The organism is Ruminococcus sp. (assembly GCF_019417665.1).
Classification (GTDB): domain Bacteria; phylum Bacillota; class Clostridia; order Oscillospirales; family Ruminococcaceae; genus Ruminococcus_C.
Map to the genome: position 1 here is coordinate 1 of NZ_DXUU01000018.1, position 51,148 is coordinate 51,148.

Genomic DNA, 51,148 nt, shown 5'->3' on the forward strand with positions numbered 1-51,148 from the left:
TAACGGCAAAATTTGCCGAAAAGACGTGCGAAAAAAGATGCTGAACAGGCTCTAAATACACTTGAAACGGTTCTGCTTCTGGATCGCCAGTGATAACTGTTTCGGAATTCGAGGGTCTGTAATACAGAGATTCTTATCAATGCCAGTTCCAAGAGCAATATCTGGTTTGACGCCAGGTCCATGAAAGTCGGAACCGCAGGTATACAGCAAATCATGCTTTTCCGCCAATGCCAGATAGCACGCCGTTTGCCGAGATGTGTGACGACTGTAATAAGCTTCGATGCCCTGCAAGCCCATTTCTTTCAATTGAACCAGCAATGTATCCAATTCCTGTTCCGCCAGCTTCAGCTGATGAGGATGTGCCAGAACAGCGACACCCCCAGCTTCCCGGATAACCCGGATACCATCAGCTGGCAGGGGCTTCGGCCGTTCCACACGGGCATAAAATTCCGGCGTTGTCAGATAGCGATCAAAAGCATCCTGTACGGATGATGCATAGCCTTTCTCTACAAGTGCCCTTGCGAAATGCGGTCTGCCTGTGGTTCTGCCATCATTGCAGCGGCGTACATCCTCCAATGTCATATTTACGCCATGATCCTGAAGATATGCCAACATTTTACCGCAACGCACCTTGCGATCCCTAGTATGCTTAGAACAGAATTCCAACAAGCCCGGATCGTAGGGATCAATGCCATACCCTAAGATATGCAATTCCTTTCCGCCCTGTACACTGATTTCTATACCCGGAAAAAATGTGATGCCATAGTTTGCGGCAGCTTTTGCAGCGGCAGCAATACCAGAAACTGTGTCGTGATCTGTGACGGCTGCCGCTGTGATCCCTGCCTCATGTGCCATACGGATGGTCTCCTCTGGAGAAAATTCGCCGTCAGAACAGTTGGTGTGAATATGCAGGTCAATCATATGCCTTCTCCTCTCCGGTCAGGATATCTTTAAAATATTCCGATTCTGCAAAAGTGTCTGCATCACAGAGTACAAGCACCTGAGTGTGATCAGAAACCTCTGTCAGTTCCTCCAAAGTATGTTCCATACAGGTCACATCAATGATGCATATCTCGCTGTAATGCTGAAGCAAAAAAGGAATCATGCAGTCTGCATAGGAATCTTTGAGAAGCAGCAGCTTCTTCTGATTGTCCAGATTTGTACGGATCACCAGCCTCTCACAATCCTGCCCCAAATAAAAGGCATAAGGGTCTGCCTGGCTATCTGTTGGTATCTCATACAGCTGACGTTCCTCCTTTGTGCCGTCTGTCAAATAAGCTGTCATTTCTGTGACACTGCTGCCGGACTCACAGGTGTACACATCCAGAATATCCGGCGTCACTTTTTCATAGAGACAGGCGTCGTACAGACTACCCCGAAAGGAATCTACATGAATGACAGCATACTGGTCATAGGCAATGGGTGCAAATCCCATTTTTTGAATAGCATTCCGGTAGACACAATAGGCACCATAGCCGCTCCAGCGAGGATCTGTCCGGTTATAGATATAATCTTCCGTTGCCGTAAAAAGGACATGGTAAACGTCGATCTTCCGGATGGGCGAGGAGATCTGCTGATAGAATTTGTCAATCTCCGGCATCTGGGAGGGATAGGACATTCCCTCCAGAAGTGTATCTTTATAAAATTCTCCTGCCGACGGTACAGCAATGACACAGGTAGGGATCTCATAGACTGTATAGAATTGATTCAGAAGCGATGCCGTTTCGGACAGCTGTTCAGCATCCAACTGTTCGGGGCATTCCAAAAGCCGTTCCTCTGTCAGATAGACATCTCCTACCCGGTTTCCGCCAGCTGCCGCAATGCAGTTTGTCACTGTCCGCACTAACGTATTCCGTCCGGGAACACGATGAGAAAGCATGCTGTCTGCCATCTGCTGCAAAGAAGGAGAACAAGTTTTCAGCATTGTATCCGAATCACTGCGTTGTCCAGAAATACAAGCGCATATGAATGCTGAAATACCAAATACAAAAAGTATCATCCAAAGCAAAAGTCCAGTCACTCGCTGGGCAGCTGCTTTTTGTTGGGCTTTGGTCTGCTTTTTCCAGCGGCGAGGTTGTTTGACTTTCATAAATGCACCGCCTTTCTCACAGCATCAGCTGCATTTCTACCGTACCGCCAGTACTGATCAATACCGCAGTACAGCAGCACAGCAATAACAAAACTGCCGCAACTGTCAGCGGGATCCGTATCATCCGATACCAGGACTTTTCCTCCAATAGACAAAGTACTGTCCGCCAGTTACCGGACGCTGCATACACAGACAGTAAAAGTACCAGACCATAGCTGAAAAGCAAGTTCTTGTCCGCTTCGCCGGGAGTGAAATGTCCCATCCCGAACATTACATTCAGATATTCACATGCAGAAGTCATGTCCGGCTGGATCAGAAGCACTGCACCTATTGAAAGCAGCAGTGCAGTAATACCATAGCGGATACCCACATAACGTTTACTTTGACCGATGAGATGCTCCATCCAGATACAGAAACCAATGCCTAGCCCGAAAATCAGGGTCGGCAGCCGGAATCCATACCACAAGCCTACACAACCCCAGGTGATCGTTACGGCAAATAAATGCAGCAATTGATTTTTTCCATGAAAACGTGTCCCAACATAATGGGAGAACCACTGTACCACCGTACGGTTCCACTGATCGGCAAATTTTGTGACTGAGGGGAAAAACAAAGATTTTCCATAGCTTTCCGGCAGATGTACTCCATAACATAGCGCCAGACCGATTGCCATATCTGCATAACCGGACAATTCCAGATACAGGGATACCAGCTGTGCCAATGCCCCAAGCCATACCGCAATAATGGAGTAGCCTGAGGGATCTACCTGATTCACTGTCTGAAACAGCATCCCCACATTGTCTGCCAGGAGCAGCTTTTTCCCCAGTCCCACCAAAAAACGGGTCATGCCTGCGCCGATCTGCTGCATGGAAAAAGTCGGCTCACACAGAGATTTCAGTGCCACAGGATATGGTACCACTGGTCCCATGATCAGACGTGGATAAAACAGCATATACAAAAACAATTGCCGCCAATTCCGCTCTGCATAATATTTTCCCCGGCGCACATTTGTACAATAGCCAATACCCTGCAAGACAAAGAATGCCAACCCCAGTGGGAAGAGATCCTTTCCGTGCAGCAGAGAAAATTCCCACGATTGCATCCAATTACTGCGCAGGAGGATCAATGCACTCAGATACACAAGAACCGTTCCAAACAGCACCAGTCCAGATAATTTTTTTCGGGTGCGCAAATGCTCCAGCAGCAATCCGATACCATATGTGGCAGCAGTGAGCAAGAGTAATACCAATGCTGCAAGCCATCCGCCGCCCAGCAGAAACAGCACGCTGATAGCAAGCATGACATCCCGTTTCCAGCGCTGCGGCGTCAGGTGATAGATTCCCAGGGTCATGGGAAAAAACAAAAAAAGAAAGGTGAAAGAAGCAAATTGCATGGATAATCTCCTGTGTTATATAGTTTCCAACAGCTGTGACAATTCCTGTTTTGTCATCATGGTATTGAGTACCTCCAGCAGAGAGGCTGCGGAAAGCAGATCCGGCAGTCCCAGCTTTTTCTGGAGGGCTTTCCGGCGGGACTTGCTGTCTGCACTACCGGAAAGGCCCAGTTCATACAAATCGTAACGAGTCAAGGGGTCAGTTTTTTCTGGTATCTCATCTGTCAGCACACCTGCCTTTGCAAAGGCGTCCAACAGACGTTTTTTGTCGATGCCCTCAACGCCGAGCTTTCCCTCCGCAGAAGGCTTTTCCTTGCGGCGTTCCTTACCATAGATATCGGGAATGTATACATGAGAAATCGTTCCGTCATGAATAGCGCCTTTCAGGTAATTGCGGATCTTGAACCCGGCGGTATCAGAATCCGTCAAGATAATCACACCTGTCGTCTTGGCATAATAACGGATCAGTGCCATCTTTTCCGGATCGTGAAAAATCCGGAATCCATTTGTGACAAGGATCACCGCATCCAGAATAGACGACAACTTGATCTTGTCATATTTTCCTTCTACAATAATTGCCTGTGCGATGTGTATCATTGTCAACCTCCTGCAATGGCAAGCATTTTTACAATTGCCGCTTCAAGCAAAGTGCGCTCCTCTGCGGAAGTGGAATTCAGTTCCACCTCCAGATCTCGGAGCACCCGGATGCAAGCACGAAGCCGTTCCGGCGGCAGACGACGGCAATCCCGAAAGGCATTCTGCACCATAAAATCAAAGCGGTAGCCGAAATCCTGCTTCATATCCCCTGGCTGTTTTCCGGCACGCAATGCCGCTGACGCCCGGTACAAATCCAAAAAGGATGAAGCAATGGCGTGAACAATAAATGTCCGGTTGGTACGCATGGCATAAAGTTTATCCAGTTCTTCCATTGCCGTCTTGGGGCGCTGGGAAACAACAGCTCTGGCGAGATTAAAGACGGTAGTCTCCAGCTGCGGTGAGGTTACCTCCCGTACCATGGCAACAGTGATGGTATTTCCCTTGTCTGCATAAGCGCAGAGTTTTTCCAGTTCACTGCGCAGGATCAAGGTATTCCCCATACAGAGCCGCACCAGTTCTTCCGCACTGTCCGGCGGCAGGATACAGCCTCGTTTTTCCGCCAGTCCGGAAAGTTCCTTTGCAAGCACTGCCGGCGTTCGCTGTACTGCTTCACAGACTGTACCGTACTTTGCTACACAGTCAATGAGCTTTTTGTTCTTGCCTTGAGGTGTTTTTTTGCCATCCTTGGGGTCAAAGCCGGTAATATCGAAAATCAGTACTGTTGCACCGCCGATCTCAGACAGCAGTTCCAACAGCTGTTTCATCTGATCTTCCCGGAGAGAATCGGCATTCAGGTCATGTACCTGAATGCAGTTATACGCCGCAAACATGGAAAACTGCCGGGAAGCGTCTTCCAGTTCTTTCAGTTCCAGCTTCTGCCCGTCAAATTTCGTCAGCGCCATATCTGCATTGCCGCCAGTGGCTTTTTTGACAAGCGCTGCCGTCAGCTGGCGCACCTGCACCAGATCTGCACCGTAGATGTAGTAGAGGTTTTGCAGTCCCCCCTTGCGAATCTGGGCAGCGAGCTGTTTTGGATCACAGGTTGGCATGGTGAATGCTCCTTTCATTTTTTAAATGCTTCTAATTCTTCATATGGAATCATAACCTCAAAGTGATCTCCCAGAGCATATATTAAAGAAATACTAATACCAAGTTCTTTTTCTGTCATAAAAATGGAATATTCATCGTCACGCATGTCGTCTTCATTCAGTGCATTCTGCACATATTCTGCTGCTTGTGTGATTTCTTCCGAAGTTTCTCCATATTTCTCCGCAAATTGTTCCGGTATTTTTTCCTGAATCAGCTGCACCAAATCACTGTTTACAGTATATAAGTCCGACATAGAAATAAATTCACCAGTATGCTTGTCAATTGTCAAAGCCTGAAAATAGTTCGTAGGATGCGGAGTTCGTTTATGGTTATATAGTCCATCAAATGTAACACTAAAATAATCAGCATCATTTCGTACAATGGTATATTCCACTTTCATTGCACAATCTGTATAAACATCGTTATCCCATACCCATTCTTCCGGAGACGCTTTCATTTCTCCAGAAAAAGCACCGTTAAACCAGTTCTGGATTTCATCCTGCACAAAGGACGTTATCTGTACATTCACTTTTTCCGCATTTTCTGTTGTTTCTTCCAATTGAGGATAATGAAAATAGATCCGATTTTCCGCCGATTCCTCCTTAGCACAGTACGAAATCGTATTGTTGTTTTCAGATGTACTGCTGGATGTTTCATTTGAAATCTTAGTGCATCCACAAAACAGCGCTGCAACTAGCCCAAAACATATCCAGATTTTTCTGTGCTTCATATCAATTTCTCCACATTCCACGAACCATCTTCCCTCACCCGGATACACAAAGACGTCTCCTTACAATACGTCTGCTCTGGCAGTACATCCGCCTCACCGTTCCATGCGGTACAAATGACACCATCCCATGTGCCCTCGGGCAATTCTGACAGCTTCGTGCCAATGCAGAATCGCAGTGTTCCATACTCGATCTCCACAACGCCATTTTCCAGTGTAATCGCATATTGCATATCCCTGAGCACCAGCGCATCTGTCTGCTGCGGTATCGTTCCCATCAATTCTGCATCCGGCGGAATCCAGCAGTCTGTAGGGACTGCCGTTTCCTCTGCCTCCACAAATCCCAGCGTTGTGGGATAGGCAATGCGCATCTGGTCAGCACGTTTGGTCAGGCAGAGAGAATCCAGCCGGCGAATGCCACGCTCCGACAGATATGCCTGGACATAATCCGGGTTCTTATGATGCCCTGTCAGGTCAATGATATCTGTCTTTCCGTGATAGGTCACCGCCAGTACCATCTCCTGCTTCTGTCCCAGTACCGCAATGGTAAAACTATTGCGTTCGCCCAGCCGATACACCATTTGTCCTGCAAGAAGAATCACGAATGACAATACCAGTGAACCTGCCACTGCCCGGCGGCCATGCTTCTGGAGAAAGATCAGTAACACAAAGGCAGTAAGGAGTCCTGTCAGTATTGGCAGCATATCCCAACCAGTGGGAAACATGACAGGTACCAGTTCCCGCAAACCGTAAGCGAAGAGCATCAGCAAATCGTACAGCCAGCGCAGCAGCAGACAAATAGGCTTCGCCACAAATCCCACGCCGCCAGTCAGAAAAATACCAAGAGACAACGTCAGCATCAGGGAACAAATGGGTACCAACAGAAGGTTTGCCACTGGAGCAGCAACAGAAACCTCCCGGAAATAGAACATGGTCACCGGAAAAATACACACAGAAACACAGCCTAATGCTGTCAGCCGCCGGAATATGCTCATGGGAAATTTTTTCTGCTGCATTTTCTTTGTCAGCCAGGGTGCAAAGACACCGATCCCGAAAGTCCCTGCCATAGACAGCAAGAAGGAGGCATCCAGAATAAGATAGGGATTTCCCACAGTAAGAAGAATTCCAGCGAAGCACAGAGAATTGCACGTATCCCCACGGCGGAAAAAGAGCGGTGCACTTTGCATCAACAGATACATGATTCCAGCACGGACAATAGAAACAGGCGTTCCCACCATCAGCGCATACAACAACACCCATATGCCAGAACTGCCGAAACTCAGCCAGCGATGCAAATGCAGCCGCCGACAGAACCACATCCAAACGCTCAGCAATAACACCAGATGCAAACCGGATACAGAAACCACGTGGCGGATACCGTGATGGGTCATAAGCTGGTCAGTCTCATGAGAAATAGTTTCCTTTGTCCCCAGCAGCATAGCGCTGACCATACCACCGGCATCTGTTCCGGCAAGAACACAGATACGGGTGGAAATGCGCTCCCGGTATGCCTGGAGCATACGGATAAGCTTTCCGTTTTCTGTCGGGGTACACTGCACAAACGCATCCGAGGATGCTTCCAGGAAAATACCCTTCGCCTGATAATATGCCTTGCTGTCCCAGAGATAATTCACCTCTGGTGTAGAAAATTCCCCGGCGACATCCAGTTGGTCGCCATATCTCGCACCCAGATCGCTTGTATAGACCAGAATCTTTGCAGAAGTGCCGTCAGCAAATTCCCCTTTCACCTGATAGGAAGCCCGGTCATTGTCATAAACGGTAACAGAAGCCACCTTACCAGAAAAAGTTGCCATGGTGCCATCGTGTGCGGCAACAGGTGCGTAGACCAGTGCCGAATACGCCATCACAGCACCAACTGCCGCCGTCAAAGATATACCAATACAGAGTGCCTGTCCAGTGGTAATACGCCGGAATAGACGGAATGCTCCCAGCAGCATAAAAGCCGCCGGAAGCAGACACATCGTCACGGATGTCCGGCATGTCGCTCCGAGAAACAGCCCCGCAAGCCACGGAATGCCGATCCATACCATCGTCCGTCTCATATCTGCCCTGTCCTCAATCCTTGAAGAACAACGGCAGTTGTTCCAGATAAATCAAATCATCACGGGAAGCAGCGTCACCCTCTGCCAGTGGTGCAGCGTTACCAACGATCTCACCGCCTGCTGCTTTTACCAGCTGCTGCAATGCACGCAGAGATTCTCCAGTGCTGACTACATCGTCTACGATCAGTACACGTTTGCCCTTCATCCACGCCGCTTTATCGCCGTCCAGATAAAGGGTCTGAACCGCTGCCGTAGTAATGGATTTCACCTGCACAGACAGCACATCCGTCATATACCCTTTCACAGATTTTCGCGCTACAATATAGGGCACATGCATCTGCCGGGACATTTCATAAGCAAGGGGAATACCCTTGGATTCTGCCGTAAGAATATAATCACACGCCGGCACCCGTTTCGCCAGTTCTCTGGCACATGCCTCTGTCAGTTCCACATCGGAGAACAGAATAAAGGCTGCAATATCCAGCTTTTCACTGATGGAGCATATCTTCAGCTCCCGTGTCAGCCCAGCAATGTGCAGCGTATAGTATGCCGCCATAGACAGTACCTCCTTATTCTTCCACCGGCTGTACTGCGTCAGCACCCCAGCCCATTTTCACGCCTGCAAGCATATGAAAATGCAGATGGAATACGGTTTGACCGGCATTTTCACCGCAGTTTGTGACAATACGATAGCCATCCTTCAAGCCCTGTTCCTCAGCGATCTTTGCAGCGACTTCGTAAATATGTCCTACCACAGCGGAATTTTCCGGAGTGATGGCTGCGGCGCAGCAGATGTGCTGCTTCGGAATCAGCAGATAGTGAATCGGTGTAATAGGGTTGATATCCTTGAACACATAAACCGTATCGTCCTCATACACCTTTGTACTGGGGATCTCCCCAGCAATAATTTTACAAAACAGGCAATCCTCCATGATGATTCCTCCTCAAATAAATTCCTTGACAATGCCCTCCAACGCCATGAGTGCTTCGTCTACCATATAGGTCTTTCCAACACCTGCCATAGCACTGTCCGGCTTTCCGCCGCCCTTGCCGCCGGTAACAGCAGCCACACGCTGTACGATCTTTCCGGCATGTGCACCCTTTTCACGGGCTGCCGCAGAGCAAGCGCATACCAGATTCCCCTTTTCACCGTTGACGCTGGCGAGTACAGCAATGACCGGCCCCTTCATATCCTTAATGGTATCGCCCATCTTACGCAGTACCTGAGGAGTCGTGCCGTTCAGCATTGCAGAAACGATCTTTACGCCGCTGATCTCCTTGGCATTGTCAAAAATTGCTGCCATCTTTGCATCAGAGATCTTCTGATTCAGAGATTCGATCTGACGATCCTTTTCCTTATTTTCAGCCATCAACGAAGCACAATGTGCTGCCAGATCTGTGGTATTGCTCAGCTTCATTGCCTTTGCGGCAGACGCCATGGTCTCCTCATAGGAAGCCAGCAGTTCCAGCACGCCGGTACCTGTAACCGCCTCAATACGGCGCACGCCGGATGCCACAGAGCTTTCCGACAGAATGCGGAACAGTCCCAGCTTTGCCGTATTGTCCACATGTGTACCGCCGCAGAATTCTACGGAGTAATTCTCTACACTGACAACCCGGACAATATCACCGTACTTTTCGCCAAACAGCGCCATTGCACCGATCTTGCGTGCTTCTTCAATGGGCAGCTCCTGGGTCACAACCGGAATTGCCGCCAGGATCTTTTCGTTGACGATTGCTTCTACCTGCTTGATCTCCTCATGAGTCATAGCTGTAAAATGGGAGAAGTCGAACCGGCAGCGGGAATCGGTTACCAGCTGACCAGCCTGGTGCACGTGGTCACCCAATACGGTACGCAGGGCTGCCTGAAGCAGATGTGCTGCGGTATGGTTGCGCATGGTCTTTGCACGCTTTTCTGCGTCAATTCTCGCAGAGACCGTATCGCCTACACGCAGTTCACCCTCGGTCATAACACCCAGATGCAGGAAATGTCCGTCCTCCGTCTTGCTGGTAGTCTCTACCTGGAATGTGCTTTCTGGTGTGCTGATCACACCAGAATCGCCGATCTGTCCGCCGCTTTCTGCATAGAACGGTGTCTTGTCCAGAACAATCACCACCGGTTCACCCTCTGCGGCAGCTTCCATAGGCTGGCTGTCGCGGAAAATGGCAACGACCTTGGCATCCTCTTCGGCAGTGTGGGCATATCCTGTGAAAGCAGTAGCAGGTGCTTCGATCTGAACGCCGCCATCTGCCCAGGAAGAGCCTGCCTTGTTCATATAGTCCTCACGTGCTCTTGTACGCTGCTCGCCTACAAGTTCTGTGAAACGTTCCCGATCTACAGAGATGCCCTGTTCTGCGGCAATTTCCTCTGTCAGGTCGATGGGGAAACCATAGGTATCACTGAGCTTGAATGCATCCTCGCCGGATACCATAGTGTTACCCTCTGTCTTCAGCTGTTCCAGAATACTGGACAGCAAATCAAAGCCCTTGTCGATGGTCTTTGCAAAGGTCTTTTCCTCTTCCTCCACGATCTTGCGGATATATGCCTTTTTCTCCTCCAGTTCCGGATATGCGCAGGCATTCTCCTGAATCACAGTCTCTACGACTTCATAGAGGAACGGCTTTTCGATGCCGATCAGTCTGCCGTAACGTGCCGCACGGCGGAGCAGACGGCGGAGTACATATCCACGACCTGCGTTGGATGGCATAACGCCATCACCGATCATAAAGGTTGTGCTGCGGATATGGTCAGTAATGACACGCAGTGCCACATCTGTTTTTTCATCTGCGCCATATGTTACATTGGCAATGCGGCACACATGCTTCATGATATTCTGTACGGTATCTACCTCAAACAGATTGTCTACACCCTGCATGACACAAGCCAGACGTTCCAGCCCCATGCCAGTATCAATATTCTTGTGTTCCATCTCTGTATAGTGACCATTGCCGTCGCTGTCAAACTGGCTGAATACCAGATTCCAGACTTCTACATAGCGGTCGCAGTCACACCCCACCTTGCAGTCCGGCTTACCGCATCCCTTTTCTGGGCCACGGTCGAAATAAATTTCCGAACAGGGGCCACAGGGACCAGAACCATGTTCCCAGAAGTTATCTTCTCTGCCCAAACGTACCATATGTTCTGGGGATACGCCGATCTTCTGTGTCCACATGTCATAGGCTTCGTCATCATTCTCAAAGACGGAAACATAGAGTTTGTCCTCCGGCATTTCCAGTACCTTGGTGAAGAATTCCCATGCCCAGCTGATCGCTTCGATCTTGAAATAGTCACCAAAAGAGAAATTGCCCAGCATTTCAAAATAGGTACCATGACGGGCAGTCTGTCCCACTCGCTCAATATCCGGGGTACGGATACACTTCTGACAGGTCGTCACACGAGTATTCGGCGGAACTGCCTGACCCAGAAAATACTTTTTCAACGGTGCCATACCGGAATTGATCAGCAGAAGGCTCTTGTCCCCCTGGGGAATCAGCGAGAAACTGGAGAGACGAGTGTGTCCCTTGCTTTCAAAGAAAGACAGATACTTTTCTCTTAATTCATTTACACCTTGCCACTTCATTTGAATAAAAACTCCTTTATTTAAAATAGAAAAAGGCCGTCGCCGCCAAATGGGACGAAGGCCTTCGTGTTACCACCCAAATTCGGAAATACAATACATTTCCCTCGATGCACTATAACGCAGTGCCTGCGTTCTGATTTCTCAGAAAGGCTCACGGGGAGCACCTGTATCCTGCTGAGACGTTTCCACCAAACACGCCCTCTCTGCACAGCAGAAGCTACAGTTATTCCGTTCATCGCCATAAAAATATTCGCAAGTCTTAGTATAGCAAATTTTATGCGAAATGTCAACGATTTTTTTGTGAAGTCTTCCTTATACGATCAGGAATTCTCCTGATTTCTGCGTTCCAGTAGTGCCTTGATCTTAGCGTTGGGGTCAATGACATTACCGATAGAAACATCGTGATTCAACGCGGCAATGAAGTAGGAAATATACTTCGAGCAGTCCACCTCGTGGAACCACTCCCTGGACAGAAGTGCTTCGGTACGATAAGTCAGATTGGTACTGAACACCGCATTGATATAGCCGTCCTCGTATGCCTTATCGAATTTCTCCATACCATTGACAAAGAGACCATAGGTCGCATAGCAAAATACCCGGCGTGCCTTGCGTTCTTTCAACGCATAGGCAATATCCAGCATAGATTCACCGGACGAAATGATGTCGTCTGCAATAAAGACATCCTTGCCCTCAACAGAATTGCCCAGATATTCATGTGCCACGATGGGATTGCGGCCGCTGATGATCTTAGAATAATCCCGGCGCTTGTAGAACATGCCCATCTGTACGCCCAGCATGGAAGCATAATACATATTACGGTTCAGCGCACCCTCGTCTGGACTGATGACCATAAACTCGTCCGGTGTAGTTTTCAGATGCGGCACCGTCTGAAACATGGTTTTCAGTACCTGATAGGACGGCATCATATTATCAAAGCCCATCAGAGGAATGGCGTTGTGCACTCTCGGATCATGTGCATCTACGGTCAGGATGTTGGAAACACCCATCTGTGCCAGTTCCTGCAATGCGCAGGCGCAGTCCAGAGATTCCCGGTAGTTCCGGCGGTGCTGACGTCCGCCGTAAAGGATCGGCATAATCACATTGATTCTATGCGCTTTGCCGCTGGTTGCCTGAATGATGCGTTTCAAATCCTGATAGTGATCATCCGGGGACATGGCATTCATCTGATCGAACATCTGATACTTAATGTTATAATTACCCACGTCCACAATGATGAACAGATCCTTGCCCCGGATGGTAGACTTGATCAGTCCCTTTCCGTCGCCAGAGGAAAACCGAGGGCACTCGCACTCGATCAGAAATGTATCCACGTCATAACCGCCCTTGTGTGCCCAATCGACCAGATAGTCATTGATCTTAGCTCCCAGTTCCTTTGCGCCGTCCATAGCGATCAGTCCCAGAGGGGCTACGCTGTTTCCGTGGTTGAACAAAATGTCTGATGCTGATACCATAACTCAAATACCTCTTTCTATTTCAATCACCGCACCGGCACATTTTCGTCCGGTTTCCGGCAAAATTATCCCTTGCAGAATTTGTCGATGTAATGCTCAATGTCAGCGGCAATAATCTCCTTTGCTGCATAGACATCTTCCACTTCATCTACCGCCGTGGTCTTATGTTCCAGTTCTTTATACACCTGGAAGAAGTGTACGATCTCTTCAAAAATATGACGGGGCAGATCGTCGATGTTATGATACGTATTATAAGTCGGGTCGTTACAGGGAATCGCAACGATCTTGTCGTCACGCTGTCCGTTGTCGATCATATGAATCACGCCGATAGGATAGCAATGAACCAAAGTCATAGGATGGATCGTCTCTGAGCAAAGCACCAGCACGTCCAGAGGGTCACCGTCATCTGCAAAAGTCCTCGGAATAAAACCATAATTTGCCGGATAATGAGTCGAAGTGTAGAGAATACGATCCATTTCCAGGATGCCAGTCTCTTTGTTCAGCTCATACTTGACCTTACTGTTTTTCGGGATCTCAATTACCGCAACGAACTCGTCCACTGTAATACGCTTCGGGTTAATATCATGCCAGATATTCATGGATCTCCTTTTCCTTTCCGTCAGAAGCATTGTCCCTCAGCTGCACAGACTGCCGCCCGCTGAAAGACCTGTACTTATTTAGTATACCATTTTTTATGGTTTTGTCAATACAAGCCGCCCCGTTTTTTGTGATTTTCTATGTTTTTTGCCATTTTAACCGAAAGCAAACAAAAAATATGGAACGGATTTTGCGGAAAAGTCATATCATACACTTGCCAAATGGGGAAAAAAATGATATAATGAAAAAAATGTAAAGAATGATAAAATGACCGGATTTTCTGGTCTTTACAGAATATAGAGACAAGTTTTATTTTTCCAGGAGGTTCTCATGCCGACAGCTGCAGCACAATCCAATACACTCCTCGCTTCCATTCTCGCCGAAGTACGCAAAGCGGTGGTGGGAAAAGATCTGATCCTGACAAAAGTACTTATTGCATTTCTCGCTGGAGGGCATGTTCTCATGGAGGACATGCCGGGTGTGGGAAAAACCACACTTGCCATGGCGTTTTCCCGGGCACTGGGGCTTTCCTGCCGACGTGTCCAGTTTACTCCGGATGTAATGCCGTCGGATCTGACAGGATTTTCTGTTTATGAGAAAGAAACAGGAAAATTCATCTTTCAGCCAGGCGCACTGTTCTGTCACCTGCTCCTAGCTGACGAGATCAACCGCACTTCCAGCAAGACTCAAGCGGCACTTCTGGAAGCCATGGAAGAGGGTAATGTAACAGTAGAGGGCAAAACATACACACTGCCAAAACCCCATCTGGTCATTGCCACCCAGAATCCGCTGGGGTGTGTGGGCACTCAGTCCCTGCCGGAATCTCAGCTGGATCGCTTTCTGATGCGGCTGCACATGGGCTATCCCCAGATCCAGGAGGAAGTCGCCATTCTCCGGGGAAGAGCTGTCCAGAATCCTCTGGAACAGATACGCCCGGTGATCACTGCGGAACAACTTCTGCTGCTGCAACAGCAGGCTGCTTCGGTCTATGTGGACGATCGACTCTATTATTATGCCGCATCCATTTCCAAGGCAACCAGAGAGCATCCCCAGATAACGCTAGGAGTCAGTCCACGGGGCACTTTGTCACTGGTACAAGCGGCAAAAGCAATGGCAATGCTTCGTGGGAGGGATTATCTTCTGCCAGATGATATCGTTCCCCTTTGCGAGGATGTGCTGGCGCATCGCCTCATTGTCAAAAACGGTACATCGCCAAAACAGATCCTAGAAGAGATCATCCGCCGGGTTCCTGTTCCGGCGCCGGACAAACGGTGACGCTTATGTGGTATGCAAAATTGCTGTACTTGCTCCTGACAGGCATCGTCTATTTGTTTTCTATGCTCTATCTCCCGGAATTTTCCATCTATCTGCTGATCAGTATGCTGCTCCTGCCCCTGGGATTTTTTGTAATGGCGCATTATACAGGAAAAAAACTGACGATACAGATGACCGTGTCTGCTGCATCGATGCATCCCGGCGAAACCTCTTCCTGTACCGTCCTTCTGCGAAATCCCACCCGGCTGCCCATCGGTACAGTGAAGCTCATACTTCAAGGAAATAACATGGTACTTGGGGACGGGGAGGCATGGGAGTTCCAGACTGCTGTTCCGGCAAACGGTACAGCACGGTTGACAGTCTCTGTAGAACCAGAACACTGCGGAGAGATCCGCCTTGCACTGATGGAATTTCGTGTATTCGATCTGCTGCATCTGTTTTCCCACCGAAACGCTGTGGTTCAGTCCCAAAGCCTTCTGGTTCTGCCCCTTGTTCCACAACCTGGAGAAAAGGCACATATTTCCGGCAGTCAAAATCAAACGGCACAGATGCAGCTTACTACAGAGCCAGAAGAATTACTGGGTGTGCGCAGCTATCGGAATGGTGACCGAATGCGTGCGATCCACTGGAAACTCAGCAGCCGTTTCCCAGAACCAGTTGTCCGAGAATATGGCATTCCTGTCAAATCACCGATAGTTCTGGGGTTTCTCTATGCTCTGCATCCCCAACCGGCAACATCTGGTGACAGACTGGATGCCATGCTGGAAGCACTAACAGCCTTTGTTAAAATGGCTTGCAGTGATGACAACTCTGTTACCCTGCTGATCTGTTGGGAAACGCAGTGCCAACATTATATTCTCTCCGAACCAAAGGAACTGATGCCTATTCTTCGTTCCCTTCTGGCATCGCCGCCAGGAACGAACCCTTCCGCCTGTTGGAACACGCTGGAACAAATCGGTGAACAGATCCCATTCTGCATTGCCGACAGCATCGCTGTACCGCCGGAAGATATGACAATCTTTTTCGCAGATACAACATCTGCCGGAAACGGTGGATGGACAATTTCACCCCAACACGCAGCAGAAACAGTATATCAAGTTCTCACAGGCTCCCTCACATGAAAAGGACGATGCTATGAAATATACAACAACTCCCTCTTCTCTGCACATCCGGTCTGACCCAACCTATGCCATGTCCGGATCCAGACGAAACAGTTGGAATCTGCTGACACTTCTGTTGGCACTGATGGGATTCGCCGGCACATTAACATCGCTCTTTTCCCTGTACCAGCCGGAATGCCATACCGGATTGGTATGTATCACTGCCGCAGCTGGTTTTCTTCTTGGAACAGTTTCCCAACGAATGCCCAGATACGGCGGATGGCTCACCGGGGGATGTTTGCTTCTGGTGGCTGTTGTGCTGGTGCTGCGTGTCAATCACACTACTGCAGGCATACAATACATCATCAATACCATTTACAGCAATGCCCACCATACGGACATTCCCTATTTCGCAGTTTCCACTGCATATGACCCTATATCCTGCGTCACTCTGGTTACCTGCTGCTTTGCAGTCCTGCTGGCATATTTCATTGTTTTTTTCACCATAAAACATCCCCATTTCACGCTGACCGTTGGAGTGACGTTCCTGCTCCTGGAGCCAGGATTATATCTGGGGCTTTCTGTAAAACCGATCGCCACGGCACCGCTTCTGGCATATTGGTGCGGTATGCTGGCACTGCGGCTGGCTATACGGTGCACAGGCGATACACAACCGAAATCCGCCCGGCACACGGCAGCTGTCTGTGGTTCTGTCACAGCATTATTTGTGCTGGCAGTATATACTGCCGTTGTTCTTCTGGGAATGCTAAGCGGATACACACGTTCCGATGCAGACAGGCAGCGCAAAAACGATCTGAGTGATAGTCTTTCTAACTTTGATATCCAGAATCTCCCGGAGAGTCTCCGGATGCTTGGCGCAGCACTGGGATTTGAAAGCACATCTCGTGTGTCAAAACTGGGCACAAAATCCAGTCTGCACTTTCAAGATGAACCGGAACTGACGCTGACCTTTGATATGCTTCCGGACAGCACCATGTATCTGAAAGGCTTTACAGCCAGCGAATACCAAAACAACAGCTGGGCTGTTCCCTCCAAAGACACAGATGCTGTCAACGAGGAGATCGTATATAATATCATTGAGAGCTACGATTGTGTTCCACAAAATTTCCCCTTTTTATTCCAGCGTTCTCTTCTGCCGGATTCAGGAACATTCACCTGCACAGTTATCCCGGAAAAACAGGATTCCCGGTATTACCAGCCCTATGTTTCCTTTTCTTCGGACGTGTCATTTCCTGACGATTGGAATGTACGTCCCAACGACCGGGAAACATATTCCTGGACAGTCTCCGCCCCACAGACCTGGGTAATTGCTGCGCTGGCAGATTCTGATCTCCAGGAATACCGGCTGACAGCAACAGATACCGGAAAAAGCACAACAGTACAGGAATTTCTGAATACTTTGGGATTTTCAAATAACAGCACAGAAATCAGCACACGTTTTGCAGAATCCCAGGCGGCGAATTCTCCGGAGGAAATCCAAGGAAAAGTCCTTCCGGCAATGCTCATGGAATCCCTGGCATACCGTGATTATGCAAAAGAAGCTTACACAAATCTGCCTGACGAGGAGGCGCTGACAGAAGTCTACGCCGCACTTCCGGCATCTCTCACAGAACAGCAGCCAAAAACAGCAGCAGAACAGTACGAGGCACTTCTTGACATCCGGGCATGGATGGCAGAGCGCACAGAATACACTACAGCTCCCGGCAAAACGCCCGGCACACGTGATTTCATCAGCTTTTTTCTCATGGAAAACCAAAAGGGCTATTGCGTACACTACGCTACCGCCGGAACGATCCTGGCACAGTATCTGGGCATCCCAGCACGATACTGTGAAGGCTATCTTGTGGGAAAGGATATCCTGGAAAGCGCTGAAATCAACGACGATGGATACACTGTAACATTGACAGACCGTCAGGCACACGCCTGGTGTGAGTTTTACATTGACGGCTATGGATGGATGCCCTTTGAAATGACACCGGGTTATTATGGCACAAGCGCTTCAACACAAACAACTGAACCTGTTACTGCGGAATCCACTGCCGCTGCTACAGAAGAAGCCGCAGTGACAGAAGCCAGTCAGACATCACTGACATTCACAACAACATCAGAGAGTGCTTTGGGAAGCAATAACGAAATGATACCAGGAAGTGCAGCTAATTCCGGGGATGGAAATTCCCTGCCGCTAGAATCTGCACACAACAGCATTCCCCCGTGGCTTGTGCGGACGCTGCTGAGTATTCTGCTTGGCGGGATTCTGATCGGCACTGTTGTTCTCCTGCGGCTATGGGATATCCGGCGCCGAAATCGTATTATACTGGATACAAAACATCCCCGGCAAGCAGTCCTGACGGCATATCGATATCTTTTCCGCCTGCTGCGGTGGAGCGGACTGCGGTATGACGGACAGCTGCTCATGGACTTCTGCGAAAAAGCAGTGCGGCATCTGGAGAAAAAGCACCTGCCATCTGAGGCTGCTGCGCAAATTATTCCCATGACGCTGGCAATAGATCTGGGGCGAAAAGTTCCAGAAAAAGCTGCTCAGGCAGAAGCTGCTGCATCTGTTCAGATACTGGCGCAATCCATTTACGCATCCTGCGATCCGCTGAAACGGATCTGCATGAAATATATACTGCATCTGATCTAAGACAGTACTGTACAATCTCTGTGCAGTATTGCCTTAATGCGAAAGGAGTCTATTATGAAACCAAAATCCCCGAAGTCCAAATCTTCCAGGCGCACCCTTTATGTACTGCTCCCCTTTATACTGCCCCTCTGTCTCATTGGCATGGGTATTCTGCTATTGGTCAACGAAGGCCTATTCAACAAGATCTTCTTGTCCTTTGGCATTCTGATCGCACTCATTGGTCTCATTGAAGTGGTCATTTACGCATCCCGCCGCAAATTTGAGGTACAGACACAATATCTTGTGACCGGCATAATACTTATGGTGATCGGTGCCATTCTGATCATCGTGCCCTTTACGGTAAATACACTGATCCCCATACTTATCGGCATCTGCATTCTGGCAAGCGGCATTTCCGGCGCAGTGAACACTATGACCTTCCGCAAGGAAAACTCCAGCGTGCTCATTCCCATGATCTTTGCCATCACAAACTGCCTGCTGGGCGTGTTCATCCTCATCTATGTGCTGTTTGTGAACCAGAATGCCGGCTGGAATATCATCGGTATCCTGATGATCATCAGCGGTGTTCTGCGCATGGTCAACGAAGTACTTGCTCGGATCTCTGTGCCAAAATCTTCCGCCGCTGTGGTGGAAACGGTCTGCACAGACACTGCCGATAAGGCGAATTCTACAGAAGAACAGTGAGGAATCATTGAATATGATCGCAAATTATCACACGCATACTGCCCGATGTCAGCACGCATGGGGCGAAGATAAAGAATATGTGGAACAGGCAATCGCTTCCGGCATGAAAGTGCTTGGATTTTCGGATCATTGTCCCTGGGTATTCCCGGAGGGATATGTTTCACGCACCCGTATGTTCCCGGAACAGCTGGATGATTATTTTTATTCTATGGAAGATCTGAAACGGGAATATGCAAAGGATATCACCATTTATGCTGGATTTGAGGCAGAGTATATCCCAGAACTGATGGAAGATCAGGAAAAGCTTCTGGAGGGCTATCCCATCGACTATATGATCCTGGGGCAGCATTTCACAGCCAACGAAATGATTGCGCCGTACACGGGATTTCCTACGGATTCCAAGGCAGAACTGAAAAAATATGTGGACACGGTCATTGCTGGTATGGAAACGGGAAAATACGCCTATGTGGCGCACCCGGATCTTTTCCACTTCACTGGTCCGGATGAGGTGTACGAGGAATATTTCCTCAAGCTGTGTCAGTATCTGAAAGCCCATGACATCCCCGTGGAGATCAATCTGCTGGGCGTAGTGGAAAACCGGCACTACACCTCAGAGCGATTCCTGAAAATTGCCAAGAAAGCCGGAAATTCCGTGATTATCGGCTGCGATGCCCATACACCGGATCGGCTTTCCAATGCGGATTATATCGTTGCTTGCCGGAAGATGGCGAAAAAGTTTGAATTGCCGATCGTGGATTTCTTACCGGGATTGGGCGTAATTGAGCGATAATCAAAATTTTTTCTTGACAGCCGCACTTATCTGTGGTATAATAAAAAAGAACTGAAAAAGCGTAAGAAAATGGGGTGCACCACCACGGGTGCAGCCCATTTTCTGTCTATATGCCAAAAATACGGCATTTTTTCAGATCCGGCGATGGAATTTAACGACATTTCACGCCGTTTATTCACAATTCGAAGGAGGATATATGATGCACGTGAACGGAAAAGAGTTCTCCCTGAATAACCCTCAGACGCTGCTGGAATTTTTACAGAAACAGGGATATCAGATACAGCGGATCGCAATAGAGCGAAACGGTGAAATCGTTCCCAAAGCAGACTATGCAACGATACAGCTCAGCGACAGTGATGTCATTGAAGTGGTCGCATTTATGGGAGGAGGCTGATAATATGCAGATCCAGAAAAAAACACTATGGCTTTTGCGTATCGTTGGATGTGTCCCCATGCTCAGCAATATAGTATGGATCGTGCTGGTTATTTTTTACCTCTGCAAAGGTACGGACAACATAGCATGCAGGCTGAAACACATTGCCATCGCCGCTCTGCCACCCATAACATTGTATCTGATCTGGTCGTTTTTTCTTCTGCCAAATCTGCCCACACTGCCCTATTTTATTGGCAGATATGCAGATCCCATTCTATTTTATTGCGTACCACTTCTTGCAAATCAGGTTTTGCTGCACTTTATGTTTCGAAAGCAGGATTCCGATTGTACTGAGACAAATAATATAACGAAAGGTGATTCTTATGCAGACAATACAAAATGATCCGCTGATCCTCGGCGGAAAAGAATTTCATTCCCGGTTTATTCTCGGTTCCGGAAAGTTTTCCCTCCAGCTCATCCGAGACGTTATGGAGTACGGCGGCAGCGAAATTGCTACTATTGCTCTGCGGCGTGCCAATGCCGACAGCCCGGAGAATATTCTGGACTTTCTTCCGGAGCATCTGACACTGCTGCCCAATACTTCCGGCGCCAGAAATGCCGAAGAAGCTGTCCGTATTGCACGGCTGTCCCGTGAACTGGGCTGCGGTGATTTTGTCAAGATCGAAGTGATTCCCGATGCAAAATACCTCCTGCCGGACAATACGGAGACCATCCGTGCCACAGAGATCCTGGCAAAAGAGGGTTTCCACGTACTGCCCTATATGTATCCGGACTTAATCGCTGCACGCCGCCTTGCCGACGCAGGTGCAGCTGCCATTATGCCGCTGGGTGCGCCCATCGGCAGTAACAAAGGTCTGCGCACCAAGGATTTCATCCAGATTCTCATTGATGAAATCGACCTGCCCATTATTGTAGACGCCGGCATCGGTGCCCCCTCTCAGGCATGTGAAGCCATGGAAATGGGTGCTGCTGCGGTAATGGCAAATACTGCTGTGGCAACGGCAGACAACTGTCCCATGATGGCACATGCTTTCAAGCTCGCCATTGAAGCCGGACGAACAGCCTATCTGGCAAAGCTGGGACGTGTGCTGGATTCCGGCGCCGAGGCATCCAGTCCTTTGACCGGATTTTTGCAGGACTGAGAAAGGAGCTGTTTTCATGCGAAATATCTATGACCCTATGGAATTTCAGCCAGGTATGCAGCAGATCCAATCGGATATTTTCGACCGGGTCATCCAGGCACGGGAGCACTATCAGCCGACATCCTATACCGCTGGAGATGTCCAGGCTGCACTCCGCAAGGATGCCCTTTCTTTTGAAGATTTTGCAGCACTGCTCTCTCCAGCGGCAGAACCCTTTCTGGAACAAATGGCACAGCGTGCCAAAGCAGAACGAGAAAAGCATTTCGGCAACAATGTGCTCCTGTTCACACCTCTGTATATTTCCAACTACTGTGAAAATCAGTGCGTTTACTGCGGCTTCAACTGCAAAAATCCCATTACTCGCTGTAAGCTGAATGCAGAAGAGATTGAGACCGAAATGCAGGCGATCGCCAGAACCGGTATGCGTGAAGTGTTGCTTCTGACCGGGGAAAGCCGCAGTGTTTCTGGTCCGGAATATATTGCAGAAGCTGTCAGAATTGCAAAAAAATATTTCTCCACCATCGGGCTGGAGGTCTATCCCATGAATGCGGATGAATATGACATGCTCCGTCAGGCTGGTGCGGATTTTGTAACAGTTTTCCAGGAGACATACGATCTGGAACGCTATGGTGAAATGCACCCTGCCGGTGCAAAACGCTGTTTTCCATACCGTGTCTCTGCGCAGGAGCGTGCGCTGATGGGTGGTATGCGTGGTGTAGGCTTTGGCGTTCTGCTGGGGCTGGCGGATTTCCGCAAAGATATGTTTGCCGCCGGTGTCCATGCAGCAATGCTGCAAAAAAAATATCCTCATGCTGAAATTGCACTGTCGTTTCCACGACTCCGCCCTTATAAAAACCATGAGGAAACCAATCCCCACGATGTTCACGAAACCCAGCTGCTGCAAATGATGCTGGCGTGTCGGATCTTCCTGCCCTTTGCCAGCTTTACCATTTCCACCCGGGAACGTGCCGGATTCCGTGATCATGTACTGCCACTGGCTGCCACGAAGATTTCCGCTGGCGTCAATGTGGGAATTGGCGGTCACAATGACGAAGGAGAGCAAAAGGGTGATGCACAGTTTGAAATCTCCGATCCGCGTACCCTGGAAGAGATTCACGACGCCATTCTTGCCCAAGGGATGCAGCCAGTCTACACTGACTACATCAACACAAATACACTATGCTGATCTGTGTGACAAACCGGCGGCTCTGTCCAGATGACTTTTTCCAGCGAATCGAACGGATCACAACCGCCGGTACAGATGCAATTCTCCTCCGAGAAAAAGATCTGCCTGAGCCGGAATACGCTGACATGGCGATCCGCTGCCGGAAAACCTGCGAGAAATATGGGGTAACACTACTCCTGAACACCTTTGTGCAGACGGCGATACAGCTGCATCTGCCTGTGCAATTGCCAGTGAGAACGCTATTGGAGCTGCCCTGCATTATCTGGCAACATCTGCCAGCAGTTGGTGCATCGGTGCACAGCCGGGAAGAAGCGGTACAGGCTCAGGCACACGGGGCAGATTGGCTCATTGCTGGGCATATCTTCCCCACCGCCTGCAAAGCAGATCTGCCGCCCAGGGGGCTGACATTTCTCCGGGATATCTGCCAGAGTGTGACCATTCCAGTCTATGCCATCGGCGGTATTACGGCAGACAAGCAGGATGTAGTACGTCAGGCAGGTGCTGCCGGATGCTGTGTGATGTCGGAGTGGATGCAGTGCGACAGTCCGGAAGATACCATTTCTGTCTGGAAACAAAATCTATGAAAGAAACAGGAAAACCGTTATGATCGGTATTTCCATAACAAATTAACCAATGGCGAGAGGCTTCTGATATGAATAAAAATAGAATCGAACTGACAAAACGCTATACCTTATTTATCGTCAGTCTGTTTTTCAGTGCATTGGGTGTGGCAATCACAAAAAAAGGAGAACTTGGGGTATCTCCCATCTCCTCGGTCGCAAATGTCATGAGCTTTCAATTCCCGCAACTGTCTCTTGGCAGCTGGCTGATCATCTGGAACTGTATGCTGATCCTTGGACAGATCCTGCTGCTGCGGAAAAAATTTCAATGGATCCAACTGCTGCAAGTGCCCCTGTCATTTCTGTTCGGCTGGTTCACAGATTTCGGAACTTGGATGCTGTCCTTTTTTGAACCGAACCACTATCTGCTGCGTCTTGGACTCGTTCTCGCCGGAACAGTTGTGCTTGGCTTCGGGATTTCCCTTGCGGTCATCGCAAATGTGATCATGAATTCCGGAGAAGCCTTTGTGAAGGCAATCTCGGATACCATTCACAAGGAATTCGGCAATGTCAAGATTGTCTTTGACATCAGCTGTGTGATACTGGCAGTGATACTTTCCTTCCTGTTCTTCCGTACTCTTGTGGGCACACGGGAAGGCACGGTCATTGCGGCGCTATGTACTGGATTTGTGGTAAAATTCTTCAATGGGCTGCTGCGAAAGCCAATGGAAAAACTGCTGACTGCAAAAACTGAAAAATAATATAAAAACCTGTCTTATGGAAGTTCCACAAAGACAGGTTTTTCGCATTTATTCAGCTGCACTCGGTTCGCTCTGTTCCGATTGCAGTTCTTCCGTGAAAGCGTCGATCAGCTGAATGGCATGTTCTGTTTCGCCGCATTCCAACAAAATTTTCAGGGAATCCAGCATGAAACGGACATTTTTGACATCCATCATACCCTGCTCAGCCATCAGGCACTCACCTCAACTGGCGGTACATTTTCAATCTCGTTGCCTTCTGCATCATAGAATTTCGGACGTGCGGTTCCATTCACACAGTCCGCATCCACCACAATCGTCTTGACGTGCTCCACAGACGGAGTGGTATACATGGTGTCCATAAGCGTACCTTCCATAATAGAGCGTAAACCACGGGCACCAGTTTTTCTGGAAATGGCTTCCTTTGCCACAGCCGCCATCGCATCATCTGTCAGTTTCAGCTGAATATCATCAAAATCAAACAGCTTCTGATATTGCTTCACCAGTGCATTTTTCGGCTCAGTCAGAATGCGGATCAGTGCTTCTTCGTCCAAATCGTCCAGCGTTGTGATAACCGGCAGTCTGCCCACAAGTTCCGGCACCAGACCAAACTTCACCAGATCCTGCGGCGTTACCTGGCGGAAAATATTCACCAAATCCTTTTTCTGCTGTGCAATGGGTGCATCAAAGCCCAAAGATGCCGGCGTCATACGCTTCTGGATCAGCTTTTCCAGTCCATCAAATGCACCGCCGCAAATAAACAGGATATTCCGGGTATCCACGTGAATAAACTCCTGGTTGGGGTGCTTTCTGCCACCCTGAGGCGGCACATTGGATACAGTACCTTCGATGATCTTCAAAAGCGCCTGCTGCACGCCTTCGCCGCTGACATCTCTCGTCAAGGAAACATTTTCCGACTTCCGGGAGATCTTATCGATCTCGTCGATGTAGATAATACCTCGCTCTGCGGCTTCTACGTCAAAATCTGCCGCCTGTAACAGACGCTGAAGCACATTCTCCACGTCATCGCCCACATAGCCAGCTTCGGTGATAGTCGTTGCATCGGCAATGGCAAAGGGAACGTCCAGGATCTTCGCCAGTGTCTGCGCCAGATACGTTTTTCCCACACCGGTGGGGCCCAACAGCAGAACATTGCTCTTTTGCAGTTCTACATCACGAGATTCCTCATCCTTAGACTGATTCAAGATGCGCTTATAATGGTTGTAAACAGAAACAGAAAGTGTAATTTTCGCCAGATCCTGACCAACCACATATTCATCCAATGTCTTTTTAATCTCAGCCGGTTTCAAGAGACGAATCTGTGCCGGCTGCTTTGCGGATTTTTTCTTTGACTTTGCAGCTGACGCCGGATTCACCGGACCGTACAGCATCTCATAGCAATATGTCACGCATTCGCTGCAAATATTGACATCTGCCGCAGAGATCATGCCTTCGACCATGTGCTCTGATTTACCGCAGAAGTTGCACCGTTTTTCCTTTTTCTCATCCATGTTCGGTTCCCCTTATCTGTGTGCGATCACCTTATCAATCAAACCATATTCCTTGGCCTCAGCCGCATACATATAGTTGTCACGCTCTGTATCCTGTTCAATGACCTCCAAAGGCTTTCCGGTATTCTCTGCGAGAATCTCGTTCATCTTCTGACGAACCCGTACCAGATGATCAGAAGCGATCTTGATATCTGTGCACTGACCGGACAGACCGCCGGAGATCAGCGGCTGGTGAATCATAATCTCACTATTGGGCAGAGCGATACGCTTTCCCTTTGCACCAGAGGACAGCAGGAATGCACCCATAGATGCTGCCATACCGATGCAGATAGTAGAAACATCACACTTGATATACTGCATAGTATCATAAATTGCCATGCCGGCAGTGATAGAACCGCCCGGACTGTTGATATACAAGGAGATATCCTTTTCGTTGTCCTGACCCTCCAGGTACAGAAGCTGTGCTACGACCAAGCTAGCCGTCGCATCGTTTACCTGGTCGGACAGCATAATGATACGGTCATTCAACAAGCGCGAGAAAATATCGTAGGAACGTTCTCCGCGGCTGGTCTGTTCAACAACGTACGGTACTAAACTACTCATGTTTATCATCCTTTCTCCATACGGCTTCTGCCGCAGCTCTGGATTTGCACTCCAGGGCATTTCTGTTTTTCGTCATATTTCGAAAAAAGTGCAGATATCACAGTGGGCGAACACTGCTGTTCGCCCACTGCAAATGCCATTATCAAACGGCATCAAATACTTTGTTCATTATTCCGCAGAAACAGCCTCTTCAGCCGGAGCTTCTTCTGCCTCTTCCGGTGCATCTGTCGGAACAGCAGCTTCCTTGACCAGATCCATCGCCTTGGTAGCCAGCATGTCGCCGCACAGTTCTTCAACATAGATGCGCTTCTTGACATCTTCCGGTGTCAGACCGTTTTCTTCAGCCAGTCTTACAACCTCAGCTTCCAGATCTTCATCGGATACTTCCAAGTTCTCCAATGCAGCAATCTTTTCCAGTGCGAGACGCAGCTTTACTTCGTTTTCTGCACGATCCAGATATGTTGCCTTCAGAGAATCCTGATCCATACCAGTGTACTGGAGATACAGATCCAAAGAAACGCCCTGTGCCTTCAGCTGATTTGCAAACTGATTCATCAGTGCATCTGCACGATGCTCAAACATGCAGTGCGGGATGGGATCCTCTACCTTTTCAATCAGCTTCATGATCACAGCATTTTCAAAAGCATTGTCAGCTGCATTCTCTGCGTTCTCCTCCAGCTTCTTGCGGACATCAGCCTTCAGCTCGTCTACTGTGTCAAACTCAGAAGTATCCTTGACGAACTCGTCATCCAGTTCCGGCAGTTCTTCACGAGAAATGCTGTTGATACTGCATTTAAAGACAGCTTCCTTGCCGGCATAGTCCTCCATCTGATAATCTTCCGGGAATGTTACAGTCACATCGAAATCTTCGCCGATGTTGTGACCTGCAACCTGTTCCTCGAAGCCCGGAATAAACTGACCGCTGCCCAGCTTCAGCTGATAATTTTCGCCCTTGCCGCCTTCAAAAGCTTCATCGCCGAAAAAGCCCTCGAAGTTGAAGTTTACTTCATCACCCATTTCAGCAGCACGATCATCTACAGAAACCACACGTGCATTGCGCTGACGCATTGCTTCGATCTGCTGATCCACCTCTTCGTCAGTGATCTCTTTGACAACCTTCGGTGCCTCAATGCCCTTATAGTCCACCAGGTTGATCTCCGGCTTAGTCACGCAGATGACCTTCAGGGAAACGCCTTCTTCCTTACTGATAGAAGTCACTTCTACCTTAGGTGTATCCACGATTTCCAGTTCAGCATCTACGATCAGAGCCGGCAATTCTACATTCAGCAGAGCGTTGACAGCATCCTCGTAGAACACATTTTCACCATAGGTTCTCTCGCACATTTTCCGCGGAACCTTACCCTTACGGAAACCCGGCATAGAAATATTCTTCTTCTGACGCTGATATGCAGCTTCTACTGCTTTTTCAAAGCTTTCTGCATCAATTTCCACAACCAGTTCGGTCATGTTTACATCGGTTTTTGCTGATGATTTCAAATTCATAGTTGATGTCCTCCAATTATTGCATTTCCTGTACAGCGTGCACAGGAATTTATTTCATGCACACTGCTTTATTATAGCATATTCGTGCAGGTTTGACCAGAGTATTTTTGCACTTCTCCATTTTAGCTAAATCGCATCACCAATTCTGGCACAAATTGTAGATAATCACTAGAAATCAAGTGCATTTCTGTCTCTTCATAACGTCCTTGAAACGCATTACAATGCCCCTTGCCATGTACATGTCCATAGTAGCACTGCTTGATCTGATACTGGTGCAGCACCTCTAAAATATCATAATTCATAGACGAACCATAGATGGGCGGATAGTGCAGAAAGACGATTGGTTCCAGCCCAGCACTGACAGCCGACTGGATGGAAACCTGAAGCCGCTGCACTTCACGTGCCAGAATCTTCGCATCTGCCGCCTCGCCTTGCATACTCACCCAGCCCCGTGTACCGCAAATGCCGTACTGTCCGAACGCATAATGGTTATTATGCAGAATGTGCAGTGAATCAAAGCCGTGGGCTGTAAAAAAGTCCTCCATTTTCTTTAAGGATGTCCACCAGTAATCATGGTTGCCTTTCAGAAAGATCTTTTTTCCCGGCAGTTTCTGCACGAAAGCAAAATCAGCTTCTGCCTGCTGTAAATTCATGCCCCAAGAGAAATCCCCGGCAAGCACCACAGTATCCTCCTCGGTAATCTTTTCCCGCCAGCTTTGTTCCAACAGTGTCTGATAATCTTTCCATCCGCCAAAAATATCCATGGGCTTTTCCGGCACGCCAAAGGAAAGATGCAGATCACCAATGGTAAATAACCGCATGATCACCTCGTTCAGGACAAGTGCAGTTCGCTGAGTACGAACTGCTGCATCTCCGACTTGTCGATGCTGCCTGTGAAACGGCGGGGCTTTGTTTTCAGCGCTGCCAGTGACTGGGGAATATCCAGAGAAGATGCCTCATGGAGCAGTTCCACCATGTCATATTCGTCAGTACTGTCAGCAGGCTTTTTGCCCAGTGCATCCAGCACGCTTGCGCTGAACTTGAAGGGGCTTGCCGTGGATGCAATGAGCGTCTTTGTGGTATCGCCGGTTTCCTTCCGATAATCCTGGTATACCTTTACAGCTACTGCTGTATGGGTATCGCAGGTGTAACCGTACTTCTGATAAATCTCATGGATGGTTGCCTTTGTGGCGTCATCATCACAAAATCCGCCGTAGAACAGATCAGACAGCTTCGCCTTTACCGCATCTGAAACCTCATACTTACCTGTCTCCGACAGTGCAGTAAACCACTGTCGGATCTGTGCGTCATCCTCACCGGTCAACAGATAGAGCAGACGTTCCAGATTGCTGGAAATGAGGATATCCATAGACGGCGAAGTTGTTGCATAAAACTGGCGGTTGCGGTCATAAACGCCAGTGCGGATAAAGTCTGTGAGCACCTTGTTGATATTCGAAGCACAGATCAGCTTTCCAAGAGGCACGCCCATCATCTTTGCATAATAAGCAGCCAGAATGTTGCCAAAGTTACCCGTAGGAACAACGACATTCAAGGGGTCGCCATAGGCAATCTCACCGGACTCCGCCAGGGAAACATAGGATGAAACATAGTACACGATCTGCGGTACCAGCCGCCCCCAGTTAATGGAATTGGCGCTTGAGAATGTCAGGCCGCCCTTTTCCAAAGCAGCAAGCACTTCGTGATCAGTGAAGATCTTCTTAACGCCGCTCTGACAATCGTCAAAGTTGCCCTTTACAGCGCAAACCGTGACATTTTCGCCTTCCTGGGTCACCATCTGGCGCTTCTGCATATCGCTGACGCCTTCCTCCGGGTAGAACACCATGATCTCTGTTCCAGGCACATCCTTAAAGCCCTCCAGGGCTGCCTTTCCGGTATCACCAGAAGTAGCCACGAGGATAACGACCTTCTTGTCCATATGAAGTTTCTTGACCGCAGTGGTCAGGAAGTACGGCAAGATCTGCAGCGCCATATCCTTAAATGCACAAGTCGGACCATGCCACAATTCCAACATGTATGTTCCCTCGAACAGATGGGCAATTTCTGCAATATTCTCTGTCTCAAATGCCTTTGTGGTATATGCACTCTCGGTACAGTAGCGAAGCTCAGCCTCTGTGAAATCCGTCAGATACTTGGAAAACACATACGCTGCACGCTGTGCATATGTCATTGGAGCGAGCGACTTGAGCTCGTCCATAGAAAGCGCCGGAATGGATTCCGGTACAAACAGACCGCCTTCTTCTGAAATTCCCTTTGCAATTGCAGCCGCACTCTCTACACGGATGCTGCTGTCTCTGGTGCTCTTGTAAAACACTGTTACCACCCTTTTCCCGGCAGAAATTCTGCCTAAAATATAAAATCACTGCCCGTCGTATCAAATGCATTTTCCAGATAATCTACCGAAAGGATCCGCTTTCCCTGCATGGCAACACATGCAATATCGAACCTCGGCTGCAGCTGTGTAGGATGTGCTGCGCACCAGACAGCGGCAGTCTGGATCAGACGAGCCTGTTTTTTCTCCGTCACTGCATCATAGCCGGAGGAAAGACTCCCCGGCTTCCGGGTCTTTACCTCCACAAAAGCGAGATATTCCCCATTTTCTGCAATAATATCAATTTCGCCGCCCCGAATGCAGAAGTTCTGCTGTACTACCGTATACCCATGGGTACGCAGCCATTCACAGACTGCTGCTTCACCCCGGCGGCCTATCTCAGTTGTTTTCATATAACTTTCTCAAAAAGCTGGGACGATGCGCCGGACAGGGACCGTACTGTAAAATTGCCTCACAGTGCGCCTTGGTACCGTATCCCTTGTGCTTCGCAAAACCATATTGAGGATACTGGGCATCTAGTTTCCGCAGCATTCGATCTCGTGAAACCTTTGCCAGAATGGACGCCGCAGCAATAGATGCAGAAGTCGCATCACCCTTGATTACCGTCTCCGCCGGCACGCCCAGTTCCGGCAGACGATTTCCATCCACCACCACTAGTCCCGGTACTTCCGATAATCCGGCAACAGCACGCTGCATGGCAAGCATAGTGGCACCGAGAATATTCCGTTCTTCAATCTCTTCCACCGTTGCAAATGCCACACAATATGCCAGGCAAGCATCTATCACCAGATCATAGAGAGATTCCCGTTTTTTTTCAGTCATTTTTTTGCTGTCATTCAGCCCCGGGATCAACGGTTTCGTAGGATCAAGAATTGCTGCGGCTGCATAGACATCTCCGGCGAGAGGTCCTCTGCCGGCTTCATCCACGCCGCACAGCAACGATCCACCGGTTGACTTATCAGCATCCCAGGCATATAATTCCTCTGTTGTCTTTTTCGGTGCAGGTTTTGCCATACTCACACCTCCTGTTCCGGCAACTCCAGAGTAATTCGTCCCAGTTTACCGCTGCGAAATTCATCCAACAGTGTGATCGCTGCCCGTTCCGTATTGACTTCACCGCCAGAAATGAGCATTCCTCGTTTTCTGCCCAACAGTTCCAACATTGCAAAACCATCCGATGCGATCTCGTCCAACTCTGTCATACGATAGCGCTGTTCCAGCGCCTTCGGATAAGATACAGCCAGCTTTTGCAGCAACAACCCGGCAAGAGCTTCCAGATCCATGATATCATCATTGATAGCACCGGTAAAAGCGAGCTTTTGTGCCACACTCTGGTCATCAAATTTCGGCCAGAGTACGCCTGGCATGTCCAGCAGTTCCATGTTGCTGCCGATCTTCACCCATTGCTTGGTACGAGTCACACCGGGACGATCCTCTACTTTTGCACGTTTTGACTGCGCCATACGATTGATAAAGGACGATTTTCCAACGTTGGGAATCCCCACCACCATCAAACGGATGGGTGCACCCACCATGCCATGAGCCTCTCGTTTTGCAAGAAGATCCGGCAGCAGTTGTTCCCGGACAACAGGTGCAAATCCGGACACGCCTTTTCCGCTGCGGCAATCCATGCTCAATGCCACATAACCTTGTTTTCGGTATGCTGTGATCCAACGTGAAGTTGCCGCTGCATCTGCCATATCTGCTTTATTGAGCAGCAGCAAACGTGGTTTTGTGCCTACCATCTGATCCATTTCAGGATTGCGGCTGCTCTGGGGAATCCGGGCATCCAGAATCTCTACCACAGCATCTACAAGAGACAGATTTGCTGCGATCATACGTCTTGTTTTTGTCATATGTCCCGGAAACCACTGGATATTCCGCATGACTTCTTCTGCCATAATTCCCTCCGATTTTCAAGTTGTCTGGGATCATCTCAAAAACAGATCACTCCATATTGCCATAGATCCCACCAAAACCCTGCGGAGAGATCCGGAATACAGCCTTGCCGAGAATGGCATCTCTGGGAACAAATCCCACATAGCTGGATCGACTGTCCGTCGAGTTGTTGCGATTGTCACCCATGACAAAATAGTATCCCTCCGGAACTGTGATAGGATAGGAATCAAATCCGTCCTCCGGCGTAAGCGTCAGTTCCTTAATATATGGCTCATCAAGCACTTCGCCGTCCACTGTTACGGTTCCAGTATAAAAATCGATATCCACTTTCTGTCCGCCGGTCGCAATAACACGTTTGATCAAACGTTTTTCCTGGGGCAAGCCATTGCCTTCTGCCAATGTTCCGTTTTCATCAAATAAATAAGAATGCGAATTGTCCACGATAACAATATCACCGTATTCCGGCGTATAGAATAAATCCGACATAAGAAGCCGATCACCGTTTTGAAGGGTATCGTTCATGGAGTCTCCCTCTACCGTCACCGGACGGATCACATAAGCAAACAGCATGATCACGACAAAGATCGAGACAAAAACCGTTTCAAAAACTTCTGCCAGATCACTTAGGAAAGACCCTTTTTTCGATTCCTGTTCCTGCTCTAACTCCTTATGTTCCATTGCCTGCTGTTCCATATCATCGCTCTCCATTCCTCAGACCTTATAGGCATCTCCAAAAAGCTGTACACTATAGTTACACTTTAATGAATACCCCTTGTGTTTATTAAGCAATCCGCCGATAATAAAAAAAGGACAATACTGTCCCCTTTTTACTGCCGTCAGGCAGGCGTCATGAAGCAAAAACGACATGCGCACAAATCCCGCCTGTCTTTGCCTTGTACAATTGCCTTACAGGGCATGCTGCTTGTGAGTGAATTCTGCTTATCTTAGCGGAGCTGCTCCTTAACCTTAGCAGCCTTACCAACTCTGTCACGCAGATAATACAGCTTTGCTCTGCGAACCTTACCCTTGCGTACGATCTCTACACGTTCAACTACCGGAGAGTGCAGCGGGAAAACACGCTCAATGCCGCAGCCGTGTGCAACACGACGAACGGTAAAGGTCTCGCTGACACCGCCGTGCTTCTTAGCAATGACTGTACCCTCAAAAACCTGGATACGGCTCTTGTCGCCTTCCTTGATACGTACGTGTACCTTTACAGTATCACCGATACCGAACTGAGGTACTTCCTGCTTCAGGCTTGCGTCGCTGATCTTCTTCAATGCATCCATTTTAATATCCTCCTAAAATTTGCGAACATTCATAAACGTGTTCCTGCACTCCCGTTCAGCGTCAGAAGGCGAAACATACGCCAATTCTTTTCCATGGCGAACGTCAGCGGACTGTCCGATTTAATGTCGTACTGCCGAGCCGCCAATTCCCATCGGGCGCCCGACCGGCATTAACCTCACACGAAAAACGTGCGGATTTTCAAATGCTTTTATATCATACCATATTCCGAAAAAAAATGCAAGTGTTTTTTCAAAAAAAATTTGATCTTTCTGCTGTCAGCAGTGCCGTCCGGCAAATTTTAGGCGATTTCACCGCATTTCCTGCGCTGTTCTGCCATGCTTCCAGCAAAAGCATGGGGTTCAGATTGGAAGCGCTGCCTGCCGGAAGACACAATTCCAGCACCAGACGACCTATTTCCTCCCGAATATCCGTCACTTCTGTCATAGGCTTCAAGTCGATCTCTTTCAAACCCTTTTTGGTTTTTTTCTGTGCCAATATCTCCGGCTGTGCCAGAAATTGATCCAAGTCCGTGCGAAGCTGTGTCGGGTCATCACAGGGCAATTCCACAGTGTACAGCGCATAGGTCAGTTCCTTGAACGCAAACTGGGGTGCACCTGCTTTCAGGATGCGGATATCCTCCGGCAGAACATCGTTCAATCGTTCCATGACTTCGCCATAGGGCATTTCTTCCGTCAGTCCCAGTTCCAGGATCTCCGATGTACTGGTAAATCCCAAAGGCAGCGTCGCCGCAAAAGAGGTTTGCATATGTGGATGGAATCCACCAGAATATGCTGCTGGAAGTCCCGCACGGCAGACTGCACGCTGAAGGCAGCGGATCAGATCCAGATGGGAAATATATTTGGCTCTGCCGGTTTTGGCAAAACGCATGCGTACAGTATTATTCAAAGCAAGCCCTCCCGATCTTTCTGTTCACACCGCAACCAGCACACTTGGCACGGCAGTGAGGCGTAGTCTGTGATGTATGCGCCGTCTGGTTCTCCCGGATAAAAAAGGACTTGTCCACCAGATAATCCAGGTGATCCCAGGGGAATACTTCGTCATAGCTGCGTGTCCGGTTTGCATAAAATGCCGGATCAATGCCGCAGGCATCAAAAGCACGCTGCCAGTTTTCATAATTGAAATATTCGCTCCAACTGTCGAATTTGCTGCCGTTACGCCATGCCTGTTCGATCACAGGAACAAGCCGTCGGTCTCCCCGTGCCAGCACTGCCTCCAGAAAACTGATCTCATAGGTATGCCAGCTGACCTTGATTTTTTTCCGGTTTCTGGGCTGAATGGATTCAATTAAATGCTGCTGTCGTTCTTTCAATTGTTCCCGATCAATCTGCGGTTCAAATTCAAAGGGCGTAAAAGGCTTCGGCACAAACGTTGCCACGCTGATGGAAATCTGGATGGACTTTCCCTTTGGACGATCCGATGTTTCATAAAACAGGGCAATCATACGTTCTGCCAGCTGAGCAATCCCGGCAATGTCATCCTTGTCCTCTGTGGGCAGTCCCATCATAAAGTAGAGCTTTACATTAGTAAAACCGCCGGAAAAAGCGATTTTCGCAGTGCGCATGAGTTCTTCCTCAGTGACATTTTTATTGATGACATCACGCAGCCGCTGAGTACCTGCTTCAGGGGCAAAAGTAAGGCTGCTTTTGCGGACGCCCTGAATACGATCCATAAGTTCCCTGGAAAAATTATCCACACGCAGAGACGGCAGCGTCAGGTTAATGCGATGAGATTCCAGATAAGGCAGCAGACCATTCAAAGTTTCCTCCAAACGGCTGTGATCGCTGGTGCTCAGGGAAGAAAGAGAAATTTCCTGATACCCGGTGGAATCGCAGAGATCACGACACTGACGCTGGATGGTTTCCGGGGATTTTTCCCGGAAAGGACGATACAGAAAACCTGCCTGACAAAACCGACAGCCACGGATACAGCCACGAAGCACCTCCTCCACTGCACGGTCGTGCACCGTTTCCACAAAAGGAACCACAAATGTCTCCGGGTAAAATACCTTGTCCATATCGTCCACGATCCGCTTCTGTATGGTTGCCGGCGCATTGTCTCTGGGTGTCACTGCCAAGACAGTGCCGTCCTCGTGATAGGTGACATCGTACAGCGATGGTACATAAATACCAGGAATTTGTGCCGCAGCACGCAAAAATTCCGAACGAGACGCACCAGCTTGCTTCATGTTATAATAGAGATCCATCATTTCCAAATTGACCTCTTCCCCCTCGCCGAGGATGAACAGATCAAAGAAATCCGCCAGAGGTTCCGGATTGCATACGCAGGGACCGCCGGCAAAAACAATGGGAGAAAGGGTCTCACCACGGTCTTTTGCGTACAGCGGAATCCCGGCAAGATCCAGCATATTCAAAATATTGGTATATGACAGCTCATATTGCAGCGTAAAGCCTACCATATCAAAGGTATTGACGGCATCAAGGCTTTCCAGGGCATACAGCGGAATATCATGTTCCCGCATAAGTGCTTCAAAATCGGCGCACGGTGCAAAAACACGTTCGCACCAATAATTCTCCCGGGTATTGATGAGACTGTACAGGATCTTCATGCCCAGATGGGACATGCCAATCTCATAGGTGTCAGGGAAACAAAAGGCAAAGCGGACATCGACTTTATCTCGTTCCTTTACAATACTCCCCACTTCACCGCCGATATACTGTGCTGGCTTCTGCACTTGCATCAGCAGAGGTTCAATTTTGGATAATACATTCATAAGGCATTTCGTTCTCTTTCCTGATCAATCATTTAAAGAAAATGTTAGTATCGCCTACAGCGATAAATAATAATCCTGAATTAATCATTCTGAATTTCTTCTTTACTATCATTATACATGATTTTCTGACAAATTGCAAGTGTACATAAAAAATGGGAGCAAAACGCTCCCACAATTCTATTCCAATGATTGCCGCAGCTGTGCCAGCAGCTTTTTCTCCCGCCGGGAAACCTGCACTTGAGACATGCCCAACACTGCCGCTGTCTTACTCTGGGTCATCTCCCGAAAATAACGCAATTCCAGAAGCATCCGGTCTTTGGGTTCTAATGCCGCCATAGACTGCCGCAGAGACAGCAGATCTCCGATCTGCCGATCCGGCGCCTCCACAGGAATATCAAACTGGCTGTCCTCATCGTCCTCATCGCTTCGTGTCAGAGAAAGCGGTGCCTGTGTCACACAAAGGGCTTCGGCACATTCTTCAATGGTGTCACCGCTGGCTTCGCTCAATTCAGAAACTGTAGGCGACCTGCCATTCTGCTGTTCGAACTGCTCCTGTAACCGCTGTAGCTTCATAGCACGTTCCCGGAGACTCCGGCTGATATGCACCACGCCGCCGTCCCGGAACAGCCGCTTGATCTCCCCCAGTATCACCGGAACAGCATAGGTAGAAAACTGCACGCCACGGCTGCTGTCGAAAGCTTTTACCGCTTTCAAAAGTCCTACACACCCGGCGGAATACAGCTCGTCATACTCAATGCCCCGGTTTCGAAACCGATTGGCACAGAGATGCACCAGCCCCAGATGATCCTCTGCACGAGGTACCGTCACTTCACCCGACATGGCGGTTCTCCCAGTTTTTTGCGCATCGTCACCGTAGTCCCCTGCCCCGGTTTGCTCTTCACCTGGAGCTTATCCATAAAGCTTTCCATAACAGCAAATCCCAGCCCGGCACGTTCTTCCTCCGGCGCTGTTGTGAAAAGAGGCTGCATTGCCTGTTCCACGTCAGAAATGCCGCAGCCACGGTCTTTGATACGCAGATAGATCTCACGATTTTCCAGCAATTTCATATGTAACTCCACATCACCGCTGCCATTTCGATAACCATGTACAATGGCATTGGTAACGGCTTCGGAAACAGCTGTGCGGATGTCAGCAAGTTCCTCTACTGTAGGATCCAGCTGCACCAGAAACGCCGAAACAACGGCACGGGCAGTGCGCTCATTTTCCGAGATTCCCGGGAATATAAATTTGACTGCATTAATGGTTTTCATATGTCCTGCCTCCCTTCTTGTGCGTCCATCTGAATATGTGCGATCCGTTCCATGCCTGAGATCCGCATGACACGCCGGATATGTTCCGGCGGATTCCGAATGATCACTTCTCCGCCGATCTCTCCCATACAGCGGTGCCGCCCCATAATGAGACCGATCCCGGAGCTATCCATAAATGTCACCCCGGCAAAATCCAGCACCAGTACTTCCGGCTGGCACTGTTCGATCTTCTCATCAATTTCCGCACGCATGGGTCGTGCACAGTGATGATCAATTTCTCCGCTTAATATAGCGATCAATGTTTTTTCCTGCGTTTGCAGTACAACAGCCATAACTTTTTTCATCCTTTCTGCTTTGAGTACTCTATTGCTATTATACGACATTTCAAAAAGCTTTTCTGTCAAATGACGACGATTGCCGGAAAAAAGTATCGCAAAACTCGACATGTTCAATGAAAAATAAAAGCAACACCGCACAAAAATTACGCAGTGTTGCCTTGGCGCATGTTCGCATAAATCCGAACACGCTCTAATTATTTATTCGCATTTCCGCTCCATGCCCGCATTTTTTTGATAGCACGCTGTTCCAGCTGACGGACACGTTCTTTTGTCACCTGAAGATGTTCTCCTACCTGCACCAGAGTCAATTCCGGATAGCCGTCCAGCCCATAGCGCATAGCGATCACATCCCGTTCCCGAACAGAAAGCTGTGCCAGGCACTGTTCCAGAAAGATCCGACTGCTAACGATCTCATCCGGCGTCTGTTCATCTGGAGCAGAAAGCATCTCCTGCCGTTCCGTTTCCCCATCTAATGTCAGGGTTTCATTGAGACTGCGCAAATTGCAAAGCGGTTCTACCTTGCAGAGATATTCCCTGACTTCCTCTTCTGTCAGACCATGCCCCTCTGGCTCTTCTTCTGTGACACGTTCTGCCAGTGCCTGATAATTGACCATGGTAAAGGGCTCCCGGTAAATGGACAGCTTGTGCATACGGTCGTGAAGATGTACCGGAATGCGGATAGTCGTTCCCCCATTCATGATCTCACGCTGCACTGCCTGGCGCACATGAATCCAGGCATACGTTGCAAACTGATTTCCTGTTTCCACACGAAACATTTTTGCCGCACGAAGTAGCCCGATCTGTCCGGCTGCCCACAAATCCTCCAGTTCCAGAGAAAGATAAGCATAACGCCGTCGTTCACGCCATGCCACTGTATGAATCATGCCTTCATTCTGCAATAAAAGAAGATCTTTCGCCCTCGCGTCACCCTGCTGGATCCGCACGCACAAATTCTCGTTGCTGTCCATATTGATATCTGCTGTTTTCCTGTGTTCTGTTGCATATGTTTGTTCGTCCATTTATGGCCATTCCTCCTATTTGACAATTTCTGTTCTGGTACGTCTTATTATAACAATTCAGTTTTTCAGAACTAGAATAACTAAAATATTCTTCAAAACAAAAATATAAAAACGTACTGTTCTATCAAGTTGCACAGTTTTTACACGAGCGTATTTGTGAAAAATACCTCTAGCATTTACACAAAAAATATGTTATAATGGAACATAGGAATCAAATCATACTGAACGTATTGCGTTCTGCTGGCAGGAGGTCATAATGCAAATGTCACAAAATACGCCGGATGGAACAACTACAGAGTGTATCTGGCTGGCAGAGGGATCAGTTTGCGAACTGATGAAATCTTGCCGATGCCATGGAACAAGCTGTTCCTTCCGGCGAACGTCTGCACAGGACCGCAGAGCTGCGGCAGCCTGGCAGTCACGCATGGCATCTTTGCCTGAAGAACAGCAGCGCAGGATCGCAAAAAAATACTACGGAGGGAATATGCCATGGAAATGACACACAATACATCAAACGCAGAATTTCAGCCCAATGAATATGTTTCCTACGGCAGCTCCGGCGTATGCCAGGTTGTTGCCCTTGAAAACCGTTCCTTTGACGGAGAACACGAAGAAGCTTACTATAAATTACGCCCGATCGACGGCTCTCATTCTACGTATTACGTCCCGATAGAACGTGCACCGGAGCGGCTGCGCCGCCTTCTGACAAAGGATCAGATCTACAGCCTCATCGATGAAATGACAAAGGAAACAGAACAGGAATGGTGCAATAACAGCCGGGAACGCCGGGGCATCTTTCAGTCCATTCTCCACAGCGATGATTACCGGGAAATGATCCAAATGATGCGTACTCTGCATCAGCAGCAGGAACGCAAGCGCAGCACTGGTCACAAATTAGCTGCGGCAGACGAGGCAGCGATGCACGCTGCGGAATCCCGGATGTATCAGGAATTCGGCATTGTCTTGGACATCAAACCGGATCAAGTACATAACTTTATTGTTAATCGTCTGAAATCTGTATAAAATCACATGAAACTCTATACATAAAAAACGGACAGCTTCAGGAAAATTCCTTGAAACTGTCCGTTTTTGTTTTTATACATTATGCCAGAAATCCCGGATGATATCTAAAATAGCGTCTCCCACAGCTTCTTTCGACAGCAGCGGCAATTCCCGTTCGCTGTCCTTTTGAATCAGTGTTACCACATTGGTGTCTGTCCCGAAACCAGCACCCAATACCTTGAGATTATTGGCACAGATCATATCGAGATGCTTTCGCTTCAGCTTTTCTCTGGAATTCTCCAGCATGTTCTGTGTCTCCATGGAAAAACCGCAGAGAAACTGCCCTTCCCGTTTGTGTTCCCCCAGATAAGCCAAAATATCCTGCGTCCTTGTCAGGGGGATCTGCATCTCCCCATCATGTTTTTTCTGTTTTTCCGCCGCAATTTCCGCTGGGCGATAATCCGCCACAGCTGCCGATTTGATGACCGCATCCTGTTCCGGCGCACGAGAAATCACTGCATCAAACATTTCCGCAGCCGAAACCACATGCACAACTTCTACAAAGGGTGGCGGTTCCAGAGCAGTCACCCCGGTCACAAGGGTCACTTCTGCACCACGCAGCATCGCACACCGTGCAATGGCATAACCCATTTTTCCGGTGGAATGATTTGTCAAATATCGTACCGGATCCAATGCCTCCTGAGTTGGTCCTGCCGTCACCAGAATTTTTTTGCCTTGCAAATCCTTTTCACAGGCGATCTCCCGGAGAATATAGTCCAGCAGCACTTCCGGCTCCGGCATTTTCCCGGCGCCCACATCCCGACAGGCAAGCATTCCCACTGCCGGTTCGATCACCGTATACCCGAAACGACGCAGCTTGTCCAAATTATCCTGTACAATGGGATTTTCGTACATATGGGTATTCATCGCCGGCGAGATCAACACCGGCGCAGTACATGCCATCACCGTCGTAGTCAGCATATCATCTGCAATGCCGTTTGCCATCTTGCCGATGACATTTGCTGAAGCCGGTGCAATCAGCATCAAATCTGCACGCTGTGCCAGACTCACATGCGCCACATGAAACTGAAAATTCCGGTCAAAAGTATCCACCAGACACTTATTTCCCGTCAAAGTCTCAAAGGTAATAGGTGTAATAAAATGGGTAGCATTTTGTGTCATGATAACATGCACATCCGCATGAAGCTTCACTAAACAGCTCGCCAGCGAGGCGATCTTATAGGCGGCAATACTGCCTGTCACACCGAGAACCACTGTTTTCCCTTGCAGCATCTACTCACCTCAAGCCAGTTCGCCGTGCTTCTCGTAATGAGAGATCTGTCGTACAGCATTGTTTTCATCCACCAGCACCACACGAGGCTGCATCTGTGCTGCCTCTTCGGGTGTTACCTGGGCATATGTCATGAGGATCACCTTATCCCCGGTCTGCGCCTGGCGTGCAGCCGCACCATTGAGGCAAATGACACCGCTGCCCCGTTCTCCGGCAATGGTATAGGTCATAAAACGGTTGCCGTTAGCAATATTGACCACCTGCACTGCTTCATACTCCAGAATCCCGGCAGCATCCAACAGATCTGCATCTACGGTAATGCTGCCCACATAGTTCAACTCCGCCTGGGTCACTGTAGCACGGTGAATTTTCCCCTTGAGCATAGTAATGGTCACTGCACAGCACCTCCTGTCTGCATCATAAAGTTGTCAATGAGCCGTGTCTTGCCGATATACACAGCCATTGCCGCCAGGAATGGACGATCGAGTGTTTCGATCTGCTGCATGGTCATGAGGTCAACCACTTTCACATAATCAATTTTCGCCAGCGGCTCAGCTTCAATGATCTCTGTCATTTTCTGCACTAGATTTTTCGCATCGGTCTCACCCAGTTCTGCCAGCTGCTTTCCGGCAAAAATACTCCGGCTGAGCACCAATGCCGCCTTGCGTTCCTCTGGGCTGAGGTAGGTATTGCGGGAACTTTTTGCAAGTCCGTCTGCCTCCCGGACAATGGGGCAGCCCACGATCTCAATGTCCATATTCAGATCCAGCACCATACGGCGGATCACTGCCAGCTGCTGGGCATCCTTTTCGCCAAAATAAGCACGATCCGGCTGAACAATATGGAACAGCTTGGAAACCACTGTGCAGACGCCGCGAAAATGTACCGGACGGCTCAGTCCGCACAGTTCCTTTGTGAGCACATCCATATCCACAAAACTGCAAAAGCCCTTGGGATACATCTCCTCCGGCGTGGGATGGAAAATCAGATCTGCTCCGGTGCTTTCACAAAGGGCTGCGTCATGCTGTAAATCTCTAGGATAGCTGGCAAGATCCTCGTTAGGGCCAAACTGGGTGGGATTGACAAATACACTGACAACAACACGGTCATTCTCCTGACAAGCACGGGCAATCAGGCTCTGATGTCCCTCGTGGAGATACCCCATGGTAGGCACTAGTCCTACGGTCAACCCATCCTTGCGCCATGCTTTTATCTGCTTCCGTACTTCTGCAACGGTTTCTGTAATATTCATGATCATTCGGCCTCCTGTTCCAACTGTGCCATCACTTCATCTGAAATCGAAAAGGTGTGCTCCTGCGCTGGGAAATTGCCCTTTTGCATTTCTTCTTGATATAGTGCAAATGCATCCCGCATCACAGTACCTACATCAGCAAATTTCCGGACAAATTTTGGGCAATAGTCTGAGAACATCCCCAGCATATCCTGATATACCAGCACCTGTCCATCACAGCCTGCCCCGGCGCCAATGCCAATAGTGGGAATGGACAACTTTCTGGAGACCAGCTCTGCCAGCTTTGCCGGAACACATTCCAGCACTACAGCAAAAGCACCAGCTTCTTCCACGGCTTTTGCATCGGAAAGAAGCTTACGTGCTGCTTCCAAGGATTTCCCCTGAACCTTGAATCCCCCCAGAGTATTGACCGACTGAGGTGTCATGCCCAGATGGGCAACCACCGGGATCGAAGCGTTCACAATGGCACGGATCTGTTCACAGACCACTTCACCGCCTTCCAGCTTCACGGCACCAGCTCTTCCCTCTTTCATAAGCCGACCGGCATTGACCACGGCATCATAGACCGAGGTCTGATATGACAAAAACGGCATGTCCGCAACAACCAGGGCATTTTTTGTCCCTCTTGCAACTGCTGCCGTATGATGGATCATATCCTCCATGGTGACAGAAATGGTATCCTCATACCCAAGGATCACATTGCCCAGAGAGTCTCCCACCAACAGCATATCCATTCCGGCGGCATCCATCAGTTTTGCTGTGGAATAATCATAGCAGGTGAGCATTGCGATCTTTTCTCCCTGCTGTTTCTTTGCCTGAAGCGTCTGTACCGTTTGTTTCATATTCAATTCCTCCTGTGCAGCTGCCGGTATGACAGCTGCGCAAAAATAGTACAATTTCCACTGGGGAATACTGTCCTCTAGTATCATACCAGAAAGAACAGAGCTTGTCAAGATATGTGCTTTCTTTTCTGTCATCATGCTTCATTTTTAGTTTCACATTTTCGGTTCGAAAAGTGCACATTTTGCCGAAATATTTGGGCGAAAACACGAAAATTCTCCAGCCGTTGACAAATCATTTTCTTTTGCGTATAATGATAAATGGGGTAAAAGCAATTCTGCACCATTTCCGGCAGGACTGCTGATCAAAAGCGGCTTATACAATTTGTTTCATATGCCGCAGAAAGGATACATATATGCAGCATTTATGGAAATCCCTTGCCAGTGCCGGTACCATTGCCGCCGCAGTGGTTGGCTTTACAATGATGACCACACCGGCTGCCGCAGAAGAAGGCACTGTCCCGGCCGCTGCCAATACACCCGTTGCTACTGACACGCCTATTGCAACGGAAACACCCGTCGCTACAGGGACACCTGTTGCAACAGGAACAACTGTACCTGACTCTGGCGAACCTGGCTGGCATAATACAGAAAACGGCATCATCTGCTATTATGACAAAACAGGGATGCTTTGCACCGGATACCAGGAGATCGATGGTCTCCCTTATCAATTTGATGCAAACGGCATCCTGAAAACCGGCTGGCAAACTGTCGGCGACAATCGGTATTATTACGATCCGGAGACGGGAAAGCCTCAGTTCGGCTGGCTGAACTGGCACGGTGACCAGTATTATATCCAGCAGGACGGCGGCAAAGTAACTGGCTGGGTAACACTGGAGAAAAACGATACAGCATCCCGGTATTATTTCAACGAATATGGCGTGCTGCAAACCGGATTTTTCCGCACAGAAACCTCAGGCGGTCTGTATTACGCCAACGAAAGCGGCACCGTTATGGACGGCGGCATCCATGAGATCAGTGGCTCACCCTATTGGTTTTACGATGACGGCACATTACATACAGGCTGGCAGACCATAAACGGACAACGGCTTTATTTTCATCCCATCACCGGAGAAGCCGAATACGGCTGGATCATCTGGCATGACCAGTATTATTATATATCGCCTGACGCAGGAAAATACACCGGATTACAGCAAATCGATGGAGAATACTATCCCTTTTCTGAAACATCCGGCGCAGTAACAGAAGGATTCTGCACACTGCCTGATGAGACTGTCCGCTATTATTACAACGATGGCAGTTATCAGAGAGGCTGGATATCCGTCAACGGCATTTCGTACTATTTCTCCGAGACAGGTGCTATGCAGACCGGTTGGCAGTCTATTGACGGCGAGATCTACTACCTCGGTACAGATGGCGCAATGGCTGTGGGATTTGTGGAGATCGAAAACGAGACCTATTATTTTAACCCCGTTGGTGTACAGCAGTTCGGCTTACAGAAAATCGACCAGAAATGGTATTATCTTGACAGTGATACCGGTATTCTGCACTATGGCTGGATCACGCTAGATGAGAACACATATTATTTCCAAGAGGACGGCTCTGCCAAAATCGGATGGATGGATTCTGAAGGAAAACGATACTATTTTAATGCAAATGGTCAACTCTGCACCGGCTGGCAAACCATTGGCGGAAAACGATATTGTTTCCGCAGCGACGGCTCTATGGTAACTGGTTGGCAGACTGCTGCAAATGGCAGCCGCTATTACTTTGATGAAAACGGTGTTATGCTGACTGGGTGGCAAACAATAAGTGGAAATACTTATTATTTCCAGGAAAACGGCACTGATGTCCGTGGGATCGCAGTTATCAGCAACAGCAAATATTATTTTAACCCGGACAGCGGCATCCTTCTGAGAAGTCAGACAAAAAACGGCATCACCACCAATGCAAATGGCATTGTGACAAAGGTGCTTTTATCTACGCCTTATCTGAGCCAGAGTGGATTCCCTACAGGCTGTGAAAGTGCCAGCGCAGTGATGCTTTTGCGTGACGCTGGTTATTCCACCAGCATCGGTACTTTCATCGACACAGCACTGGACATCGGCTATCTCTACTATAACAATGGCATTTTATATGGTCCCGACCCCAGCAAGGCATTTATCGGTGATCCACGTTCTTCTCATGGTTACGGCTGTTATGCGCCTGTCATCACCAATGCATTGAATCGGGTACTCACTGGCGGCGATACAGCGAAAAATATTACTGGCACATCCATATCCACGCTCCTGACAAATTATATTGACAATGGCACACCGGTAGCGATTTGGGCCACTATCAATATGATGATACCGGACAACGGCACACAATGGATCGTACCGGAAACAGGCGGACTTTTCACCTGGAAACGTCATGAGCATTGCCTGGTATTGGTGGGATATGATGATAACTATTATTATATGAATGACCCATACAACAGCAACGGACTGAAAGCCTACTCCCGTGCCGTAGTTGAGGCACGCTATGCGGCGATGGGCTATCAGGCAGTGGTTATTGAGCAGAATTAAGGAGATATTGTTCTATGAAGATCCTGTTTATCCGACACGGCGACCCCGATTATGACATAGATTCTCTCACCGAAAAGGGATGGCGTGAAGCAAAGCTTCTCGCAGAGCGCATTTCACAGCTTGACGTGAAAGCATTCTACGTTTCCCCGCTGGGACGTGCAAAGGACACGGCTTCGCTGACCTTGAGCACAATGGGACGGAAAGCTGAGGAATTACCCTGGCTTCGGGAATTTCATGCACCCATTCCGGACTTTCACACGGGAGAACTGCGCATTCCCTGGGATCAGCTGCCGGCAGACTGGACAGCAGAACCGAAATATTACGATAAAACACGCTGGGCAGAAACACTCCCTATGTTACAAGGACATGTTATAGAAGAGGCAAAGCGTGTCTGGGATGGGTTGGACGGCATTTTGGAACAGCACGGATATGTGCGCAGAGAAAATTATTATGAGGCTGTCTCCCCTAATGAGGATACCATTGTCTTTTTCTGTCACTTCGGCGTCACCTGTGTCATGCTCGCCCATCTGCTGGGTGTTTCACCCATGATCCTCTGGCACGGATGCTGTGCAGCACCCACTTCCGTGACCTCTCTTATTTCCGAAGAACGCCGGGAGGGCGTGGCACTGTTCCGGATGAATGCATTCGGGGATACGGCGCATCTCTATGCCAACGGTGAAGAACCAGCGTTTGCTGCACGGTTTTGTGAAACTTTTGGGAACACAGAACAGCGACATGATTGAGGAAGATCGATTGTAAATCTGAGCATTTTTTACGCAGATCTTTTAAAGATCCTTGAAATTTGCCAAATTCTATGCTATAATGATACTATTATGATACATAGGAGGATGTATTATGTCTACAACATGCAATTACTGTGGCGCAGTGAACAACGACAATACCCAGTTTTGCAGCCAGTGTGGTGCGCAGCTTCAGCAGCCAGCACCCCAGCCGCAACAAGTACCGCCGCCTCAGCCCAATCTCTATTACCAGGCACCGCCTGTACAGCAGACCACAATTTATCAGCAGGGTGAAAAACCTGTCTCCATTCTGGGCTGGATCGGCTATTTCCTGCTGTTCTCCATTCCGGTGGTGAATATTATCGCTCTCATTGCGATTTTGTGCTCATCTCAGAATAAGACGCTGAAAAACTGGATCCTTGCACAGATTATCATGGTGGTACTTGCTGTGATCATCTGTGTTCTGATTTTCGTTGTTGCCGGCGTTTCCCTGAGCGATGCATTCAGCAACTATTAAACACAACAGCATACTATAAAGTTAACGGGGCTGTCGTAGCTGTTTTGGGGATTGTCTCGACTTTTGAGAAGTCCTTTGAAAATGCTCATGCTCATGGGCATCACACTCCTTTCAGATGGCTGATTTTTCTGTGCATATATGTTATAATCGAATATGTGCTATAGGGTGCAGACAGCACTGCAAATTAGAATTTGTTGAAAAATAATATATCGGAGGTAAATCTACTATGATTAAAAAAATATTGGCGATGATAACAGTGTTTGCTTGTGTATTCTCATTGGTAGGTTGCGGAGAAGAAGAAAAGACGAAAAAAGAATCATCTGTTGCAGAAAGCGTTGAAGATAAAGCTGAAAATTCATATGAAGAGGAAACGAAAGAATCTGAAGATAATAAAGCAGCTGAAATTGAAAGTGATGGACAGAGTGGTTATGCAACTCCTGAAGAAGCAGTTATGGGGTGTGAGAATTTTTTAGCTATGAAGGATGCAAGTGCATATACCAAAATGATAGATGAAGAAACAAGGAAAAAGTTTGAAGAAGAAGTCGGAGCAAGTGAAAAAGAAATAACAGAGGCTTATAAATATTGTGCCGACACAGGTAACCATGGTGAATATACAGTAACAACCTTAGTTGAAGCGCATGCTTTCGGAAATGCGAAGGAAGCTCTTGAAATAGAAAGGTATGCTGCTGAATATGAGGAGTATTTATCAACAATTGAGGAAACCGGAGCAGAAGATACATATGTTGAAGAATTAGATGCTAAGATGGAAGAGATGAAAGAAGCTGTAAAAAGTGAAGTTTCGTGGGCGGACGCTGAAGATGTAAAGTTTGTACACACAATTGACGATACAGGGACTAATTTACAAACTGGAATGTACTATACTTACAGCGTTCAAGGAAGATGGTATGTATCAGGAATCACGGAAAGTATGCTGAGAATAATTGAAGAACTTCTCACCAATGCTTCTAAATAATAAATAAAAAAGACCGCTTAAGACGATATCGATTTATAAAGGCATTTCTGATATTTCTATCAGAAGTGCCTTTGCGTTTGTTATGATGTTGACTTTTCGGAGAAAAATTGTAATATTCCAAAATATAAATCTTAGTTTGTAGATCGATTTACAGAATCAACAACCCCTCTCATCATAAATACTCGCCCCCGGATCCCCAACCCCACATCTCACCGCACGGTCAAGAGCCATAATCATAGCAACATCACCGTTTTTTGCCGCTATTTCGACATTTATCATCGAAGCAAAATATTTTTTCAAAAACCCCTTGACAAACGGAGAAAAATAGTGTACTATATAGCTAGTGCACTAGCATTCTAAAAGTAATTTATCATTCGTGAAAAGGAGGAAACGCAATGGATTTTCAGGCTAACTATCCCATTTATCTGCAAATTGCAGAGGATCTGAAACGTCGAATCGTCATCGGCGAACTAAAGCCAGGAGATAAACTGCCATCCAATGCGGAACTGGCCATGTCCTATCAGGTCAATCCAAATACGGTACAGCGAATCTACCGCCAGCTAGAAGCCGACAGGATCTCCTATGCAAAGCGAGGTATTGGCACCTTTATTGTAGAAGATCCCGAACTGCCGGAACGGCTTCGCCAGGAGATTGGCGAGCATCTGAGTGCAAATTATGTTGCACAGATGAAAACCTATCATTTCACCAAAGAAGAGATCATTGCGCTGCTGGAAATGCAGACAAAAACACAGAAAGAGGGAGACATATGCTGAAATTTGAACATGTCACAAAAGTTTACGGCGGGAAAAAGGCGCTGAATGACCTAAGCCTTTCTTTTCTTCCAGGACACGTATACGCTCTCGTGGGACCGAACGGCAGCGGAAAAAGCACCATGATGAAAGTGGCTGCCGGATTGGTAAAGCCAACAACCGGCACCGTCACCTACCGTGACACCCCCATCGGCGTAGAGACCAAGAAGCACATTTCCTATATGTGTACAGAACCGTTTTTTTACGACTATATGAAAATCCAGGACGTTGGACTATTCTACGCAGACTTTTTTGAAGATTTTGACACATCAAAATTTGCAACTTTGCTGCAATTTATGGAACTGACACCGGATATGAAGGTGCGTGCGTTGTCCTCCGGTATGGCGGCAAAATTGAAAATTGCTGCAACTCTGGCAAGAAATGCTGAAGTATGTATGCTGGACGAACCGCTAAACGGCATTGACCTTATCGGCCGTGACCAGATCATCCAAAGCATTCTCCGTGCCGCCAATCCGGATGCTACAATCCTCATCTCCAGCCACCTGTTTGACGAGCTGGAACCGATCGTAGATCACATTGTCATGATGGAAAACGGCAGTTTGGTCATGGAGGGTGAACTGGAGGATATTCGCACGCAGTATGGCAAATCCATTTCAGATCTCTACCGGGAACGCTTTGCATCCCAGTATCCGCCGACTACACCAACATTTTAACATAACAAAAGGAGACTATGATTATGGGCACATTATTGAAATATGAATTCCGTCGTTCCAGAATGATTTTTCTGGGAATTGCGGCGATCACCGTCTTTGTTGAGATTCTTTACCTGATCGGATGGTGCTTTGGTATTGAACCGCTGTTTGCCATCGGATTGATGGGCGGTATCCTTTGCCTTTGTCTGGGAACGGCGACAGCACTGCTCTATGGTGTTGTTATGTTCAACGATGACATTTCCAAAAAACCGGGCTATCTGCTCTTTTCCACACCTCGCAGTGCAGCACAGATCGTAGGCGCAAAGCTGCTTATGACATTATTTGCTCTGCTTGGCATTTCAATCTTATTTTTCCTGCTGATCAGTCTGGATGTGATCCTGTTCCTGAAAGAGTCTGGTATGACTATTGTTTCGCTGATTTCCCTGATTGATTCCAGTGTAACAGAAGCTGGTCTGAAAGACGCTATTTTCAATGGCTATAACCTCTTCGGACTTTGTATGTATATCCTCAGTTCTATCATTTCCTTCCTATTTAATGTCATCATTGCCTATGTGGTCATTGTCATGCTCAAAACCATCATGGGACAGCAAAAAGGCCGCACGATTCTGGGCATTATCCTCTGGTTTGTCATTACCAATGCCATTAGCACTTTCGCCGGCTTTATCAGCATGTGGGTCGCTCCGGACGGCATGATAGAGAGTGCGGTTTCCTTCTCCTCTACACAGATGATCGAAGAATTCCTGCATATCCTGTTCCATCCGGCACTGTATCTCCCCACAATGCTCATTAGTCTGGTCTGCGGTGTGGGCGGATATCTGCTTACCACCTGGATGATCGAGAAAAAGCTAAGCGTATAAGGAGTTTTCATGGAACAAGAAAAGGACGAAAAAGAGGAGATCCAGGATACTGACGCTTCTGAGTCGAAGAAAGAAACCAACTACCTTGCTGAAGGCATGTGTCTGGGTATTGGCGTTGGTACGATACTTGGCAAATTACTCTTTGATAATATGGTACTAGGCATGTGCTCTGGTATGTGCCTGGGAATGGCAATCGGATCTGCCATTCCCAAAAAAACAAAATAAACCAAAGCCGCCGGTTCTGTCTGAAATCTTAGAGTCTGTTCAGTATCTGGGCGTGCGCAGATTGCGCAGTCAGATTTTTTGGGAGATGAAGTGAAAAACGGAGGAAATCCTTTGTGGATTTCCGAGTATTTTCGCAAAATCTCCCAGAAAAGATGCAAGCAAGATGCGTGCGAAAAGATGCTGAACAGGCTCTTACTGTAGCCGCTGAAAAAAATGTTGTTCGCCGAAAGCATTATGTAAGAATGCCGTTGAAAAGTCGAGAATCTCGCAGAATGCGAAAAAATCCGGCTGGAATCAAAGAAGTTTTTAATAGAATGTGAAAGAATGCGTGAATACGAAAACTCGAATAAATCACCATTCAAACGGCGTATAAACGGCATAGAAACCGATATTAAATAGACTTATGACGATTAAAAGAAGCTTTCAGAAGTTCTCTGATGGCTTCTTTCTTTTGCAAGTGTGAGTATGAGATCCTCTTCGAACGATATAGTTCGGAGAGGATTTTTGCGTTAAGTTCGAGTGGGGTCTTAGAGGCGAAAGCCCCTAACAAAAAAGCGGTTAGCCGCTTTTAGTCTTTGGATATCCAAAGACGTTGCTTGCCGTAGAACAAACATCACGTTCCCTCTGAGATGTGCTGTTCACGAGCGGAAGCTTCGCATCCGATTTCGTCTGCAAAACGCTAAAATTACATTAGGTCACCTCTAAAAACCATAAAAACGACCTTCAACAGTGTCGCAGCAAAA

55 protein-coding genes are annotated in these 51,148 nt (G+C 48.3%); 22 read left to right on the forward strand and 33 right to left on the reverse strand.

What is annotated here, in order from left to right; genetic code table 11:
* Positions 1–51 precede the first annotated feature (51 nt).
* The 12 genes from QZ375_RS06375 to QZ375_RS06430 form a co-directional block, all read right to left on the reverse strand.
* Complete coding sequence (locus QZ375_RS06375) at positions 52–921, reverse strand: PHP domain-containing protein (protein WP_295216981.1); 870 nt, start codon at positions 919–921, stop codon at positions 52–54.
* Positions 914–2,089, reverse strand: coding sequence for a DHHW family protein (locus QZ375_RS06380; RefSeq protein WP_295216983.1), 1,176 nt, complete (start codon positions 2,087–2,089; stop codon positions 914–916). Before QZ375_RS06380 ends, QZ375_RS06375 begins: the two co-directional genes overlap by 8 nt.
* A gap of 16 nt (positions 2,090–2,105) precedes the next feature.
* A complete protein-coding gene (locus tag QZ375_RS06385) occupies positions 2,106–3,482 on the reverse strand; it encodes an MBOAT family O-acyltransferase (RefSeq protein WP_295216986.1) in 1,377 nt (458 codons plus the stop codon).
* A 15-nt stretch (positions 3,483–3,497) separates the two neighbouring features.
* Positions 3,498–4,079 carry a DUF4093 domain-containing protein gene (locus QZ375_RS06390; protein ID WP_295216989.1) on the reverse strand — a complete coding sequence of 194 codons (582 nt, stop codon included), beginning with the start codon at positions 4,077–4,079 and terminating at the stop codon, positions 3,498–3,500.
* A 2-nt stretch (positions 4,080–4,081) separates the two neighbouring features.
* Positions 4,082–5,128, reverse strand: coding sequence for a DNA polymerase III subunit delta (gene holA / locus QZ375_RS06395; RefSeq protein WP_295216992.1), 1,047 nt, complete (start codon positions 5,126–5,128; stop codon positions 4,082–4,084).
* Positions 5,129–5,142: 14 nt separating this feature from the next.
* Complete coding sequence (locus QZ375_RS06400) at positions 5,143–5,898, reverse strand: hypothetical protein (RefSeq protein WP_295216995.1); 756 nt, start codon at positions 5,896–5,898, stop codon at positions 5,143–5,145.
* Positions 5,895–7,958: a ComEC/Rec2 family competence protein gene (locus QZ375_RS06405; RefSeq protein WP_295216998.1), complete on the reverse strand. Its 2,064-nt coding sequence runs from the start codon at positions 7,956–7,958 to the stop codon at positions 5,895–5,897. The genes QZ375_RS06400 and QZ375_RS06405 overlap by 4 nt, the downstream gene beginning before the upstream one ends.
* A gap of 13 nt (positions 7,959–7,971) precedes the next feature.
* Positions 7,972–8,514 (reverse strand): phosphoribosyltransferase family protein, encoded by a 543-nt coding sequence (locus tag QZ375_RS06410; RefSeq protein WP_295217001.1) that lies wholly within the window; start codon positions 8,512–8,514, stop codon positions 7,972–7,974.
* Positions 8,515–8,527: 13 nt separating this feature from the next.
* Positions 8,528–8,890, reverse strand: coding sequence for a histidine triad nucleotide-binding protein (locus QZ375_RS06415; protein ID WP_295217004.1), 363 nt, complete (start codon positions 8,888–8,890; stop codon positions 8,528–8,530).
* Positions 8,891–8,902: 12 nt separating this feature from the next.
* The gene (gene alaS, locus QZ375_RS06420) at positions 8,903–11,539 is read right to left on the reverse strand and encodes an alanine--tRNA ligase (protein WP_295217006.1); all 2,637 of its coding nucleotides are present in this window, start codon (positions 11,537–11,539) and stop codon (positions 8,903–8,905) included.
* A gap of 320 nt (positions 11,540–11,859) precedes the next feature.
* Entirely contained in the window at positions 11,860–13,011 is a 1,152-nt protein-coding gene (locus tag QZ375_RS06425) for a ribose-phosphate pyrophosphokinase (protein ID WP_295217009.1), read from the reverse strand.
* Between the two features lie 65 nt (positions 13,012–13,076).
* Complete coding sequence (locus tag QZ375_RS06430; protein ID WP_295217011.1) at positions 13,077–13,610, reverse strand: inorganic diphosphatase; 534 nt, start codon at positions 13,608–13,610, stop codon at positions 13,077–13,079.
* Between the two features lie 328 nt (positions 13,611–13,938).
* On the opposite strand from QZ375_RS06430, the gene QZ375_RS06435 reads away from it, so the two are divergent.
* The 11 genes from QZ375_RS06435 (at position 13,939) to QZ375_RS06485 (ending at position 24,165) form a co-directional block, all read left to right on the forward strand.
* Complete coding sequence (locus tag QZ375_RS06435; RefSeq protein ID WP_295217013.1) at positions 13,939–14,883, forward strand: MoxR family ATPase; 945 nt, start codon at positions 13,939–13,941, stop codon at positions 14,881–14,883.
* 5 nt (positions 14,884–14,888) lie between these two features.
* On the forward strand, positions 14,889–16,004 hold the full coding sequence (locus QZ375_RS06440; protein WP_295217016.1) for a DUF58 domain-containing protein: 1,116 nt from the start codon (positions 14,889–14,891) through the stop codon (positions 16,002–16,004).
* Between the two features lie 13 nt (positions 16,005–16,017).
* Entirely contained in the window at positions 16,018–18,648 is a 2,631-nt protein-coding gene (locus tag QZ375_RS06445; protein WP_295217019.1) for a transglutaminase domain-containing protein, read from the forward strand.
* A gap of 54 nt (positions 18,649–18,702) precedes the next feature.
* Positions 18,703–19,332 carry a DUF308 domain-containing protein gene (locus QZ375_RS06450; RefSeq protein ID WP_295217023.1) on the forward strand — a complete coding sequence of 210 codons (630 nt, stop codon included), beginning with the start codon at positions 18,703–18,705 and terminating at the stop codon, positions 19,330–19,332.
* Positions 19,333–19,345: 13 nt separating this feature from the next.
* On the forward strand, positions 19,346–20,122 hold the full coding sequence (locus tag QZ375_RS06455; protein ID WP_295217025.1) for a histidinol-phosphatase: 777 nt from the start codon (positions 19,346–19,348) through the stop codon (positions 20,120–20,122).
* Between the two features lie 196 nt (positions 20,123–20,318).
* Positions 20,319–20,516, forward strand: a complete 198-nt coding sequence (thiS, locus tag QZ375_RS06460) for a sulfur carrier protein ThiS (protein WP_295217027.1) — start codon at positions 20,319–20,321, stop codon at positions 20,514–20,516.
* A 4-nt stretch (positions 20,517–20,520) separates the two neighbouring features.
* The gene (locus tag QZ375_RS06465; protein ID WP_295217031.1) at positions 20,521–20,898 is read left to right on the forward strand and encodes a hypothetical protein; all 378 of its coding nucleotides are present in this window, start codon (positions 20,521–20,523) and stop codon (positions 20,896–20,898) included.
* Positions 20,879–21,658, forward strand: coding sequence for a thiazole synthase (locus QZ375_RS06470; protein WP_295217033.1), 780 nt, complete (start codon positions 20,879–20,881; stop codon positions 21,656–21,658). The genes QZ375_RS06465 and QZ375_RS06470 overlap by 20 nt, the downstream gene beginning before the upstream one ends.
* A 16-nt stretch (positions 21,659–21,674) precedes the next feature.
* Complete coding sequence (gene thiH / locus QZ375_RS06475; protein WP_295217036.1) at positions 21,675–22,844, forward strand: 2-iminoacetate synthase ThiH; 1,170 nt, start codon at positions 21,675–21,677, stop codon at positions 22,842–22,844.
* A complete protein-coding gene (locus QZ375_RS06480; protein ID WP_295217040.1) occupies positions 22,838–23,428 on the forward strand; it encodes a thiamine phosphate synthase in 591 nt (196 codons plus the stop codon). Before thiH ends, QZ375_RS06480 begins: the two co-directional genes overlap by 7 nt.
* Before the next feature lie 68 nt (positions 23,429–23,496).
* Positions 23,497–24,165, forward strand: a complete 669-nt coding sequence (locus tag QZ375_RS06485; protein WP_295217043.1) for a DUF6198 family protein — start codon at positions 23,497–23,499, stop codon at positions 24,163–24,165.
* Positions 24,166–24,213: 48 nt separating this feature from the next.
* Here QZ375_RS06485 and QZ375_RS06490 read toward each other — a convergent pair whose 3' ends face one another.
* The 17 genes from QZ375_RS06490 to QZ375_RS06570 form a co-directional block, all read right to left on the reverse strand.
* Complete coding sequence (locus QZ375_RS06490; protein ID WP_295217045.1) at positions 24,214–24,375, reverse strand: hypothetical protein; 162 nt, start codon at positions 24,373–24,375, stop codon at positions 24,214–24,216.
* Positions 24,375–25,673, reverse strand: a complete 1,299-nt coding sequence (clpX, locus tag QZ375_RS06495) for an ATP-dependent Clp protease ATP-binding subunit ClpX (protein ID WP_295217047.1) — start codon at positions 25,671–25,673, stop codon at positions 24,375–24,377. The genes QZ375_RS06490 and clpX overlap by 1 nt, the downstream gene beginning before the upstream one ends.
* 12 nt (positions 25,674–25,685) lie before the next feature.
* Complete coding sequence (clpP, locus tag QZ375_RS06500) at positions 25,686–26,276, reverse strand: ATP-dependent Clp endopeptidase proteolytic subunit ClpP (RefSeq protein ID WP_295217049.1); 591 nt, start codon at positions 26,274–26,276, stop codon at positions 25,686–25,688.
* Between the two features lie 168 nt (positions 26,277–26,444).
* Entirely contained in the window at positions 26,445–27,779 is a 1,335-nt protein-coding gene (tig, locus tag QZ375_RS06505) for a trigger factor (RefSeq protein WP_295217052.1), read from the reverse strand.
* 122 nt (positions 27,780–27,901) lie between these two features.
* Positions 27,902–28,600, reverse strand: coding sequence for a metallophosphoesterase (locus QZ375_RS06510; protein ID WP_295217055.1), 699 nt, complete (start codon positions 28,598–28,600; stop codon positions 27,902–27,904).
* 11 nt (positions 28,601–28,611) lie between these two features.
* Positions 28,612–30,111 carry a threonine synthase gene (thrC, locus tag QZ375_RS06515; protein WP_295217059.1) on the reverse strand — a complete coding sequence of 500 codons (1,500 nt, stop codon included), beginning with the start codon at positions 30,109–30,111 and terminating at the stop codon, positions 28,612–28,614.
* A gap of 32 nt (positions 30,112–30,143) precedes the next feature.
* The gene (locus QZ375_RS06520) at positions 30,144–30,521 is read right to left on the reverse strand and encodes a YraN family protein (RefSeq protein ID WP_295217062.1); all 378 of its coding nucleotides are present in this window, start codon (positions 30,519–30,521) and stop codon (positions 30,144–30,146) included.
* Positions 30,508–31,143, reverse strand: a complete 636-nt coding sequence (rnhB, locus tag QZ375_RS06525; protein ID WP_295217066.1) for a ribonuclease HII — start codon at positions 31,141–31,143, stop codon at positions 30,508–30,510. The genes QZ375_RS06520 and rnhB overlap by 14 nt, the downstream gene beginning before the upstream one ends.
* A gap of 2 nt (positions 31,144–31,145) precedes the next feature.
* Positions 31,146–32,030, reverse strand: a complete 885-nt coding sequence (ylqF, locus tag QZ375_RS06530) for a ribosome biogenesis GTPase YlqF (protein ID WP_295217069.1) — start codon at positions 32,028–32,030, stop codon at positions 31,146–31,148.
* Positions 32,031–32,076: 46 nt separating this feature from the next.
* Positions 32,077–32,721: a signal peptidase I gene (lepB, locus tag QZ375_RS06535; RefSeq protein WP_295217074.1), complete on the reverse strand. Its 645-nt coding sequence runs from the start codon at positions 32,719–32,721 to the stop codon at positions 32,077–32,079.
* 251 nt (positions 32,722–32,972) lie between these two features.
* Positions 32,973–33,317: a 50S ribosomal protein L19 gene (gene rplS, locus QZ375_RS06540; protein ID WP_295217078.1), complete on the reverse strand. Its 345-nt coding sequence runs from the start codon at positions 33,315–33,317 to the stop codon at positions 32,973–32,975.
* Between the two features lie 250 nt (positions 33,318–33,567).
* Entirely contained in the window at positions 33,568–34,224 is a 657-nt protein-coding gene (locus QZ375_RS06545) for a TIGR03936 family radical SAM-associated protein (protein WP_295217080.1), read from the reverse strand.
* Positions 34,217–36,070, reverse strand: a complete 1,854-nt coding sequence (locus QZ375_RS06550) for a TIGR03960 family B12-binding radical SAM protein (RefSeq protein WP_295217082.1) — start codon at positions 36,068–36,070, stop codon at positions 34,217–34,219. The genes QZ375_RS06545 and QZ375_RS06550 overlap by 8 nt, the downstream gene beginning before the upstream one ends.
* Before the next feature lie 177 nt (positions 36,071–36,247).
* Positions 36,248–36,910 (reverse strand): sigma-70 family RNA polymerase sigma factor, encoded by a 663-nt coding sequence (locus QZ375_RS06555; protein WP_295217085.1) that lies wholly within the window; start codon positions 36,908–36,910, stop codon positions 36,248–36,250.
* Positions 36,895–37,341: an anti-sigma F factor gene (spoIIAB, locus tag QZ375_RS06560; RefSeq protein WP_295217088.1), complete on the reverse strand. Its 447-nt coding sequence runs from the start codon at positions 37,339–37,341 to the stop codon at positions 36,895–36,897. Before spoIIAB ends, QZ375_RS06555 begins: the two co-directional genes overlap by 16 nt.
* Positions 37,338–37,673 carry an anti-sigma factor antagonist gene (locus tag QZ375_RS06565; protein WP_295217092.1) on the reverse strand — a complete coding sequence of 112 codons (336 nt, stop codon included), beginning with the start codon at positions 37,671–37,673 and terminating at the stop codon, positions 37,338–37,340. Before QZ375_RS06565 ends, spoIIAB begins: the two co-directional genes overlap by 4 nt.
* Before the next feature lie 200 nt (positions 37,674–37,873).
* On the reverse strand, positions 37,874–38,698 hold the full coding sequence (locus tag QZ375_RS06570; protein WP_295217095.1) for a sigma-70 family RNA polymerase sigma factor: 825 nt from the start codon (positions 38,696–38,698) through the stop codon (positions 37,874–37,876).
* A 256-nt stretch (positions 38,699–38,954) separates the two neighbouring features.
* Here QZ375_RS06570 and QZ375_RS06575 point away from each other — a divergent pair, with 256 nt between their 5' ends.
* Together QZ375_RS06575 and QZ375_RS06580 are read left to right on the forward strand one after the other, a co-directional pair.
* A complete protein-coding gene (locus QZ375_RS06575) occupies positions 38,955–39,197 on the forward strand; it encodes a hypothetical protein (protein ID WP_295217098.1) in 243 nt (80 codons plus the stop codon).
* A complete protein-coding gene (locus QZ375_RS06580; protein WP_295217101.1) occupies positions 39,188–39,721 on the forward strand; it encodes a CarD family transcriptional regulator in 534 nt (177 codons plus the stop codon). Before QZ375_RS06575 ends, QZ375_RS06580 begins: the two co-directional genes overlap by 10 nt.
* Positions 39,722–39,793: 72 nt before the next feature.
* Here the strand turns inward: QZ375_RS06580 and coaBC are convergent, their stop codons facing one another.
* Genes coaBC through panB form a run of 4 tightly spaced genes read right to left on the reverse strand, consistent with a single transcriptional unit; the run spans position 39,794 to position 43,085 of the window.
* Entirely contained in the window at positions 39,794–40,993 is a 1,200-nt protein-coding gene (gene coaBC, locus QZ375_RS06585) for a bifunctional phosphopantothenoylcysteine decarboxylase/phosphopantothenate--cysteine ligase CoaBC (RefSeq protein WP_295217105.1), read from the reverse strand.
* A 9-nt stretch (positions 40,994–41,002) separates the two neighbouring features.
* Complete coding sequence (gene panD / locus QZ375_RS06590) at positions 41,003–41,386, reverse strand: aspartate 1-decarboxylase (RefSeq protein WP_295217107.1); 384 nt, start codon at positions 41,384–41,386, stop codon at positions 41,003–41,005.
* Complete coding sequence (panC, locus tag QZ375_RS06595; RefSeq protein WP_295217110.1) at positions 41,383–42,243, reverse strand: pantoate--beta-alanine ligase; 861 nt, start codon at positions 42,241–42,243, stop codon at positions 41,383–41,385. Before panC ends, panD begins: the two co-directional genes overlap by 4 nt.
* A gap of 2 nt (positions 42,244–42,245) precedes the next feature.
* Positions 42,246–43,085 (reverse strand): 3-methyl-2-oxobutanoate hydroxymethyltransferase, encoded by an 840-nt coding sequence (gene panB / locus QZ375_RS06600; protein WP_295217113.1) that lies wholly within the window; start codon positions 43,083–43,085, stop codon positions 42,246–42,248.
* A 353-nt stretch (positions 43,086–43,438) separates the two neighbouring features.
* Between panB and QZ375_RS06605 the strand changes: the two genes are divergently transcribed.
* From QZ375_RS06605 to QZ375_RS06645, 9 genes are all read left to right on the forward strand, one after another.
* Positions 43,439–45,610 (forward strand): C39 family peptidase, encoded by a 2,172-nt coding sequence (locus QZ375_RS06605; RefSeq protein WP_295217115.1) that lies wholly within the window; start codon positions 43,439–43,441, stop codon positions 45,608–45,610.
* A 14-nt stretch (positions 45,611–45,624) separates the two neighbouring features.
* Positions 45,625–46,353, forward strand: a complete 729-nt coding sequence (locus QZ375_RS06610; RefSeq protein ID WP_295217117.1) for a histidine phosphatase family protein — start codon at positions 45,625–45,627, stop codon at positions 46,351–46,353.
* 112 nt (positions 46,354–46,465) lie between these two features.
* Positions 46,466–46,867 (forward strand): zinc ribbon domain-containing protein, encoded by a 402-nt coding sequence (locus tag QZ375_RS06615; RefSeq protein ID WP_295217120.1) that lies wholly within the window; start codon positions 46,466–46,468, stop codon positions 46,865–46,867.
* Positions 46,868–47,093: 226 nt separating this feature from the next.
* Positions 47,094–47,840: a hypothetical protein gene (locus QZ375_RS06620; RefSeq protein WP_295217122.1), complete on the forward strand. Its 747-nt coding sequence runs from the start codon at positions 47,094–47,096 to the stop codon at positions 47,838–47,840.
* Between the two features lie 395 nt (positions 47,841–48,235).
* Positions 48,236–48,613: a GntR family transcriptional regulator gene (locus QZ375_RS06625; RefSeq protein ID WP_295217125.1), complete on the forward strand. Its 378-nt coding sequence runs from the start codon at positions 48,236–48,238 to the stop codon at positions 48,611–48,613.
* Positions 48,607–49,323, forward strand: a complete 717-nt coding sequence (locus tag QZ375_RS06630; RefSeq protein ID WP_295217127.1) for an ABC transporter ATP-binding protein — start codon at positions 48,607–48,609, stop codon at positions 49,321–49,323. Before QZ375_RS06625 ends, QZ375_RS06630 begins: the two co-directional genes overlap by 7 nt.
* 23 nt (positions 49,324–49,346) lie before the next feature.
* Entirely contained in the window at positions 49,347–50,180 is an 834-nt protein-coding gene (locus QZ375_RS06635; RefSeq protein WP_295217130.1) for a hypothetical protein, read from the forward strand.
* A 9-nt stretch (positions 50,181–50,189) separates the two neighbouring features.
* Positions 50,190–50,405: a hypothetical protein gene (locus QZ375_RS06640; protein WP_295217132.1), complete on the forward strand. Its 216-nt coding sequence runs from the start codon at positions 50,190–50,192 to the stop codon at positions 50,403–50,405.
* A 113-nt stretch (positions 50,406–50,518) separates the two neighbouring features.
* Positions 50,519–50,725, forward strand: a complete 207-nt coding sequence (locus tag QZ375_RS06645; protein WP_295217134.1) for a hypothetical protein — start codon at positions 50,519–50,521, stop codon at positions 50,723–50,725.
* Positions 50,726–51,148 lie beyond the last annotated feature (423 nt).

Bases quoted from the DNA above. Each gene is read 5' to 3' on its own strand.
- QZ375_RS06445 (WP_295217019.1), top strand. From the start codon at position 16,018: ATGAAATATACAACAACTCCCTCTTCTCTGCACATCCGGTCTGACCCA.
- panC (WP_295217110.1), bottom strand. From the start codon at position 42,243: ATGAATATTACAGAAACCGTTGCAGAAGTACGGAAGCAGATAAAAGCA.
- QZ375_RS06490 (WP_295217045.1), bottom strand. From the start codon at position 24,375: ATGGCTGAGCAGGGTATGATGGATGTCAAAAATGTCCGTTTCATGCTG.
- holA (WP_295216992.1), bottom strand. From the start codon at position 5,128: ATGCCAACCTGTGATCCAAAACAGCTCGCTGCCCAGATTCGCAAGGGG.
- QZ375_RS06640 (WP_295217132.1), top strand. From the start codon at position 50,190: ATGGAACAAGAAAAGGACGAAAAAGAGGAGATCCAGGATACTGACGCT.
- QZ375_RS06565 (WP_295217092.1), bottom strand. From the start codon at position 37,673: ATGGCTGTTGTACTGCAAACGCAGGAAAAAACATTGATCGCTATATTA.
- QZ375_RS06375 (WP_295216981.1), bottom strand. From the start codon at position 921: ATGATTGACCTGCATATTCACACCAACTGTTCTGACGGCGAATTTTCT.
- rnhB (WP_295217066.1), bottom strand. From the start codon at position 31,143: ATGGCAAAACCTGCACCGAAAAAGACAACAGAGGAATTATATGCCTGG.
- QZ375_RS06480 (WP_295217040.1), top strand. From the start codon at position 22,838: ATGCTGATCTGTGTGACAAACCGGCGGCTCTGTCCAGATGACTTTTTC.
- QZ375_RS06470 (WP_295217033.1), top strand. From the start codon at position 20,879: ATGCAGACAATACAAAATGATCCGCTGATCCTCGGCGGAAAAGAATTT.
- panB (WP_295217113.1), bottom strand. From the start codon at position 43,085: ATGAAACAAACGGTACAGACGCTTCAGGCAAAGAAACAGCAGGGAGAA.
- QZ375_RS06555 (WP_295217085.1), bottom strand. From the start codon at position 36,910: ATGTCGGGTGAAGTGACGGTACCTCGTGCAGAGGATCATCTGGGGCTG.
- ylqF (WP_295217069.1), bottom strand. From the start codon at position 32,030: ATGGCAGAAGAAGTCATGCGGAATATCCAGTGGTTTCCGGGACATATG.
- QZ375_RS06450 (WP_295217023.1), top strand. From the start codon at position 18,703: ATGAAACCAAAATCCCCGAAGTCCAAATCTTCCAGGCGCACCCTTTAT.
- clpP (WP_295217049.1), bottom strand. From the start codon at position 26,276: ATGAGTAGTTTAGTACCGTACGTTGTTGAACAGACCAGCCGCGGAGAA.
- coaBC (WP_295217105.1), bottom strand. From the start codon at position 40,993: ATGCTGCAAGGGAAAACAGTGGTTCTCGGTGTGACAGGCAGTATTGCC.
- QZ375_RS06485 (WP_295217043.1), top strand. From the start codon at position 23,497: ATGAATAAAAATAGAATCGAACTGACAAAACGCTATACCTTATTTATC.
- QZ375_RS06440 (WP_295217016.1), top strand. From the start codon at position 14,889: ATGTGGTATGCAAAATTGCTGTACTTGCTCCTGACAGGCATCGTCTAT.
- QZ375_RS06615 (WP_295217120.1), top strand. From the start codon at position 46,466: ATGTCTACAACATGCAATTACTGTGGCGCAGTGAACAACGACAATACC.
- QZ375_RS06575 (WP_295217098.1), top strand. From the start codon at position 38,955: ATGCAAATGTCACAAAATACGCCGGATGGAACAACTACAGAGTGTATC.
- QZ375_RS06520 (WP_295217062.1), bottom strand. From the start codon at position 30,521: ATGAAAACAACTGAGATAGGCCGCCGGGGTGAAGCAGCAGTCTGTGAA.
- thiH (WP_295217036.1), top strand. From the start codon at position 21,675: ATGCGAAATATCTATGACCCTATGGAATTTCAGCCAGGTATGCAGCAG.
- QZ375_RS06570 (WP_295217095.1), bottom strand. From the start codon at position 38,698: ATGGACGAACAAACATATGCAACAGAACACAGGAAAACAGCAGATATC.
- QZ375_RS06385 (WP_295216986.1), bottom strand. From the start codon at position 3,482: ATGCAATTTGCTTCTTTCACCTTTCTTTTTTTGTTTTTTCCCATGACC.
- QZ375_RS06605 (WP_295217115.1), top strand. From the start codon at position 43,439: ATGCAGCATTTATGGAAATCCCTTGCCAGTGCCGGTACCATTGCCGCC.
- QZ375_RS06550 (WP_295217082.1), bottom strand. From the start codon at position 36,070: ATGAATGTATTATCCAAAATTGAACCTCTGCTGATGCAAGTGCAGAAG.
- QZ375_RS06400 (WP_295216995.1), bottom strand. From the start codon at position 5,898: ATGAAGCACAGAAAAATCTGGATATGTTTTGGGCTAGTTGCAGCGCTG.
- lepB (WP_295217074.1), bottom strand. From the start codon at position 32,721: ATGGAACAGCAGGCAATGGAACATAAGGAGTTAGAGCAGGAACAGGAA.
- QZ375_RS06390 (WP_295216989.1), bottom strand. From the start codon at position 4,079: ATGATACACATCGCACAGGCAATTATTGTAGAAGGAAAATATGACAAG.
- QZ375_RS06410 (WP_295217001.1), bottom strand. From the start codon at position 8,514: ATGGCGGCATACTATACGCTGCACATTGCTGGGCTGACACGGGAGCTG.
- QZ375_RS06455 (WP_295217025.1), top strand. From the start codon at position 19,346: ATGATCGCAAATTATCACACGCATACTGCCCGATGTCAGCACGCATGG.
- QZ375_RS06610 (WP_295217117.1), top strand. From the start codon at position 45,625: ATGAAGATCCTGTTTATCCGACACGGCGACCCCGATTATGACATAGAT.
- QZ375_RS06465 (WP_295217031.1), top strand. From the start codon at position 20,521: ATGCAGATCCAGAAAAAAACACTATGGCTTTTGCGTATCGTTGGATGT.
- QZ375_RS06635 (WP_295217130.1), top strand. From the start codon at position 49,347: ATGGGCACATTATTGAAATATGAATTCCGTCGTTCCAGAATGATTTTT.
- alaS (WP_295217006.1), bottom strand. From the start codon at position 11,539: ATGAAGTGGCAAGGTGTAAATGAATTAAGAGAAAAGTATCTGTCTTTC.
- spoIIAB (WP_295217088.1), bottom strand. From the start codon at position 37,341: ATGAAAACCATTAATGCAGTCAAATTTATATTCCCGGGAATCTCGGAA.
- thiS (WP_295217027.1), top strand. From the start codon at position 20,319: ATGATGCACGTGAACGGAAAAGAGTTCTCCCTGAATAACCCTCAGACG.
- QZ375_RS06415 (WP_295217004.1), bottom strand. From the start codon at position 8,890: ATGGAGGATTGCCTGTTTTGTAAAATTATTGCTGGGGAGATCCCCAGT.
- QZ375_RS06435 (WP_295217013.1), top strand. From the start codon at position 13,939: ATGCCGACAGCTGCAGCACAATCCAATACACTCCTCGCTTCCATTCTC.
- QZ375_RS06625 (WP_295217125.1), top strand. From the start codon at position 48,236: ATGGATTTTCAGGCTAACTATCCCATTTATCTGCAAATTGCAGAGGAT.
- rplS (WP_295217078.1), bottom strand. From the start codon at position 33,317: ATGGATGCATTGAAGAAGATCAGCGACGCAAGCCTGAAGCAGGAAGTA.
- QZ375_RS06430 (WP_295217011.1), bottom strand. From the start codon at position 13,610: ATGAATATCTGGCATGATATTAACCCGAAGCGTATTACAGTGGACGAG.
- QZ375_RS06425 (WP_295217009.1), bottom strand. From the start codon at position 13,011: ATGGTATCAGCATCAGACATTTTGTTCAACCACGGAAACAGCGTAGCC.
- QZ375_RS06620 (WP_295217122.1), top strand. From the start codon at position 47,094: ATGATTAAAAAAATATTGGCGATGATAACAGTGTTTGCTTGTGTATTC.
- QZ375_RS06580 (WP_295217101.1), top strand. From the start codon at position 39,188: ATGGAAATGACACACAATACATCAAACGCAGAATTTCAGCCCAATGAA.
- clpX (WP_295217047.1), bottom strand. From the start codon at position 25,673: ATGGATGAGAAAAAGGAAAAACGGTGCAACTTCTGCGGTAAATCAGAG.
- QZ375_RS06630 (WP_295217127.1), top strand. From the start codon at position 48,607: ATGCTGAAATTTGAACATGTCACAAAAGTTTACGGCGGGAAAAAGGCG.
- QZ375_RS06405 (WP_295216998.1), bottom strand. From the start codon at position 7,958: ATGAGACGGACGATGGTATGGATCGGCATTCCGTGGCTTGCGGGGCTG.
- tig (WP_295217052.1), bottom strand. From the start codon at position 27,779: ATGAATTTGAAATCATCAGCAAAAACCGATGTAAACATGACCGAACTG.
- QZ375_RS06510 (WP_295217055.1), bottom strand. From the start codon at position 28,600: ATGCGGTTATTTACCATTGGTGATCTGCATCTTTCCTTTGGCGTGCCG.
- QZ375_RS06380 (WP_295216983.1), bottom strand. From the start codon at position 2,089: ATGAAAGTCAAACAACCTCGCCGCTGGAAAAAGCAGACCAAAGCCCAA.